This is a genomic window from Pseudomonas sp. P5_A2_2 (genome assembly GCF_054177685.1).
This window is the reverse complement of the sequence record NZ_JBGCUL010000008.1, coordinates 1-56,533: the sequence shown is the minus strand read 5'-3', so window position 1 is coordinate 56,533 and position 56,533 is coordinate 1. Positions and strand designations below refer to the sequence as shown.

Annotated in this window: 48 protein-coding genes and 1 pseudogene; 18 read left to right on the top strand and 31 right to left on the bottom strand. The window is 61.1% G+C overall.

Annotation, left to right across the window (positions count from 1 at the left end):
- Window positions 1–197: 197 nt before the first annotated feature.
- Both ACXRVY_RS02565 and ACXRVY_RS02560 read left to right on the top strand, forming a co-directional pair.
- Window positions 198–620, top strand: coding sequence for a phasin family protein (locus ACXRVY_RS02565; RefSeq protein WP_223457784.1), 423 nt, complete (start codon window positions 198–200; stop codon window positions 618–620).
- Between the two features lie 10 nt (window positions 621–630).
- Window positions 631–1,467, top strand: a complete 837-nt coding sequence (locus ACXRVY_RS02560) for a phasin family protein (RefSeq protein ID WP_223457783.1) — start codon at window positions 631–633, stop codon at window positions 1,465–1,467.
- A 192-nt stretch (window positions 1,468–1,659) separates the two neighbouring features.
- On the opposite strand, the gene ACXRVY_RS02555 is transcribed toward ACXRVY_RS02560, so the two are convergent.
- The 10 genes from ACXRVY_RS02555 to ACXRVY_RS02510 all read right to left on the bottom strand — a co-directional run bounded on the left by ACXRVY_RS02555 (window position 1,660) and on the right by ACXRVY_RS02510 (window position 14,559).
- Window positions 1,660–2,280 carry a TetR/AcrR family transcriptional regulator gene (locus ACXRVY_RS02555; RefSeq protein WP_223457781.1) on the bottom strand — a complete coding sequence of 207 codons (621 nt, stop codon included), beginning with the start codon at window positions 2,278–2,280 and terminating at the stop codon, window positions 1,660–1,662.
- Between the two features lie 59 nt (window positions 2,281–2,339).
- Entirely contained in the window at window positions 2,340–4,022 is a 1,683-nt protein-coding gene (gene phaC / locus ACXRVY_RS02550) for a class II poly(R)-hydroxyalkanoic acid synthase (RefSeq protein ID WP_223457779.1), read from the bottom strand.
- A 115-nt stretch (window positions 4,023–4,137) separates the two neighbouring features.
- Window positions 4,138–4,992, bottom strand: a complete 855-nt coding sequence (phaZ, locus tag ACXRVY_RS02545; protein ID WP_008047834.1) for a poly(3-hydroxyalkanoate) depolymerase — start codon at window positions 4,990–4,992, stop codon at window positions 4,138–4,140.
- 156 nt (window positions 4,993–5,148) lie between these two features.
- Window positions 5,149–6,828, bottom strand: coding sequence for a class II poly(R)-hydroxyalkanoic acid synthase (phaC, locus tag ACXRVY_RS02540; RefSeq protein ID WP_223457778.1), 1,680 nt, complete (start codon window positions 6,826–6,828; stop codon window positions 5,149–5,151).
- Between the two features lie 259 nt (window positions 6,829–7,087).
- Window positions 7,088–7,465: a gamma-butyrobetaine hydroxylase family protein gene (locus ACXRVY_RS02535; RefSeq protein WP_096513806.1), complete on the bottom strand. Its 378-nt coding sequence runs from the start codon at window positions 7,463–7,465 to the stop codon at window positions 7,088–7,090.
- 119 nt (window positions 7,466–7,584) lie between these two features.
- Window positions 7,585–8,922, bottom strand: a complete 1,338-nt coding sequence (hslU, locus tag ACXRVY_RS02530) for an HslU--HslV peptidase ATPase subunit (protein ID WP_223457777.1) — start codon at window positions 8,920–8,922, stop codon at window positions 7,585–7,587.
- Window positions 8,923–8,977: 55 nt separating this feature from the next.
- The gene (gene hslV / locus ACXRVY_RS02525) at window positions 8,978–9,508 is read right to left on the bottom strand and encodes an ATP-dependent protease subunit HslV (protein WP_046031180.1); all 531 of its coding nucleotides are present in this window, start codon (window positions 9,506–9,508) and stop codon (window positions 8,978–8,980) included.
- Between the two features lie 232 nt (window positions 9,509–9,740).
- The gene (locus tag ACXRVY_RS02520; protein ID WP_007975583.1) at window positions 9,741–10,454 is read right to left on the bottom strand and encodes an SPOR domain-containing protein; all 714 of its coding nucleotides are present in this window, start codon (window positions 10,452–10,454) and stop codon (window positions 9,741–9,743) included.
- Window position 10,455: 1 nt separating this feature from the next.
- Window positions 10,456–12,192: an arginine--tRNA ligase gene (argS, locus tag ACXRVY_RS02515; RefSeq protein WP_223457776.1), complete on the bottom strand. Its 1,737-nt coding sequence runs from the start codon at window positions 12,190–12,192 to the stop codon at window positions 10,456–10,458.
- Window positions 12,193–12,339: 147 nt separating this feature from the next.
- Window positions 12,340–14,559 carry a primosomal protein N' gene (locus ACXRVY_RS02510; protein ID WP_223457775.1) on the bottom strand — a complete coding sequence of 740 codons (2,220 nt, stop codon included), beginning with the start codon at window positions 14,557–14,559 and terminating at the stop codon, window positions 12,340–12,342.
- A 234-nt stretch (window positions 14,560–14,793) separates the two neighbouring features.
- On the opposite strand from ACXRVY_RS02510, the gene rpmE reads away from it, so the two are divergent.
- The 3 genes from rpmE (at window position 14,794) to ACXRVY_RS02495 (ending at window position 17,287) form a co-directional block, all read left to right on the top strand.
- On the top strand, window positions 14,794–15,012 hold the full coding sequence (rpmE, locus tag ACXRVY_RS02505; protein ID WP_007975586.1) for a 50S ribosomal protein L31: 219 nt from the start codon (window positions 14,794–14,796) through the stop codon (window positions 15,010–15,012).
- Between the two features lie 35 nt (window positions 15,013–15,047).
- Entirely contained in the window at window positions 15,048–15,836 is a 789-nt protein-coding gene (locus tag ACXRVY_RS02500) for a thermonuclease family protein (protein ID WP_223457774.1), read from the top strand.
- Window positions 15,837–16,018: 182 nt separating this feature from the next.
- Window positions 16,019–17,287: a malic enzyme-like NAD(P)-binding protein gene (locus tag ACXRVY_RS02495; protein ID WP_056725708.1), complete on the top strand. Its 1,269-nt coding sequence runs from the start codon at window positions 16,019–16,021 to the stop codon at window positions 17,285–17,287.
- A 233-nt stretch (window positions 17,288–17,520) separates the two neighbouring features.
- On the opposite strand, the gene ACXRVY_RS02490 is transcribed toward ACXRVY_RS02495, so the two are convergent.
- Window positions 17,521–19,962 carry a penicillin-binding protein 1A gene (locus ACXRVY_RS02490; RefSeq protein ID WP_411740691.1) on the bottom strand — a complete coding sequence of 814 codons (2,442 nt, stop codon included), beginning with the start codon at window positions 19,960–19,962 and terminating at the stop codon, window positions 17,521–17,523.
- A 219-nt stretch (window positions 19,963–20,181) separates the two neighbouring features.
- Between ACXRVY_RS02490 and ACXRVY_RS02485 the strand changes: the two genes are divergently transcribed.
- The 11 genes from ACXRVY_RS02485 (at window position 20,182) to hemE (ending at window position 35,987) form a co-directional block, all read left to right on the top strand.
- Window positions 20,182–21,246 (top strand): pilus assembly protein PilM, encoded by a 1,065-nt coding sequence (locus tag ACXRVY_RS02485; RefSeq protein WP_223457770.1) that lies wholly within the window; start codon window positions 20,182–20,184, stop codon window positions 21,244–21,246.
- Window positions 21,246–21,812 carry a PilN domain-containing protein gene (locus tag ACXRVY_RS02480; RefSeq protein ID WP_223457768.1) on the top strand — a complete coding sequence of 189 codons (567 nt, stop codon included), beginning with the start codon at window positions 21,246–21,248 and terminating at the stop codon, window positions 21,810–21,812. The genes ACXRVY_RS02485 and ACXRVY_RS02480 overlap by 1 nt, the downstream gene beginning before the upstream one ends.
- Entirely contained in the window at window positions 21,809–22,432 is a 624-nt protein-coding gene (pilO, locus tag ACXRVY_RS02475) for a type 4a pilus biogenesis protein PilO (RefSeq protein WP_223457766.1), read from the top strand. The genes ACXRVY_RS02480 and pilO overlap by 4 nt, the downstream gene beginning before the upstream one ends.
- Entirely contained in the window at window positions 22,429–22,956 is a 528-nt protein-coding gene (locus ACXRVY_RS02470; protein ID WP_223457764.1) for a pilus assembly protein PilP, read from the top strand. The genes pilO and ACXRVY_RS02470 overlap by 4 nt, the downstream gene beginning before the upstream one ends.
- A 13-nt stretch (window positions 22,957–22,969) precedes the next feature.
- Entirely contained in the window at window positions 22,970–25,039 is a 2,070-nt protein-coding gene (gene pilQ / locus ACXRVY_RS02465; RefSeq protein WP_458236994.1) for a type IV pilus secretin PilQ, read from the top strand.
- A 4-nt stretch (window positions 25,040–25,043) separates the two neighbouring features.
- Window positions 25,044–25,562: a shikimate kinase AroK gene (gene aroK / locus ACXRVY_RS02460; protein ID WP_015093141.1), complete on the top strand. Its 519-nt coding sequence runs from the start codon at window positions 25,044–25,046 to the stop codon at window positions 25,560–25,562.
- A gap of 150 nt (window positions 25,563–25,712) precedes the next feature.
- A complete protein-coding gene (gene aroB / locus ACXRVY_RS02455; protein WP_223457759.1) occupies window positions 25,713–26,813 on the top strand; it encodes a 3-dehydroquinate synthase in 1,101 nt (366 codons plus the stop codon).
- A 10-nt stretch (window positions 26,814–26,823) separates the two neighbouring features.
- Window positions 26,824–28,419: an AAA family ATPase gene (locus tag ACXRVY_RS02450; protein ID WP_223457757.1), complete on the top strand. Its 1,596-nt coding sequence runs from the start codon at window positions 26,824–26,826 to the stop codon at window positions 28,417–28,419.
- Between the two features lie 349 nt (window positions 28,420–28,768).
- Window positions 28,769–33,214 (top strand): glutamate synthase large subunit, encoded by a 4,446-nt coding sequence (gene gltB / locus ACXRVY_RS02445; protein ID WP_223457756.1) that lies wholly within the window; start codon window positions 28,769–28,771, stop codon window positions 33,212–33,214.
- A gap of 32 nt (window positions 33,215–33,246) precedes the next feature.
- On the top strand, window positions 33,247–34,665 hold the full coding sequence (locus tag ACXRVY_RS02440) for an FAD-dependent oxidoreductase (protein WP_223457755.1): 1,419 nt from the start codon (window positions 33,247–33,249) through the stop codon (window positions 34,663–34,665).
- Window positions 34,666–34,919: 254 nt separating this feature from the next.
- Window positions 34,920–35,987, top strand: a complete 1,068-nt coding sequence (gene hemE / locus ACXRVY_RS02435) for a uroporphyrinogen decarboxylase (RefSeq protein ID WP_223457753.1) — start codon at window positions 34,920–34,922, stop codon at window positions 35,985–35,987.
- A 153-nt stretch (window positions 35,988–36,140) separates the two neighbouring features.
- Here the strand turns inward: hemE and ACXRVY_RS02430 are convergent, their stop codons facing one another.
- Entirely contained in the window at window positions 36,141–37,460 is a 1,320-nt protein-coding gene (locus ACXRVY_RS02430; protein ID WP_263289574.1) for an MFS transporter, read from the bottom strand.
- A 73-nt stretch (window positions 37,461–37,533) separates the two neighbouring features.
- Between ACXRVY_RS02430 and ACXRVY_RS02425 the strand changes: the two genes are divergently transcribed.
- Together ACXRVY_RS02425 and ACXRVY_RS02420 are read left to right on the top strand one after the other, a co-directional pair.
- Complete coding sequence (locus tag ACXRVY_RS02425) at window positions 37,534–38,436, top strand: LysR family transcriptional regulator (RefSeq protein ID WP_223457749.1); 903 nt, start codon at window positions 37,534–37,536, stop codon at window positions 38,434–38,436.
- Between the two features lie 523 nt (window positions 38,437–38,959).
- On the top strand, window positions 38,960–39,226 hold the full coding sequence (locus ACXRVY_RS02420) for a DUF6124 family protein (RefSeq protein ID WP_223457747.1): 267 nt from the start codon (window positions 38,960–38,962) through the stop codon (window positions 39,224–39,226).
- A gap of 252 nt (window positions 39,227–39,478) precedes the next feature.
- On the opposite strand, the gene ACXRVY_RS02415 is transcribed toward ACXRVY_RS02420, so the two are convergent.
- The 19 genes and pseudogenes from ACXRVY_RS02415 to ACXRVY_RS02325 form a co-directional block, all read right to left on the bottom strand.
- Entirely contained in the window at window positions 39,479–40,705 is a 1,227-nt protein-coding gene (locus ACXRVY_RS02415) for a beta-ketoacyl-ACP synthase (RefSeq protein WP_457265692.1), read from the bottom strand.
- Entirely contained in the window at window positions 40,705–41,433 is a 729-nt protein-coding gene (fabG, locus tag ACXRVY_RS02410; RefSeq protein ID WP_457265691.1) for a 3-oxoacyl-ACP reductase FabG, read from the bottom strand. The genes ACXRVY_RS02415 and fabG overlap by 1 nt, the downstream gene beginning before the upstream one ends.
- Window positions 41,430–41,891: a hotdog family protein gene (locus tag ACXRVY_RS02405; RefSeq protein WP_457265690.1), complete on the bottom strand. Its 462-nt coding sequence runs from the start codon at window positions 41,889–41,891 to the stop codon at window positions 41,430–41,432. Before ACXRVY_RS02405 ends, fabG begins: the two co-directional genes overlap by 4 nt.
- Window positions 41,888–43,084, bottom strand: coding sequence for a beta-ketoacyl-[acyl-carrier-protein] synthase family protein (locus ACXRVY_RS02400; protein ID WP_457265689.1), 1,197 nt, complete (start codon window positions 43,082–43,084; stop codon window positions 41,888–41,890). The genes ACXRVY_RS02405 and ACXRVY_RS02400 overlap by 4 nt, the downstream gene beginning before the upstream one ends.
- Window positions 43,081–43,713 carry a hypothetical protein gene (locus ACXRVY_RS02395; protein ID WP_458236993.1) on the bottom strand — a complete coding sequence of 211 codons (633 nt, stop codon included), beginning with the start codon at window positions 43,711–43,713 and terminating at the stop codon, window positions 43,081–43,083. The genes ACXRVY_RS02400 and ACXRVY_RS02395 overlap by 4 nt, the downstream gene beginning before the upstream one ends.
- Window positions 43,713–44,438 carry a class I SAM-dependent methyltransferase gene (locus ACXRVY_RS02390; RefSeq protein ID WP_457265687.1) on the bottom strand — a complete coding sequence of 242 codons (726 nt, stop codon included), beginning with the start codon at window positions 44,436–44,438 and terminating at the stop codon, window positions 43,713–43,715. The genes ACXRVY_RS02395 and ACXRVY_RS02390 overlap by 1 nt, the downstream gene beginning before the upstream one ends.
- Complete coding sequence (locus ACXRVY_RS02385; protein WP_457265686.1) at window positions 44,435–45,682, bottom strand: NAD(P)/FAD-dependent oxidoreductase; 1,248 nt, start codon at window positions 45,680–45,682, stop codon at window positions 44,435–44,437. The genes ACXRVY_RS02390 and ACXRVY_RS02385 overlap by 4 nt, the downstream gene beginning before the upstream one ends.
- The gene (locus tag ACXRVY_RS02380; RefSeq protein ID WP_223457905.1) at window positions 45,669–46,826 is read right to left on the bottom strand and encodes a sodium:proton antiporter; all 1,158 of its coding nucleotides are present in this window, start codon (window positions 46,824–46,826) and stop codon (window positions 45,669–45,671) included. The genes ACXRVY_RS02385 and ACXRVY_RS02380 overlap by 14 nt, the downstream gene beginning before the upstream one ends.
- On the bottom strand, window positions 46,826–49,165 hold the full coding sequence (locus ACXRVY_RS02375) for an MMPL family transporter (protein WP_223457732.1): 2,340 nt from the start codon (window positions 49,163–49,165) through the stop codon (window positions 46,826–46,828). The genes ACXRVY_RS02380 and ACXRVY_RS02375 overlap by 1 nt, the downstream gene beginning before the upstream one ends.
- Entirely contained in the window at window positions 49,149–49,853 is a 705-nt protein-coding gene (locus ACXRVY_RS02370; protein ID WP_223457729.1) for an outer membrane lipoprotein carrier protein LolA, read from the bottom strand. The genes ACXRVY_RS02375 and ACXRVY_RS02370 overlap by 17 nt, the downstream gene beginning before the upstream one ends.
- A complete protein-coding gene (locus ACXRVY_RS02365; RefSeq protein ID WP_223457727.1) occupies window positions 49,850–50,275 on the bottom strand; it encodes an acyl-CoA thioesterase in 426 nt (141 codons plus the stop codon). Before ACXRVY_RS02365 ends, ACXRVY_RS02370 begins: the two co-directional genes overlap by 4 nt.
- A complete protein-coding gene (locus ACXRVY_RS02360) occupies window positions 50,268–51,812 on the bottom strand; it encodes an HAL/PAL/TAL family ammonia-lyase (protein ID WP_457265685.1) in 1,545 nt (514 codons plus the stop codon). Before ACXRVY_RS02360 ends, ACXRVY_RS02365 begins: the two co-directional genes overlap by 8 nt.
- Window positions 51,793–52,734 carry an LpxL/LpxP family acyltransferase gene (locus ACXRVY_RS02355; RefSeq protein WP_223457723.1) on the bottom strand — a complete coding sequence of 314 codons (942 nt, stop codon included), beginning with the start codon at window positions 52,732–52,734 and terminating at the stop codon, window positions 51,793–51,795. Before ACXRVY_RS02355 ends, ACXRVY_RS02360 begins: the two co-directional genes overlap by 20 nt.
- Window positions 52,731–53,465 (bottom strand): glycosyltransferase family 2 protein, encoded by a 735-nt coding sequence (locus ACXRVY_RS02350; protein WP_223457721.1) that lies wholly within the window; start codon window positions 53,463–53,465, stop codon window positions 52,731–52,733. Before ACXRVY_RS02350 ends, ACXRVY_RS02355 begins: the two co-directional genes overlap by 4 nt.
- 146 nt (window positions 53,466–53,611) lie before the next feature.
- Window positions 53,612–55,291 carry an acyl-CoA synthetase family protein gene (locus ACXRVY_RS02345; protein ID WP_223457719.1) on the bottom strand — a complete coding sequence of 560 codons (1,680 nt, stop codon included), beginning with the start codon at window positions 55,289–55,291 and terminating at the stop codon, window positions 53,612–53,614.
- Window positions 55,288–55,833, bottom strand: a complete 546-nt coding sequence (locus ACXRVY_RS02340; RefSeq protein WP_108216270.1) for a COG4648 family protein — start codon at window positions 55,831–55,833, stop codon at window positions 55,288–55,290. The genes ACXRVY_RS02345 and ACXRVY_RS02340 overlap by 4 nt, the downstream gene beginning before the upstream one ends.
- Window positions 55,830–56,084 carry an acyl carrier protein gene (locus ACXRVY_RS02335; protein ID WP_007992314.1) on the bottom strand — a complete coding sequence of 85 codons (255 nt, stop codon included), beginning with the start codon at window positions 56,082–56,084 and terminating at the stop codon, window positions 55,830–55,832. The genes ACXRVY_RS02340 and ACXRVY_RS02335 overlap by 4 nt, the downstream gene beginning before the upstream one ends.
- A 9-nt stretch (window positions 56,085–56,093) precedes the next feature.
- Entirely contained in the window at window positions 56,094–56,369 is a 276-nt protein-coding gene (locus tag ACXRVY_RS02330) for a phosphopantetheine-binding protein (RefSeq protein WP_223457717.1), read from the bottom strand.
- Window positions 56,347–56,533, bottom strand: a pseudogene (locus ACXRVY_RS02325) (1-acyl-sn-glycerol-3-phosphate acyltransferase); the annotation flags it as partial. The gene ACXRVY_RS02330 and the pseudogene ACXRVY_RS02325, both read right to left, overlap by 23 nt.

Sequence of the window (56,533 nt, the reverse complement as noted above, 5' to 3'; positions counted from 1 at the left end):
GACGGAATGTCAGCCAACATCAATGTTGACTGGTTAGCCGCCATCGCGAGCAGGCTCACTCCTACATTTTTTATGTGGCGTGCCCGACGGTTTATGTCATTTGTTAGGGTGCCGTTTCTAATTTTTCTCCCTACTTTGTGCCAGTGCCCGACACTTATCCGGGCGGTTCCTCAAACCTTCTGCGCGTGAGGTGCACCATGGCCAAAGCCATTTTGAAGAAAAAAACCGACGCATCGACCGGCACGCTGAGCGACGTCAAATCCTATGCCCGCAAGATCTGGCTGGCAGGCCTGGGTGCCTACGCCAAGGTCGGTCAAGAGGGTAGCGAATACTTTCAAGAGCTGATCAAGGCTGGTCAGGTTGTTGAAAAGAAAGGCAAAAAGGTAGTCGCCGAGAAACTGGAAGCGGCCAATGCCGAAATCGATGAAGCCAAGAGTGAAGTCAGCACTTTCAAAGGCCGCGTCGAAGTTCAACTCGACAAGGTCGAGAAGGCGTTCGATACGCGTGTCGCAAGTGCCTTGAATCGTATCGGCATTCCGTCTAAACATGACGTTGAGACACTCTCTGCTAAGCTCGATGAGCTGACGGCATTGCTCGAACGTGTCGCGCGTAAATCTTAAGGAGAACGGGATGGCTGTTAAAAAGAAAACCGAAAAAGAAGGCAGCTCGTGGATCGGGAAGGTTGAAGAATACTCTCGAAAAATCTGGCTGGCTGGTTTAGGCGTGTACTCGAAGATCGACACTGACGGCAGCAAACTCTTCGATACATTGGTTAAGGACGGCGAGAAAGCCGAGAAGCTCACCAAGAGCGCTGTTGGCAAGACAGTCGACGCCGCCAAGGACTCTGCTTCCTCGGCCAAGTCGCGCATCAGCGGCGTGAAAGATCGCGCACTGGGCAAGTGGGATGAGCTGGAAGGCGCTTTCGACAAGCGTCTGAACAGTGCCATTTCTCGTCTGGGCGTACCGAGCCGCAATGAAGTGAAGGCACTGCACAGCAAGGTCGAGACCCTGACCAAGCAGATCGAAAAACTGACCGGTGCCAAGGTTGCGCCTGTTGCGGCGAAAACCGCTGCAGCCAAACCTGCTGCCAAGCCGGCCGCAAAAACCGCAGCCAAGCCACTGGCAAAAGCGGCGGCCAAGCCTGCTGCTAAAACCGCTGCTGCAAAACCTGCAGCGGCGAAGCCAGCAGCCAAGCCAGCCGCTAAACCGGCTGCCAAGCCTGCGGCTAAAACGGCTGCAGCAAAACCAGCTGTTGCCAAGCCAGCGGCCAAACCCGCTGCGGCGAAAAAACCTGCAGTGAAAAAGCCGGCAGCTCCAAAAGCCGCCGCGCCAAAACCAGCAGTGGCAGCTGCCAAACCGGCGACCCCGGCAGCTCCGGTCAGCGCATCGAACTCCGCTGCCGCGCCGACCCCTGCTGTCACCCCGACTGTCGCGCCAACTCCATCGACGCCAACCAGTCAGTCCTGATTCTCAGGGCTCAAGAAAACGCCCGGCCTGTAAAGGTCGGGCGTTTTTGTTTGTGCGCGAATCTCTGAGCGACACAAGCCCACTGTGGGAGCGAGCTTGCTCGCGATGGCGGTGGATCAACCAACATCAATGTTGGATGTGATGGCCTCATCGCGAGCAAGCTCGCTCCCACAGGGTTCGTTGTGGCCAGAGTTATTCGTGGTCTTTCAGATACTCCAGCGCCATCTGTTCGGTCGCAGCCTTCATCGACGGCAGCAAGTGTGGCGCCACCAGCATCATGATCTGGTAAACCACCAGCCGCACCTCGCCTTCGCGATCGAGAATCCGCTGGTAATCCAGTGAGAACAGCAGGGTCAGGGTGATCTGCTCCACCAGTTGCCCCAATGCCTGGGTATCGCTGACCAGCAGCCCTTGCGCCTGTAATCGTGCCAGCAGCGACGCTAGTGTGCGCTTGAGTGCATTGAGCAGATTGCGAATGCCCTTGGCCAGTTTCGGCAGGCGTCCGGCGAGGTTCGACAGATCCTGGAACAGGAACCGGTAGTGGGACAGGCGCTCGACGATCAGGTGCAGGAACAGCCAGTAATCTTCGGGTGCCAGTTCGACATCGGCCGGTGGATCGAGCAAGGGCGCCAGTTCGCCCTGAAAGCGCTCGAACAGCCCGAGAATCAGCGGTTCTTTGCCGTGGAAGTGGTAGTAGAGGTTGCCCGGGCTGATGCCCATTTCATTGGCAACTTCCATGGTGGAGACATTCGGTTCGCCCTTTTGATTGAACAATTGCAGGGCACATTCGAGGATCCGGTCGCGGGTTTTCATCCAGTCTTCTTAATGATCGGGTCTTGCCACGGCCGGCGGAGGCCGCGGCGCGTTGAACGTCAGCGCACGCGCACGTAAGTACCGGGTGCTGCCTCCATCGGTGGGTAGTTCTGGTTGCCGAGCGCCATGTGGGTTTCCTTCTGCGCGCCGGAGCGTTCCTGAATCCAGCCCAGCCATTGGGTCCACCAACTGCCGTCGACACGCTTGGCGTCGTAGTACCAGGCCCGTGGGTCGCTGCTCAGTTTGCCGTTCTCGACGAAGTTGGCTTTCGGATTGCTCGGCGGGTTGAGGATGCTCTGCACATGACCGCTGTTGGACAGCACGAAGCGCCGCTCGCCACCGAGCAACAGCGTCGAGCGATACACCGCATCCCACGGCGTGATGTGATCGTTGATGCCGGCGACGCTGAAGCTGTCGATGGTGACCTTCTGTAAATCGATCGGCGTGCCACACACTTCCAGCCCGCCCGGGTGAGTCAGCGGGTTGTGCTTGAAGAAGTCCAGCAGGTCGCCATGCAGGGCCGCAGGCAGACGTGTGTTGTCGTTGTTCCAGTAGAGGATGTCGAACGCCGGTGGCTCCTTGCCCAACAGGTAGTTGTTGACGAAGTAGCCCCAGATCAAGTCATTGGGGCGCATCCAGGCGAAGACCTTGGCCATGTCGCGGCCGTCCAGCACACCTTTTTGATAGGAGCGGCGCTTGGCTGCCTCCAGAGTCTGTTCGTCGACGAACAGCGAAACGGGGCTGTCCAGTTGGCTGTCGAGCAGGCTCACCAGATAAGTCGCGCTGGACACCCTGCGCAACTGCCGCTTGGCCTGCAAGTGACCCTGCAGCGCGGCAATGGTCAGCCCGCCGGCGCAGGCGCCCATCAGGTTGACCTCGCGTGCGCCGGTGATCGCCCGGCAGACATTCATGGCCTCTTCCACGGCTTCCACGTAAGTCGAGAGCCCCCATTCGCGGTGACGCACATCCGGGTTGCGCCAGCTGATCATGAAGGTTTGCAGGCCGTTTTTGAGGGCGTACTGGACGAAGCTGTTGTGGGGGCTGAGGTCGAAGATGTAGTACTTGTTGATTTGCGGCGGCACCACCAGCAGGGGCTTGGAATACTGCTTTTCGCTCATCGGCTTGTACTGGATCAACTCCAGCAGTTCGTTGCGAAACACCACGGCACCAGTGGTGGTGGCGACCGTCTTGCCGATCTCGAACGCTTGCTTGGTGACTTGTCGGGGCAGGCCATCGTTATGCAGCAGGTCGTCCACCAAATGGCTGATGCCACGCACCAGACTGTTACCGCCTGAATTGAAAAGTTCCTTGACCGCCAGTGGATTGAGCAGGGTGTTGGAGGGCGATACGGCGTCGTTGAGCAAGGCGAAAGCGAAGTGGGCGCGGGCGCGGTCGTCCGGGCTCATGTTGCTCTCGTCGATCCAGCTTTTGACCTGCTTCTGCCAACTCAAATAGGCCTGCAGGCTACGGCGATAAAATGGGTTGAGGCTCCACGCCGGGTCGGCGAAGCGAGCGTCTTGCGGGTTGGTCGGGTGCAGGGTTTCACCCAGCAGCACACGGCCAAGCTGACCGCCAAGTTTGAGGGCATGTCGGGCACTGTGTACCGGATTGCGCAAGCCATGGGCGGCCACGCTGCGCAGGGTCGACAACAGATCCCGGCCGCGCAGGCCGGTAATCGCACTCTGTGCATTGATGAACGCGGCGGGATTCGGTAAGGAATCCCTCGCTGGTTTCTCGCGCATGAGTCAACACTCCTTCGTCTTCAGGCTAAAAACAAATACATCGAACCAGAACACCATAGACGCTGTAACGGGTTGTTGCGCGGCGCGGCGTCCTGCCGACCGTTGATGCAGCGGTTTAGCCGCCCAATGGCGCCGGACGCGGATGCATCACCGCGCGCTGGCGCTCCTCTTCCAGGAATTTCATGATGATCGGGGCCACCGCTTCGGCCCGGGTAATCAGGAACAAATGCCCGTCATCGATGATGTGCAACTGGGCGTTGGGAATCCGCCAGGCCAGCAAGCGCATGTTGACTAGCGGGATCAGTGGGTCATCGTCGCCGGCCAGTACCAGGGTCGGCTGGCGGATCTTGTGCAGCCAGTGAATGCTGGTCCAGCCGAGGCCGGCGAACAGCTGCCAGTAGTAACCGAGCTTGCCCGCTGAACGAACCTTGGCTGCATGGCTGGCGGCCAGCGTCGGGTCGCGACGGAACGCACCACCGTAGATCATCGGTGCAATGCGGATCACGTGGGATGGCTGGATGTAACGTCGCGGGCTGGCCATCATCCACAGCACTTTCGGTTTGCCCGGCACCATCACCGCACCCGCCGCCGTTGCGGCCAGCACGAGTTTCTTGCAGCGCTCCGGATAGTCGTAGGCGAACTGTTGGGCCAGGGCGCCACCCCAGGACACGCCGATGACGTTGACCTGCCCGTAGTCGAGATAGTCGAGCATCCGCGCCGTGAGTTTCGCCAGGCTCGGAAAACGGTACGGCCGGTTCGGTGTCGACGAACCACCGACACCGGGTACGTCGAAGGCGATGACTTCCAGGTCCGGATCCAGAGCCGCGATGAACGGGAACACCAGCTCCAGGTTGGCGCCAATGCCGTTGAAAATCAGCAGGGGCGTCAAGTGAGGCTTGCCGGGGCGTACCGCCGTGCGGAGCGTCTGGCCATCCAGATCGACGGTACGGAATATGAAGGGTTGCGGCATGCTTCAGGCCCTGTGGGTCGCTTTCTCAAATTCATCCCCGCCCCCTGTGGGAGCGAGCTTGCTCGCGATAGCGGAGTGTCAGTCAGCGCAAATGCCAAACCTGCCACCGTCATCGCGAGCAAGCTCGCTCCCACAGGGGTGGGGCGGGTGTGTCAGTTACCGCTCATGCACATAGGTGCCTGGCGCCGCTTCACCCGCTGGATAGGCCTTGTTGCCCAATTTCAGCGGAGCTTTTTTCAGGTTGCCCGAACGCTGTGCCTGCCATGCCTGCCAGTGCAGCCACCAGGAGTCGGCATGTTTGGTCGACTCTTCCTGCCAGTCATCGGCATTGGCGGGCATTTCGGTGCTGGTCATGTAACGCGATTTCGGATTGCCCGGCGGGTTCAGAATGCTCTGGATGTGCCCGCTGCTGGACAGCACGAATTCAACGTTGCCGCCGAACAGTTGCGCCGATTTGTAGCAGGAACGCCACGGGGTGATGTGGTCGTTCGTGCCAGCCAGCGAGAAGATGTCGGCGGTGACTTTTTTCAGGTCGATCGGCGTGCCGCACACTTCCAGTGCATCGGCACGGGTCAACGGATTACTTTTGAACATCTCGATCAGGTCGCCGTGGAACGCGGCGGGCAATCGGGTGGTGTCGTTGTTCCAGAACAGAATGTCGAACACCGGCGGTTCATTGCCCAACAGGTAGTTGTTGACCCAGTAGTTCCAGATCAGGTCGTTGGGGCGCATCCAGGCGAAGACTTTCGCCATGTCGCGGCCTTCGAGGACGCCGGCCTGGTAGGAGTGACGCTTGGCGGCTTCGAGGGTTTGCTCGTCGACGAACAGGGCCACGTCGCTGTCCAGAGTGGTGTCGAGCACACTGACCAGCAGGGTGAGGGCGTTGACCTTGTTCTCGCCGATTGCCGCGTAGTGGCCCAGCAGCGCGGTGCAGGTGATGCCACCGGAGCAGGCACCGAGCATGTTCACGTCTTTGCTGCCGGTGATCGAGGTGACCACATCAACCGCTTCCTTGAGCGCTTCGATGTAGGTCGACAGGCCCCACTCGCGCTGCTCCTTGGTCGGGTTGCGCCAGCTGACGATGAAGGTCTGCACGTTGTTGCGCAGGCAGAACCGCGCCAGGCTTTTTTCCGGACTCAGGTCGAAAACGTAGAACTTGTTGATTTGCGGCGGCACCACCAGCAGTGGGCGCTCATGCACCTGCTCTGTGATCGGCTTGTACTGGATCAGCTCCAGCACGTCGTTGCGAAAGACCACCGCGCCCTCGGTCACGCCAAGGGTCTTGCCGACCTCGAAGGCGCCCATGTTGACCTGGCTCGGCATGCCGCCGTTGTGCACCAGGTCCTTGGCCAGGTGTGAGAGACCATCGAGGAGGCTCTTACCGCCGGTTTCGAAGAAGCGCTTGACCGCCGCGGGGTTGGCCGCCGTGTTGGTCGGCGCGAAAGCTTCGGTCATGAGGTTGATCACGAAGTGCCCGCGACTGACATCCTTGGCTGGCAGGTTACTGTCGTCGATCCAGGCGTGGAGTTCCTTGCGCCACGCCAGGTAGGTTTGCAGATAACGTTTGTAGAGCGGGTTCTGGCTCCAGGCCGGATCCGCGAAGCGACGGTCATCGCTGGTCGGTTGCAGCTCGGATTTGCCGAACAGTACGTTCTTGAGTTCGAGGCCGAAATGCGCAACATGCTTCGCGCTGTGCACGGGTTGCCTGATGGCCTGCCTGAGTACCATGCGAGCAGATGCCAGTAGATCCTTTCCACGCAGCCCAACGACAGGATTCAGACCCAGGGTGTTTTCCGAGGCCTGATACTTCAAGTCATCGTTATTCTGTTTACTCATCTACGACGCTCCATTGTCCTGAGACGAGTACCGGGTCCTGCTGTGTAGTCACACAGCCAATGCCAGGTACTACTGCTCGGGGTGACCGTTAATACTGCATCGCTGCTTTTTTAATGCAGAGAGCACTGCAGGGAACTTGCCAGTTCCATTGGTTACCCGAGTTTAATTTTTTTCGCAAGCAGGCCATTCCGCGGCCCTGAAGCGGAGCATTCAAACAGATGAAATTAGAAAATGCCCTCTAATGAGCGAGAGGCTCGGATTAGAGCATCAGCTTGACGATGGATTCGTTCGGGTCGCGGGTTTTTCCGGCGGCTTTGAGCTCGGCCAGATAATCTTCCCAGAGTGCGTCATAACGTCGCCCCAGCTCGTACAGATATTCCCAGGTGAACAGACCACTGTCGTGACCGTCATCGAAGGTCAGTTTCAGTGCGTACTGACCGGCCGGTTCTACCTTGGTCAGGCCGACGTTGATCTTGCCGAATTGCAGGATGGGTTTGCCGTGGCCCTGGACCTCGGCGGAAGGAGAGTGCACGCGCAGGAACTCCGCGGGCAGGGTGTATTCCTCGCCGGACGCGTATTTGAGCGTCAGGGTTTTCGAGGCTTTGTGCAGCTTGATGTCGGTGGGGAGTTGGGTCATGAGCGCCGTTCCGTTGTGGATGGAACCCTGTAGGAGCGAGCCTGCTCGCGATGGTGTGTCAGTCGACATCAATGCAACTGACCGACCATCGCGAGCAGGCTCGCTCCTACAAGTATGGCTTACAGGATATAACGGGACAGGTCTTCGTTCTGCGCCAATTCGCCCAGGTGGCTGTTGACGTAGTCGGCGTCGATCTGGATCACCTTGTCGTCATGGACGCTGGCCAGGTCGCCGGCGCTGAACGACACCTCTTCGAGCAGGCGCTCGAGCAGGGTGTGCAGGCGACGGGCACCGATGTTTTCGGTTTTCTCGTTGACCTGCCAGGCGATCTCCGCGATGCGCTTGATGCCGCTCGGCAGGAACTCGATGCCCAGGCCTTCGGTTTTCAGCAGCGCGCAGTATTGCTCGGTGAGCGAGGCGTGCGGTTCGCTGAGGATGCGTTCGAAGTCTTCCGGGGTCAGGGCCTTGAGTTCGACACGAATCGGCAGGCGGCCTTGCAGCTCGGGCACCAGGTCGCTTGGCTTGCTCAGGTGGAACGCACCGGAAGCAATGAACAGGATGTGGTCGGTCTTGACCATGCCCAGCTTGGTGTTGACGGTGCAGCCTTCGATCAGTGGCAGCAGGTCACGCTGCACGCCTTCGCGGGACACATCGACGCCACCGGAATTGCCACGCTTGGCGACCTTGTCGATTTCGTCGATGAACACGATGCCGTGCTGCTCGACCGCTTCCAGGGCCTTGGCCTTCAACTCTTCATCGTTGACCAGGCGGCTGGCTTCTTCGTCGCGCACCAGCTTGAGCGCTTCTTTGACCTTGAGCTTGCGGGCTTTCTTCTTGGCCTTGCCCATGTTGGCAAACAGGCTCTGCAACTGGTTGGTCATTTCTTCCATGCCCGGTGGCGCGGAGATGTCGACGCCGGCCATTTCGGCGACTTCGATTTCGATCTCCTTGTCGTCCAGCTGACCTTCGCGCAGGCGCTTGCGGAACAACTGACGGGTGTTGGAGTCGGCAGTCGGGGCGTCGTCACTACTGAAGCCCATGCGTGCTGGTGGCAGCAGTGCGTCGAGGATACGCTCTTCTGCGGCGTCTTCGGCGCGGTGGCGAACCTTGACGATTTCCTGTTCGCGCAGCAGCTTGATCGCGGCGTCGGCCAGGTCACGAATGATCGATTCGACGTCACGGCCGACATAGCCGACTTCGGTGAATTTTGTCGCTTCGACCTTGATGAACGGCGCATTGGCCAGTTTTGCCAGGCGACGGGCGATCTCGGTTTTGCCGACACCGGTCGGGCCGATCATCAGGATGTTCTTTGGCGTTACTTCAACACGCAGCTCTTCAGGCAGCTGCATGCGGCGCCAGCGGTTGCGCAGGGCAATGGCGACGGCGCGCTTGGCATCGTCCTGGCCGATGATGTGGCGGTTGAGTTCGTGGACGATTTCACGGGGAGTCATGGACATAGTATTTAGCGGACCTCAAGCAAGAATGAGCCGTGGCGCGATGGCCAACACGGGCTTACTCGGCGCAGTCCTGCTCCTCAATGGTCTGAGTGTGATTGGTGAATACGCAGATGTCGGCGGCGATGCCGAGAGCGGTTTCGACGATTTCCCGGGCCGACAGATCGGTTTTCTTCAGCAGCGCGCTGGCAGCAGCCTGGGCGTAACCACCGCCGGAACCCATGGCGATCAGGCCTTCTTCGGGTTCAACCACATCGCCGTTACCGGTGATGATCAGGGAGGCGTCTTTGTTGGCGACCGCGAGCATGGCTTCAAGGCGGCTCAGGGAGCGGTCGGTGCGCCATTCTTTGGCGAGTTCGACGGCGGCGCGCACCAGGTGGCCCTGATGTTTCTCAAGCTGGCCTTCGAAGCGTTCGAAGAGGGTAAAGGCGTCAGCGGTGGCACCGGCAAAACCGGCGATGACCTGGCCGTGGTACAGGCGGCGAACTTTTTTCGCGTTGCCTTTCATCACGGTATTACCAAGGGAAACCTGGCCGTCGCCGCCCATGACGACTTTGCCGTGGCGGCGAACTGAAACGATGGTGGTCAAGGGAAGAGTCTCCACGCAGCGGGGCGAAAATGCCTTATGCCCATTCATATGGGGGTGCTGGAGAGGATTTCAACTGCGGGGCGAGGCGAGGGACGAATGGTGTGAATCGAGTTCTGGATATAGTGCCCTTTCAGGCGCATTCGCTGGCAAGCCAGCTCCTACAGGGTTTGTCGAATATTCTGTAGGAGCTGGCTTTCCAGCGAAGAACGATGACGCGGTGGTCCTGACGGGATCAGCGGCTCTGGCGTTGTTGTAACAGCAAGTTGCTAAAGCCTGCGCCGGCCAGTTGTTTCTGCGCCGTGGTCAGTTGTTCGCGGTTACTGAACGGACCGACCAGCACCCGATACCAGGTTTCATCCTTCACCGTGCCCGATTCAACCGCCACGGCCTGACCCAGCAGGATGATCTGCGCCCGAACCTTGTCCGCATCAGTCTCTTTGCGGAACGAACCGGCCTGCAGGAAAAACTTCGTCACAGGCGCAGCCTTGACCGGAGGCGCTGGTGGCGGCGTGATTCCGGCCAGGGCTGCCTGGGCGCGAGCCGTGTCGATCTTCGCCGCTTCGGCCGGGGTGACCGGCGTGGTCGGGATGGCTGGCACTTGCGGCGTCGGCAGGGTTTTTTCCGGCACGGCATCCGGCGGCACGATGACTTCCGATTCCGGCAGCAAGGTGTAGAAGTCGTACTTTGGCTTCACCGGTTGCGTCGGGCTCGGCGGGGTCTTGTTGGCCTCGGCGATCTTGCTGGCTTTCTGCTGTTGCTGTTGTTCGACCTTTTCACGCTTGACCGTGTCGCTGCCCTTGCCCGGCTCCAGCTTCATCAGAAATACGATGAAGGCGCCGACCGTCAGGCCGATGGCCATCCACAACCAACCCGGGATCGGTTGCTTTGCAGGAGCTTGGTAACGGCTGGCGCCACGTTTGGGTGCAGGTTTTTTCTTGGCAGCCAACTTACATACGCTCCAGAGTTTCCAGGCCCAAGAGTTCCAGGCCTTGCTTGAGAGTGCGTCCGGTCAGCGCGGCGAGGCGCAGGCGGCTCTGCATTTGTGCCGGGGTATCGGCGGCGAGGATCGGGCAGTTCTCGTAGAAGCTGGAGAACAGGCCGGCGACGTCGTACAGGTAAGTGCAAAGGATGTGCGGGGTGCCTTTTTCGGACACGTTGTTCAGGATTTCACCGAACTGCGCAAGTTTCGCCGCCAGTTCGTGTTCGTGCGCCGCTTCCAGAACGATCTGGCCGTCGACTTCGCTGAAGTCCTTGCCGAGCTTGCGGAACACGCCGGCCACGCGGGTGTAGGCGTACAGCAGGTACGGCGCGGTGTTGCCTTCGAAATTGAGCATCAGGTCGAAGTTGAAGCTGTAGTCACTGGTGCGGTGCTTGGACAGGTCGGCGTATTTCACTGCGCCGATGCCCACCACTTTGGCGATGTTGCGCAGCTCGGCTTCGGCAAGTGTAGGGTTCTTGTCCTTGACCAGGGTGTAGGCGCGTTCCTGGGCTTCGGTCAGCAGGTCGATCAGCTTCACGGTGCCGCCATCACGGGTCTTGAACGGACGGCCGTCAGCGCCGTTCATGGTGCCGAAGCCCATGTGCTCCATTTCCATCGGATGGGTCACGAAACCGGCCTTGCGTGCCACGGCGAACACTTGCTGGAAGTGCAGGGCCTGGCGCTGGTCGACGAAGTACAGTGCGCGATCGGCCTTGAGCTTGCCGCTGCGGTAGCGCACGGCCGCCAGGTCGGTGGTGGCGTAGAGGTAACCGCCGTCGGCCTTGACGATGATCACCGGCAGCGGGTCGCCGTCGGCGTTCTTGAACTCGTCGAGGAACACGCACTGGGCGCCGTTGCTCTCGACCAGCATGCCTGCGGCCTTCAAGTCGTTGACCACGTTGATCAGGTCGTCGTTGTAGGCACTTTCGCCCATCACGTCGGCCATGGTCAGTTTGACGTTGAGCAGTTCGTAGATCTTCTGGCAGTGGGACAGCGAGATGTCCTTGAACCTGGTCCACAGTGCCAGGCAATCGGCGTCGCCAGCCTGCAACTTGACCACCAGGCCACGGGCGCGGTCGGCGAACTCTGCGGATTCGTCGAAGCGTTGCTTGGCGGCGCGGTAGAAGTTCTCCAGGTCCGACAGCTCGTCGCTGGTGATCGGGTTTTCCTGCAGGTAAGCCATCAGCATGCCGAACTGGGTGCCCCAGTCGCCGACGTGGTTCTGACGGATCACGGTGTCGCCGAGGAATTCCAGCACGCGGGCCACACCGTCGCCGATGATGGTCGAGCGCAGGTGGCCGACGTGCATCTCTTTGGCCAGGTTCGGTGCCGACAGGTCAACCACGGTGCGCTGCACCGGGCCGGCCTTGCGCACGCCGATGTGGGCGTCGGCCAGGGCGGCGTCCAGGCGGGTCGCCAGGGCGTCGGTGTTCTGGAAGAAGTTCAGGAAGCCCGGGCCGGCGATTTCGGTCTTGGCGACGTTTTCGTCAGCCGGCAGCGCAGCGATGATTTTTTCCGCCAGATCGCGGGGCTTCATGCCGGCCGGCTTGGCCAGCATCATGGCGATGTTGCTGGCGAAGTCGCCGTTCTTCTTGTCGCGGGAGTTTTCCACCTGGATCGCCGGCGACAGGCCTTCAGGCAACACACCTTCGTTGACGAGTTGGGTGATGGCTTGTTGGATCAGCTGGCGAATGGTGTCTTTCATGGTCTTCTCTTTCGACCGCAGGCGCGGCGGCGCATCATGCGCTGGTGGAAAAACTGGGCATTATCCGTTGCGAAGACGGGCTTGCCAACCTTAGCAGGCAGGATGTGGATGTGTGGTGACAATTCGTCCGCCATCGCGATTTATCAATCAATACAAATCGACGGGATCAACATCAAGCGACCAACGCACCGCTCGCCCGCTCGGCATCTGCTCCAGCACCAACAACCAACTGGCCAGCAACCGATGCAGCGGTGCCCGCGCCGTCGCCTGCAACAACAACTGCGCGCGATAACGCCCGGCCCGTCGCTCCATTGGCGCCGGCACCGGTCCCAGCAATTCAATGCCGGTCAGATTCTGTTCGGCCAGCAAACGTTCGGCCTCGCTGCACGCCTCATCCAGGAAACCTTCGGCCTGACCCGGTTTGTGCGCCTCGGCCCGCAGTAGCGCCAGGTGCGCAAACGGCGGCAGTCCGGCCGCACGACGTTCGCTCAAGGCCTGTTCGGCAAAGGCGAAATAGCCTTGCTCGGTCAATTGCACCAACAGCGGATGGTCAGCCAGGTGCGTCTGGATAATCACCTTGCCCGGCTCTTCGGCGCGGCCTGCGCGGCCGGCGACCTGGACGATCAGTTGAGCCATGCGCTCGCTGGCGCGGAAGTCGCCGGAGAACAGGCCACCGTCGGCGTCGAGGATCGACACCAGCGTCACCCGTGGAAAGTGGTGGCCTTTGGCAAGCATTTGCGTGCCGATCAGGATGCACGGCTGGCCTTTTTGAATGGTCGCGAACAACTGGTTCATCGCGTCCTTGCGCGACGTGCTGTCGCGGTCGACTCGCAGCACCGGATAGTCCGGGAACAGAATCGCCAGGCGCTCCTCGGCCCGTTCGGTGCCGGCGCCGACGGGGCGCAGATCGACCTTGTTGCACTTCGGGCACTGGCGCGGCGCGCGTTCGACGTAGCCGCAATGGTGGCAGCGCAATTCACCGTGACGCTGGTGCACGGTCATTCGCGCATCGCAACGCTGGCACTCGGACATCCAGCCACAGTCATGGCACAGCAGGGTCGGGGCGAAGCCGCGGCGGTTGAGGAACACCAGGACTTGTTGTCCGGCGGCCAGGGTCTGTCCAATGGCCTGTTGCATCGGTCCGGAAATGCCGCTGTCCAGCGGACGGCTTTTGACGTCCAGGCGCAGGAAACGCGGCTGTTTGGCGCCTCCGGCGCGCTCGTTCAAGCGCAGCAGCCCGTAGCGGCCGGTATAGGCGTTGTGCAGGCTTTCCAGCGAAGGGGTGGCGGAGCCGAGGACGATCGGGATGTTTTCCTGTCGCGCCCGCACCAGCGCCAGATCGCGGGCGTGATAGCGCAAACCTTCCTGCTGTTTATAGGAGCCGTCGTGTTCTTCGTCGATGATGATCAGGCCGGGGTTCTTCATCGGCGTGAACAGGGCCGAGCGGGTGCCGATGATGATGTCGGCCTCACCGTCCCGGGCGGCCAGCCAGGCCTCGAGGCGTTCGCGGTCATTGACCGCCGAATGGATCAGCGCGATACGGGCATTGAAACGCTGTTCGAAGCGCGCCAGGGTCTGCGGGCCCAGGTTGATTTCCGGGATCAGCACCAGTGCTTGCTTGCCGGCCTCGAGGGTTTCGCGGATCAACTGTAAATAGACTTCGGTCTTGCCGCTGCCGGTGACGCCAGCCAGCAGGAATGCGTGATAGCTGTCGAAGCCGGCGCGAATCGCCTCATAGGCGGCGCGTTGCTCCGGGTTCAGCGGCAGTTCCGGTTGCGCCAGCCAGTGTTCGTGGCGTACGCCCGGGGCGTGGCGGCGGATCTCGACCTGCACCAACTCTTTGGCCAGCAGCAAATCCAGGCTGTCCTTGCTCAGCATCAGTTTACTCAGCAGCTGATGGGCGACGCCGTGGGGATGCTGGGCCAGCGTGGCCAGGGCTTCGCGCTGGCGCGGGGCGCGGGCGATGCGCGGATCATCGAGGCTGGCCCCCGGCGCGGCGGACCAGAAGCGCTCCTGGCGCGCTTCGGCCAGCTCACCCTGGCGCAGCAGCACCGGCAGCGCCCAGCTCAAGGTGTCGCCAAGGCTGTGCTGGTAATACTGGGACGTCCACAGGCACAGCTTGAACAGCGCCGGCGGCAGGGGGGGCGTAGCGTCGAGCAGGGCCAGGGCCGGCTTGAGTTTCTCGGCCGGCACTTCGCTGGTATTGGTGACTTCCACCAGAATCCCGATCATCTCGCGCCGGCCGAACGGTACCCGCAGGCGCATGCCGGGGTGCAGTTGCGCGCGCAGGACGCCGGCCGGAGCGCGGTAGTCGAACAGGCGGCGCAGCGGCGAAGGCAGGGCGAGGCGCAGAATGGCGTTGGGCACGCGGGGGATCTCGATCGACAAACAATAGGGGGCGTGACAAATAACCTGTAGGAGTGAGCCCGCCGAGCGGGCTCACTCCTACAAGGGATCGCGTATTGGGCCGGGAGCCTAGCAGACGACTGGTTTCAGGGACAGCTTGCGTGATCAGGATTGTCTGGTAGAATCCGCGGCCTAATTACGTGCGGTATTCAACAATAGTGTTGGGTGGCGGCACGCTAGCCTGAGGAAGACACCATGAAAGCTGATATCCATCCAGAATACCCGGCAGTTGCTGTTACCTGCAGCTGCGGCAACAAGTTCGAAACCCGTTCGACCTTCGGCAAAGCCCTGGCGATCGACGTTTGCAACGAATGCCACCCGTTCTACACCGGTAAGCAGAAGACTCTGGACACCGGTGGTCGCGTACAGAAGTTCGCCGACCGTTTCGGTGCTTTCGGCGCGAAAAAGGCCTAAGGCCGATCAACTTGGGAAGCCGCTACGGTTTTTCCATGCTGATGAAGAAGGCGTCCCTGGCGGGCGCCTTTTTTATGTCCGCGATTTGGCTGTCTGGCGCCCAGGCCTTTTGCCCGACGCCAAGCGGCCTGACGCCCGTCGCGGTGCAGCGGGTAGTGGACGGCGACACTCTGCGCCTGAGCGATGGCCGCAGCGTGCGCATGATCGGCTTGAACACGCCGGAGCTGGGCAAGAAGGGCCGTTCCGATGAACCGTTCGCCGTGGCCGCGCGCAAACGCCTCGAAGCCCTGGTGGCGGCGAGTGACGCGCGGGTCGGGTTGGTGCCTGGCAAAGAAAGCAAGGACCATTACGGCCGCACCCTGGCCCATGTCTACGGTGCCAATGGAGCCAACCTCGAAGCGCAGATGCTCGCCGAAGGCCTGGGTTTTCTGGTGGCCGTGGCACCGAATGTCGATCTGGTCGCCTGTCAGCAGGCGGCCGAGCGCAGTGCGCGTCAGTCCGGGCTCGGGTTGTGGCGCCAGTCACCTATACTGAAAGCGGAGCAAATCAGCGCCTCCGGTTTTGCCGTGCTCAGCGGTCGTGTGAGCAAAGTGCAGCGCAATCGCGGCGGGGTTTGGATCGAGTTGCAGGATTCGGTTGTATTACGCGTTGCACCCAATCTGCTGACGCGTTTCGATGTGAACTCGCTGGAAAGCCTCAAGGGCAAGCAGGTCGAGGCGCGCGGCTGGGTGCTGGATCGCTCGCGCAAAGGCGATCTCAAGGTTGGCCAGGCGCGCTGGATGTTGCCCTTGACCGATCCGGCGATGCTGCAAGTGGCGCAGTGATAAAAAATTGTAGACATTTTTTCTTCTGATTGTGAACAGTATAGCCCTTGTGTGCCGTGGCTCTTGGCCCAAAGTCGTAGGGCCGGGCGCTTGACAGGGGTGACCAGTCAGTCTTGTGGGGACTTTGCGAGGCGCGTATCCTCGCTGACCAGTCTGTCCAACAGTAAAAGCGGAATGCCAAAATGTCTGATCTGAAAACTGCCGCTCTCGAATATCATGCCAATCCTCGTCCAGGGAAGCTGAGTGTCGAGCTCACCAAGGCCACTGCTACCGCTCGCGACCTGTCGCTGGCCTACAGCCCGGGCGTAGCCGAACCAGTACGCGAGATCGCCCGCGATCCTGAACTGGCCTACAAGTACACCGGCAAAGGCAACCTGGTTGCAGTCATTTCCGATGGCACCGCGATTCTCGGCCTGGGTAACCTCGGCCCATTGGCTTCCAAGCCAGTGATGGAAGGTAAAGGCGTACTGTTCAAGCGCTTCGCCGGCATTGACGTTTTCGACATCGAAGTCGACTCCGAAAGCCCGCAAGCCTTCATCGACACCGTCAAGCGTATCTCCATCACCTTCGGTGGCATCAACCTGGAAGACATCAAGGCACCAGAGTGCTTTGAAATCGAACGCGCTCTGATCGAGCAGTGCGATATTCCGGTATTCCACGATGACCAGCACGGCACCGCTATCGTGACCGCCGCCGGCATGATCAACGCCCTGGAAATCGCTGGCAAAACCCTGCCGGAAGCCAAGATCGTCTGCCTGGGTGCCGGCGCCGCGGCCATCTCCTGCATGAAGTTGCTGGTGAGCATGGGCGCCAACATCGAAAACATCTACATGGTCGACCGTACTGGCGTGATCCACTCCGGCCGTGACGACCTGAACCAGTACAAGGCGGTGTTCGCTCACGCGACCGACAAGCGCACCCTGGCTGACGCCCTGCAAGGCGCTGACGTGTTCGTTGGCCTGTCCGGCCCGAACCTGCTGAGCGCTGAAGGCCTGCTGTCGATGGCGCCGAACCCTATCGTGTTCGCGTGCTCCAACCCTGATCCGGAAATCTCTCCGGAACTGGCGCACGCCACCCGTAACGACGTGATCATGGCCACCGGTCGTTCCGACTACCCGAACCAGGTCAACAACGTACTGGGCTTCCCGTTCATCTTCCGTGGTGCCCTGGACGTTCGCGCCAAGCGCATCAACGAAGAAATGAAAGTGGCTGCAGCCAACGCCCTGCGCGAACTGGCCAAGCTGCCGGTGCCTCAGGAAGTGTGCGACGCCTACGGCGGCATCAAGCTGGAATTCGGTCGTGAGTACATCATTCCGAAGCCAATGGATGCCCGCCTGATCACTCTGATCTCCGATGCTGTGGCTAAAGCCGCCATCGAGACCGGTGTGGCGACCCTGCCGTATCCGAAGAACTACCCGCTCAAAAGCGTGGATGATGTGTTCAACGGCTAAGCCGTTGTAGCGCTTCAACGAAAAGCCCCGGCTTGTGAGAGTCGGGGCTTTTTTGTGCCTGACAGTTTTTGGCTGGCTTTCAGGTTGCTATCGCGAGCAGGCTCGCTCCTACCTTGGAATGCGTAGCCCCTGTAGGAGCGAGCCTGCTCGCGATGGCGGTATTACAAGAAACCCGGATATCAAAAAGCCCCGGCTTCCAAAGAAGAGCGGGGCTTTTGCCTTGCGTCATCCAATCAGAACAAATCGATCGGCGCCGCTTCATCCGCTGGCAGCGGGCTGCCTGGCACTGAGCCGTTGCCCAGTTCGTTGACCGACGGCGGCGTATCTTCGGCCTTGAACAGCTCGAAGTAGGCCCCTGGCGTGCCCGGAGTGGCTGCGCGGCCACTGATCGGATCGACTCGCAGGCTGAGGATGCCTTCCGGCTCCGGCTGCGTATGCGGCGGTTTGCCTTTGAGTGCGGGGCCCATGTAGTTCATCCAGATCGGCAGCGCGACGGTGCCGCCGAATTCCTTGCGGCCCAGGCTTTCCGGTTGATCGAAACCGGTCCACACGGTCGTCACGTAATCGGCGTTGTAACCGGAGAACCAGGCGTCCTTGGATTCGTTGGTCGTACCGGTCTTGCCGGCAATGTCGGGGCGGCCCAGGGCCAGTGCGCGGCGACCGGTGCCGAGCTTGATCACGTCCTCAAGCATGCTGTTGAGGATGTACGTGGTGCGTCCGTCAATGATGCGTTCAGCCACGGCGGGTACTTGTGGCGTCGACGTAGTGCCTGGGGCTTCGCCCACCGTTGCGTTGACTGTGAAGGCTTGAGGGGCGGTTGGCACGGCAATGCCATCGCTGGCCGCACCGCCCTGAGGCACGCTTGGCGGGTTGGCGACGAACAGCGTGTCGCCGTTGCGGCTTTCGATCTTGTCGATGATGTACGGGGTGATCTTGTAGCCGCCGTTGGCAAAGGTGCTCCAGCCTGTGGCGATCTCCATTGGCGTCAGGGTCGCGGTGCCCAGCGCCAGGGACAGGTTGGGTGGCAGGTCCTGTTTGTTGAAGCCGAAGCGAGTGATGTAATCGATGGTCTTGCCTACGCCCATCGCTTGCAGCAAGCGGATCGACACCAGGTTGCGCGACTTGTACAGCGCTTCACGCAGGCGAATCGGGCCGAGAAAGGTGTTGGTGTCGTTCTTCGGGCGCCAGACCTTGTCCAGATACTCGTCGACGAACACGATCGGTGCGTCGTTCACCAGGCTGGAGGCGGTGTAGCCGCTATCCAGTGCGGCGGCGTAGACGAACGGTTTGAAGCTCGAACCCGGCTGGCGCTTGGCTTGCAATGCGCGATTGTAGTTGCTCTGTTCGAAGGCGAAACCGCCGACCAGCGAACGAATGGCGCCGTTCTGCGGGTCCAGGGACACCAGCGCGCCCTGGGCCTGCGGGATCTGGCTGAATTTCAGCGAAGTGTCCGGCTGACGCTGCACGCGAATCAGATCGCCGACCTGGGCCACGTCCGATGGTTGTTTCGGGCTGGCGCCCATGCTGTTGGTGTTCAGGAACGGCCGGGCCCATTTCATGGTGTCCCAGCTCACGTGTTCCTGGCCGGTGCGGGTCAGCACTTGCAGGCCGTTCTTGTCGACCTGGGTCACGATGGCCGGTTCCAGGCCGCTGATGGTGCGTTGTTTGGTCAGCTCGGTGGCCCAGGCTTCGCGAGTCTTGCCTGGCAGCCGCGACTCGGGTCCGCGATAGCCGTGGCGCTGATCGTAAGTCATCAGGCCTTCGTGGACCGCGGTGTTGGCCAGTTCCTGGAGGTCGCTCGGCACCGTGGTGGTGACGCGAAAGCCCTCGGTATACGCATCGCTGCCATAACGTCCGACCATTTCGGCACGGGCCATTTCGGCGATGTACGGGGCATTCACTTCCGGAGTCGGCACGTGGTAGCTGGCGTTCAACGGCTCGTTGACCGCAGCGGTGTAGTCGGCCTCGCTGATTTTCCCGAGCTTGTACATGCGCCCCAGGATCCAGTCGCGACGCTCCTTGCTGCGCGCCGGGTTGGCCAGCGGGTTGAAGCGCGACGGTGCCTTGGGCAGGCCGGCAATCATCGCCATCTGCGCCAGGCTGACATCACGGATCGATTTGCCGTAATAAACCTGCGCCGCCGCCTCGATGCCGTACGCACGGTTACCCAGATAGATTTTGTTGACGTACAGCTCGAGGATCTCGTCCTTGGTCAGCTGCCGTTCGATCTGCAGGGCCAGCAGGATCTCGGTGGTCTTGCGCGAAAAGCTGCGTTCGCTGCTCAGGAAGAAGTTTTTCGCCACCTGCATGGTGATCGTGCTGCCGCCGGACTGGATGTGTCCGCTTTTGACCAACTGGGATGCCGCACGCATCAGGCTGCTCGGATCGACACCGTAGTGGTTGGCGAAATTGTCGTCTTCAGCACTTAGTAACGCATTGATGAAATTGGGCGGAATGTCGGCGAAACGGATCGGTGTACGGCGCATTTCGCCGAATTCTGCGATCAACTTGTTATCGCTGCTGTAGACCCGCAAAGGGATCTGCAACTGGATGCTTCTCAGTGCCTCCACGGACGGCAGCCCGGGACTAAGGTAGAGGTACGCCCCGCTCAGACCCAGAAGGAGTCCGCAGAAAACCGCGACGATGGACCAACCGAAAAACTTCAGCAGACGAATCAAGGCTTTTGGATATCCAGGGCAAAAAATGAATTGGGCAACAGGGTTCAGGCTAAATGAGAACGACCCGCGCATTAAGCAAATGCGGAAAAAAAGCGCTGGGCATTATAAGCATTTTTCTGCTCGGGAGCGTGGTTGGCGCTGCTCTCAAGACGGGTGGATTGAACGCAATTGACAATGCAGAGTCCGTAACTCACGGAAAGTCATAGGGAATTGGTTGTGCCAGGACTCTTCAACAAAAAATCCAATACGCTGCTGGGAATCGACATCAGCTCCACCTCGGTGAAACTTCTTGAGTTGAGCCGTCAGGGTGAGCGCTACCGTGTCGAGGCCTATGCGGTCGAGCCGTTGCCGGTCGGGGCGGTGATCGAAAAAAATATCGCCGAGCTCGAAGGCGTGGGGTCGGCCCTCGCCCGCGCGCTGGCCAAGGCCAGAACCGGCCTCAAGAACGTGGCCGTGGCCGTGGCAGGCTCGGCGGTGATCACCAAGACCATCGAGATGGAGGCCGGTCTTTCCGAGGACGAGATGGAAAGCCAGCTGAAAATCGAGGCTGACCAGTACATCCCTTATCCCTTGGACGAAGTCGCGATCGACTTTGAAGTCCAGGGCACCTCCGGGCGCAATCCCGAGCGCGTCAACGTGCTGCTCGCTGCTTGCCGCAAGGAAAACGTCGAGGTCCGCGAGGCAGTCCTGGCCTTGGCGGGGCTTACCGCCCGCGTGGTCGATGTCGAGGCCTACGCGCTGGAGCGCTCATTCGCGTTGCTGGCCAGTCGGCTTGCGGTTTCCGGGGAGCGTTTGACGGTCGCAGTGGTGGATATCGGTGCCACCATGACCACTCTGAGCGTGCTGCACGGCGGGCGGATTATCTACACCCGCGAACAATTGTTCGGTGGTCGGCAATTGACCGAGCAAATCCAGCGTCGCTATGGCCTGACGCTGGAGCAGGCGGGGCTGGCGCAAAAGAAGGGCGGCCTGCCGGATGACTATGCCAGTGAGGTCTTGCAGCCATTTCGAGAGGCGCTGGTGCAGCAGGTGTCGCGCTCGTTGCAGTTCTTCTTCGCCTCAGGCCGGTACAGCACCGTCGACCATGTCCTGTTGGTCGGCGGTACCGCGTCGATCCCGGGACTGGACCGTTTGATCGAGCAGCAATTGGGCACGCCGACCCAGGTTGCGAATCCTTTTTTCGAAATGACTCTGGGCAGCAAGGTCAATGGTGCTGCTCTGGCGAGTGATGCCCCGGCGTTGATGATCGCCTGTGGCCTGGCCCTCAGGAGCTTCGATTGATGGCACGGATCAACCTTTTACCCTGGCGCGAGGAGCGGCGTGAAGCCCGCCGCAAGCGCTTCCTGCTGATCCTGGTGGCCGTGATGGTGGGCACGATGGGCGCGGTGCTGGTCGCGAACCAGGCCATCAGCGGTGCCATCGACCGGCAAGTCGCCCGTAACGACTACATCGGCAAGCAAGTCGCTGTGGTCGATGAGCGAATCAAACAGATCGATGATCTCAAAGCGCGCCGTCAGCAACTGGTCGAGCGCATGCGCATCATCCAGGACCTGCAAGGCAATCGCCAAATCAGCGGGCGAATATTTGACCAGTTGGCGCGAGCACTGCCCGACGGCGTGTATTTCACCGAAGTGAAAATGACCGCAAAGACCTTGTCCATCACCGGCGCTGCGCAATCCAACAACCGTGTTTCAGACTTGATGCGCAACCTCGAGGCATCAGACTGGTTCGATGCGCCGAGCCTGACTGAGGTCAAGGCCACAGCTGCCGGTCAGGTGGAGCCGGCCAACGTCTTCCAGTTGACCGTGCGCCAGACTCGACCCGCAGCACCGGAGGGGGGCAAATGAGTCCATCCGAATGGTTCGAAGGGCTGCGCAAGATCGACATCAATGAACTGGATACCAGCAACATGGGTTCCTGGCCGCCGCCGATCAAGTTTCTGGTGGCCGGGTTGCTCATGCTTCTGGTGCTGGCCCTGGGCTACAACTTTTCCACTCGCGACCTTGAGAGCCAACTCGATCTCAAACGCGAGGAAGAGTCGACTCTCAAGGAGCAGTTCGCCGGCAAAGCCCGCATGGCGGCGAATCTGGATCTCTACACCCGGCAGTTGAAGGAAATGGAGAACGCCTTCGGCGAGCTGTTGCGGCAACTGCCCGGCGACACCGAGGTGCCCGGTTTGCTGGAAGACATCACTCGTACCGGTCTGGGTAGTGGTCTGGAGTTCGAAGAGATCAAGCTGCTGCCGGAGGTCGCCCAGCCGTTTTACATCGAACTGCCGATCCAGATCACGGTCACCGGGGATTACCACGATCTGGCCACCTTCGTCAGTGGTGTGGCCGGGTTGCCGCGAATCGTCACCTTGCACGATTTCGACCTTGCCCCCGTCAGCCCCCAGGGGGGGCCGAAGCTGCGCTTGAGCATCCTCGCCAAGACCTACCGCTACAACGACAAGGGACAGCATCAATGAGACCGGCGCAGTGTTTTTCGGTAATGGTGGTGCTGTCTGCTCTGTCCGGTTGTGGCGCAGGCGATGACTACGACGATCTGGACGCGTACATGGACGAAATGCGCCTGCGTGGGCCGGGCAGGATTGAACCAACGCCGGTATTCCGGTCTTACCCGACATTCACTTACAACGCGGCGAATCTGCGCAGCCCTTTTTCACCGCAGGTCAGCAGCGATCTGGCGGCTCAGCGGCGGGGTTCACGTAACGTCAAGCCCGACCCTGGTCGGGTCAAGCAATACCTTGAAGGTTTCAACATCGAGCAGTTTGAAATGGTCGGCACCCTTTCCAATGCAACGGGCTCTTATGCCTTGCTGCGAGGGGCGGGCGGGGTCCATCGGTTGAAAGTCGGCGATTACCTGGGGCGAAACGACGGACGGATCGTTGCGATCAGTGGCTCGCAAGTCGATGTGGTTGAAATTGTCCCTGATGGTCAAGGCGCGTGGCTGGAGCGTCCCCGGACCATTCCTTTGAAAGAGCACTCATAGTGGAACTCCAATAATGAACAGGATTCTCTCCACCGTCGGCCTTTCGCTATGGATAGCGTTGTTGTCGCCGATGGTACAAGCGGCCAATCTCAAGGCGCTGGATGTCGCTGCGCTGCCGGGAGACCGTGTCGAGTTGAAGTTGTCGTTCGATGCGCCACCCCCGGTGCCCCACGGCTATACGACGGAGTCGCCGGCCCGGATTGCCCTGGATTTGCCGGGTGTCGCCAGTCAGCTGGCCAGCAAGACTCGCGATCTCGGCAGTGGAAATGCCCGTAGTGCAACGGTGGTGGAAGCCCGGGACCGTACGCGGTTGATCATCAACCTGACCCAGTTGGCCCCGTACGACTCGCGAATTGAAGGCAACAATTTGCTGGTAGTTGTCGGGCAGGGTGTCAAACCGTCGACATCCAGGCCGGCGGCCACGGCAATGCCGGTTCCGGCACGCGCCGCTACGCCGGCAGGCAAGGCCATTCGGGGTGTGGATTTTCAGCGCGGCACGCAGGGCGAGGGCAATGTGGTGATCGACTTGTCGGATCCATCGATGGCGCCCGATATACAAGAGCGCGAGGGCAAGATCATCGTTGGCTTTGCCAAAACCCGATTGCCCGAGCCGTTGCGCGTGCGTCTGGATGTGAAGGATTTCGCCACGCCAGTGCAGTTCGTCAATGCCAGCGCGAGCGGCGATCGAGCGACCATCAGCATTGAGCCTGGTGGCAGGTTCGATTATTCGACCTATCAGACCGACAGCAAGCTCACGGTCAGCGTTCGCCCGGCGACGGCCGACGACCTGCAAAAGCGCAATGCCGGGCAACACGCCTACAGCGGAGAGAAACTTTCGCTGAATTTCCAGGACATTGATGTGCGCTCGGTACTGCAACTGATCGCCGACTTCACCAACCTCAATCTGGTGGCCAGCGACACGGTACAAGGGGGGATTACCCTGCGCTTGCAGAGCGTGCCGTGGGATCAGGCGCTGGATCTGGTGCTGAAAACCAAGGGGCTGGACAAGCGCAAGGTCGGCAATGTCCTGCTTGTTGCGCCGGCCGATGAAATTGCTGCCCGTGAGCGCCAGGAGCTGGAATCACAGAAGCAGATCGCCGATCTGGCGCCATTGCGTCGGGAGCTGTTGCAGGTCAACTACGCCAAGGCGGCGGACATCGCCAAGCTCTTCCAGTCGGTGACCAGTGCCGAAGCGAAACCCGACGAACGGGGGTCGATCACCGTCGATGAGCGCACCAACAACATCATTGCCTACCAGACCCAGGACCGGCTTGACGAGCTGCGCAGGATTGTCACGCAGCTGGATATCCCGGTGCGTCAGGTGATGATCGAGGCGCGGATCGTCGAAGCCAACGTCGACTATGACAAAAGCCTTGGGGTGCGCTGGGGTGGTTCGATACAGAACAAGGGCAACTGGAACACCTCCGGCGTCAGCAATGGACTCAATGGGTCATCGACCATCGGTACACCCGGCAGTACCAGCACCAACTCACCGTTCGTCGACATGGGCGTAGCCAACAACACCTCGGGAATCGGCATCGCGTTCATCACCGATAACGTCTTGCTGGACCTGGAGCTGACGGCGATGGAAAAAACCGGTRACGGGGAAATCGTCTCACAGCCCAAGGTGGTCACGTCCGACAAGGAAACCGCCAAAATCCTCAAAGGCACTGAGATTCCCTATCAGGAAGCCAGTTCCAGTGGCGCGACTTCGGTGTCGTTCAAGGAGGCTTCGCTGTCGCTGGAGGTGACGCCGCAGATCACGCCCGACAACCGGATCATCATGGAGGTCAAGGTGACCAAGGACGAACCGGACTTCCTGAACAAGGTCCAGGATGTGCCGCCGATCAAGAAAAACGAGGTCAACGCCAAGGTCCTGGTCAACGATGGCGAGACCATCGTCATTGGCGGTGTTTTCTCAAATACTCAGAGCAAGGTCGTAGATAAGGTGCCATTTATTGGCGATGTGCCGTATCTTGGCCGCCTTTTCCGGCGTGATGTGGTTTCGGAGAAAAAATCCGAGCTGTTGGTATTCCTCACTCCGCGTATCATGAATAACCAGGCGATTGCTGTGAGTCATTGATTCTGTGCGAAATTTGATTCTTGTTGGACCGATGGGTGCTGGAAAAAGCACCATCGGCCGGTTGCTGGCCAAAGAGCTGCGCCTGCCATTCAAAGATTCCGATAAGGAAATTGAATTGCGCACGGGCGCCAATATCCCTTGGATCTTCGATAAAGAAGGCGAACCGGGCTTTCGTGATCGCGAGCAGGCAATGATTGCCGAGCTGTGCGATTACGACGGTGTGGTGCTGGCGACAGGCGGGGGCGCGGTCATGCGCGAAGCCAATCGCCGGGCACTGCATGCCGGTGGGCGAGTGGTTTATCTGCATGCGTCGGTCGAGCAGCAGGTCGGTCGCACGGCCCGCGACCGCAATCGGCCACTGTTGCGTACTGCCGATCCGGCCAAGACCCTTCGGGATCTGTTGGCGATCCGCGATCCGCTTTATCGGGAAATTGCCGACCTGGTGGTCGAAACCGATGAGCGACCGCCACGAATGGTCGTACTCGACATTCTAGAGCGCTTGCAGCAGCTGCCACCCCGTTAAAGCGCCGCGCGAAATGCGCTATCCTCGACGTCGCGCCATGACCGCTCAAGGTTGTGGCGGATGGCTACCGAACGGCGTCACACCAGCAGAGGCCGTGGATATTCGTAAACTCAGGGCAGGATGCCTGATTCATCTTCACTGTGGGGACACATGCAGACACTCAAGGTCGATCTAGGCGAGCGCAGCTACCCGATTCATATTGGCGAAGGTTTGTTGGATCAGCCCGAGCTGCTGGCCCCGCATATTCGCGGACGGCAAGTAGCGATCATCACCAACGAGACTGTTGCGCCGCTCTATCTCGAGCGTCTGACCCGCAGCCTGGCGCAGTTCTCGGTGATTTCCGTGGTGCTGCCCGACGGCGAAGCCTTCAAGACCTGGGAAACCCTGCAACTTATTTTCGACGGCCTGCTGACTGCCCGGCATGACCGCCGCACCACAGTGATCGCCCTCGGTGGCGGTGTGATCGGTGACATGGCCGGCTTTGCCGCCGCCTGCTACCAGCGCGGCGTCGATTTCATTCAGGTTCCGACCACGCTGCTGTCTCAGGTCGACTCTTCGGTGGGCGGCAAGACCGGGATCAACCATCCGCTGGGCAAGAATATGGTCGGCGCCTTCTACCAGCCCAACGTGGTGCTGATCGATACTGCCAGCCTCAATACCCTGCCGGCGCGCGAGCTGTCCGCCGGATTGGCCGAAGTCATCAAGTACGGGCTGATCTGTGATGAGCCTTTCCTGACCTGGCTTGAAGACAACGTCGACCGCCTGCGCAATCTGGATCAACAAGCCCTGACTTATGCCATCGAGCGCTCCTGCGCGGCCAAGGCGGCGGTGGTCGGCGCCGATGAGAAAGAGACCGGTGTTCGTGCCACCTTGAACCTGGGCCACACTTTTGGCCACGCGATCGAAACCCACATGGGCTATGGTGTGTGGCTACATGGTGAAGCTGTGGCTGCTGGCACCGTAATGGCGCTGGAAATGTCCAGGCGACTGGGCTGGATCAGCGAGCAGGAGCGTGATCGCGGCATTCGTCTGTTCCAGCGTGCGGGTCTGCCGGTCATTCCGCCAGAAGAGATGACAGAAGCCGATTTTCTCGAACACATGTCCATTGATAAAAAAGTGATCGACGGTCGTTTGCGCCTGGTGCTGCTGCGCCGCATGGGTGAAGCGGTGGTGACCGACGATTATCCGAAAGAGGTTCTACAGGCCACGCTGGGGGCAGACTACCGCGCCCTGGCCCAGCTTAAAGGTTAATAAGAACACGATGACTAGTTTGCATGCCGACGAGGCTTTCCTCGGCCATTACCAGTTGAGTCATGACCCTTTTGCTCCTCGGGTGCCTGGCTTCAAATTTTTCCCGGCCCAGCGCAAGCCCGTGCTGGGACAACTGCATCACCTGGCGCGTTACAGCCAGTTGCTGCTGGTGGTCACCGGTCCCGAGGGCAGTGGCAAGACCCTGTTGCGTCAGGCCCTGGTTGCCAGCACCAACAAGCAATCGGTACAAAGTCTGGTGGTGTCCGCCCGCGGCGCCGGCGATGCGGCCGGGGTGTTGCGTCAGGTGGCCCARGCGCTGAACGTTGCCCAGGCTGATGCCGACGCTATTCTGGCCCAGGTGGTGCAGCTTGCACTGACCGGGCAGGAAGTCTATCTGCTGGTCGATGACGCCGAACAACTCGACGAGTCCGCCCTTGAGGCGCTGATGACCCTGGCTGCCGGCGCGCCTGAAGGCCGCCCGCATGTGTTCCTGTTCGGTGAAACTTCGCTGATTGCTCAGCTTGAGGCTTTGCATCTCGAGGAAGAGCGTTTCCATGTCATCGAGTTGCAACCCTACACCGAGGAAGAAACCCGCGAATATCTGGAGCAGCGGCTTGAAGGCGCTGGTCGCGGTATCGAACTTTTCACCGCAGATCAGATCTCTGATATTCACGAAAGCTCCGAAGGTTGGCCTGGCAGCATCAATCAGGTCGCCCGCGATGCAATGATCGAAGCCATGATCGCCAGCCGCTCAGCGGTCAAGCGTCCAAAAATGGGGTTCAATATGCCGAAGAAACACGTATTGGCGATTTCCGCCGTGGTCGTGGTCGCGGTAGCTGCCGCCTGGCTGATGCCGGGTCGCAACAAGGCACCGACCACGGGTGCACCGGCCAACGAACAGGCGCAACTGCCGCTTGGCCAGGGTCAGCCAACAGCGAATGGCGGTGCTCCGGCCGTCGAATTCGCCGGTAATACGCAGCCGATGCCGTTGCCGTTGGTCGGTAACTCGCAACCGGTCATGCGCGGTCCGCTGGCTGAAGCCGCGGGTGGCATTACCGAGGGCGACGACGGCGTGCCGGTTGAAGGTTCCAGCGCCACACCGCCGACCGTCACCACAACCGCACCGCCTGTGGGTGTTCCTGCCGGTCCTGCGCCGACGCCAGCGGCCAAGCCGACCCCTGCGCCGACTCAGGTCGCCACCGCCAAGCCAGCGCCTGCTCCAGTGGCCAAACCTGCTCCAGCCCCAGCCAAGCCAGCCGTTGCTGCTGCGGCCAAGCCTGCCGAGAAACCGGCTCCGACTCCGGCGGCCAAGGCTGCTGGCGGCACCTGGTACGCAGGGCAAGCACCGGGCAACTACGTGGTGCAAATCCTTGGCACCAGCTCTGAAGCGAGCGCGCAAAGCTTCGTCAAGGAGCAGGGCGGCGAGTACCGTTACTTCAAGAAAGTCCTCAACGGCAAGCCGCTTTACGTGATCACCTACGGCAACTTCGCCAATCGTGATGCAGCTGTTTCCGCCATCAAGGCCTTGCCAGCGAAGGTTCAGGCTGGTAAACCTTGGCCTCGCACTGTCGCCAGCGTCCAACAGGAACTGGCAACAACTCGCTGAAGATTCGGCGGCCTTACCCAGGCCGCCTCTCCAAGCACCTCAAAATTTCTACAAGCGCGCGCCGCCTTCCGGGCTGCGTGCCTTGTGGTGTCTGCGTCACAGTAGTCTTTGAGTCGTTGCGGTCAAAATTAAAAAAAGTTTTGACTAGCACAGCAGATCGCTTTAAACCTTTCACAAATGCGACATAGATTTGCGGCATTTCGTCGTCAAATTTGTGAGGCTAAGTGTCGGTGTGTACAATGACCTCCCTTTTGTCCCCGCAAAGCTGGCGTACGTTCGGCGTGGATGGCAAGTGGTTGAATTGAAAAGAAATTTGCTTCGCGAGAAGCAGCCTGGTGAGAAAGTGTCTATGAAAGCAGGTCTGTACCAACCAGATGAATTCAAGGATAACTGCGGTTTCGGCCTGATAGCCCATATGCAGGGCGAGCCCAGTCATACCCTTTTGCAAACGGCCATCGAGGCCCTGACCTGCATGACCCACCGCGGTGGGATTAATGCCGACGGCAAGACCGGTGACGGTTGCGGTCTGCTGATTCAAAAGCCGGACGTGTTCCTGCGAGCCATCGCCCAGGAAACCTTCGGCGTCGAAATGCCCAAGCAATACGCTGTGGGCATGGTTTTCTTCAACCAGGACCCGGTCAAAGCCGAAGCCGCTCGCGAGAACATGAACCGCGAGATCCTTGCCGCCGGCCTGCAACTCGTCGGCTGGCGCAAAGTGCCGATCGACACCAGTGTCCTCGGCCGCCTGGCCCTTGAGCGCCTGCCGCAGATCGAGCAAGTGTTCATCGGCGGTGAAGGCCTGAGCGATCAGGACATGGCCGTCAAACTGTTCACCTCCCGTCGTCGCTCGTCTGTGGCCAACGCCGCTGACACCGACCACTACGTCTGCAGCTTTTCGCACAAGACCATCATTTACAAAGGCCTGATGATGCCGGCGGACTTGACCGCCTTCTATCCGGACCTGAGCGATGAGCGCCTGCAAACCTCGATTTGCGTGTTCCACCAGCGCTTCTCCACCAACACCCTGCCGAAATGGCCGCTGGCCCAACCGTTCCGCTTCCTGGCGCACAACGGCGAGATCAACACCATCACCGGCAACCGCAACTGGGCCGTGGCCCGTCGCACCAAGTTCACCAACGATCTGATGGACCTGGAAGAACTCGGCCCGCTGGTCAACCGCGTGGGTTCCGACTCTTCGAGCATGGACAACATGCTGGAGCTGATGGTCACCGGTGGCATCGACCTGTTCCGTGGCGTGCGGATGATCATTCCGCCGGCGTGGCAGAACGTCGAGACCATGGACCCGGATCTGCGTGCGTTCTACGAATACAACTCGATGCACATGGAACCGTGGGACGGCCCGGCCGGCGTGGTAATGACCGACGGTCGTTACGCGGTGTGCCTGCTCGACCGTAACGGTCTGCGTCCGGCGCGTTGGGTCACCACCAAGAACGGCTTCATCACTCTGGCCTCGGAAATCGGTGTCTGGAACTACCAGCCTGAAGACGTGATCGCCAAGGGCCGTGTGGGACCTGGCCAGATCTTTGCCGTGGACACCGAAACCGGTCAGATCCTCGACACCGACGCCATCGACAACCGCCTCAAGTCCCGTCATCCGTACAAGCAATGGCTGCGCAAGAATGCCCTGCGCATCCAGGCGACCATGGAAGACAATGACCACGGTTCAGCGTTCTACGACGTCGATCAGCTCAAGCAATACATGAAGATGTACCAGATCACGTTCGAAGAGCGCGACCAGGTGCTGCGTCCGCTCGGCGAACAGGGCTACGAAGCCGTGGGCTCGATGGGCGACGATACGCCGATGGCCGTGCTGTCCCAGCGCGTGCGCACGCCGTACGACTATTTCCGCCAGCAGTTCGCGCAGGTCACCAACCCGCCGATCGACCCGCTGCGTGAAGCCATCGTCATGTCGCTGGAAATCTGCCTCGGTGCCGAGCGCAACATTTTCCAGGAGTCGCCGGAACACGCTTCGCGCGTGATTCTCAGCTCGCCGGTCATTTCCCCGGCCAAGTGGCGCTCGCTGATGAACCTCGATCGTCCGGGCTTCGAGCGCGCGATCATCGATCTCAACTACGACGAAAGCGTCGGTCTCGAAGCGGCAATCCGCAATGTTGCCGATCAGGCTGAAGAAGCCGTGCGCTCCGGTCGCACTCAGGTCGTACTGAGTGACCGTCACATCGCTCCAGGCAAATTGCCGATCCACGCATCCCTGGCGACCGGCGCGGTGCACCACCGCCTGACCGAAAAAGGCCTGCGCTGCGACTCCAACATCCTGGTGGAAACCGCGACCGCTCGCGATCCGCATCACTTCGCCGTGTTGATCGGTTTCGGCGCCTCCGCCGTTTATCCGTTCCTGGCTTACGAAGTGCTGGGCGACCTGATCCGTACCGGTGAAGTGCTGGGCGACCTCTACGAGGTGTTCAAGAACTACCGTAAAGGCATCACCAAGGGGCTGCTCAAGATCCTGTCGAAGATGGGCATCTCGACCATCACTTCGTACCGCGGTGCGCAGTTGTTCGAGGCCATCGGCCTGTCCGAGGAAGTCTGCAGCCTGAGCTTCCGAGGCGTACCGAGTCGCATCAAGGGTGCGCGTTTCGTCGACATCGAAGCTGAGCAGAAGGCCCTGGCCACAGAAGCCTGGAGCCCGCGCAAGCCAATCCAGCAGGGTGGTTTGCTGAAGTTCGTCCACGGTGGCGAATATCACGCGTACAACCCGGACGTGGTCAACACCCTGCAGGCCGCCGTGCAGCAGGGTGACTACAGCAAGTTCAAGGAATACACGTCGCTGGTGGACAACCGCCCGGTGTCGATGATCCGCGACCTGCTGAAAGTCAAAACCCTCGACACGCCGTTGGATATGAGCGAAATCGAACCGCTGGAATCGGTGCTCAAGCGCTTCGACTCCGCCGGTATCTCCCTGGGCGCCCTGTCGCCGGAAGCTCACGAAGCCCTGGCCGAAGCCATGAACCGCCTCGGTGCGCGTTCCAACTCCGGCGAAGGCGGCGAAGACCCGGCGCGCTACGGCACTATCAAGAGCTCGAAAATCAAGCAGGTCGCCACCGGCCGTTTCGGTGTGACCCCGGAGTACCTGGTCAACGCTGAAGTGCTGCAGATCAAGGTCGCCCAGGGCGCCAAGCCTGGCGAAGGTGGTCAACTGCCAGGCGGCAAGGTCAACGGTCTGATCGCCAAGCTGCGTTATGCAGTGCCGGGCGTGACCCTGATTTCGCCGCCGCCGCACCACGACATCTATTCGATCGAAGACTTGTCGCAGCTGATTTTCGACCTGAAACAGGTCAACCCGCAGGCGCTGGTCTCGGTGAAGCTGGTAGCAGAAGCGGGCGTCGGCACCATCGCTGCCGGTGTGGCCAAGGCCTATGCGGACTTGATCACCATCTCCGGCTACGACGGCGGCACCGGTGCATCGCCGCTGACCTCGATCAAATACGCGGGCGCTCCGTGGGAACTCGGCCTGGCCGAAACCCACCAGACCCTGCGCGGCAACGACCTGCGCGGCAAAGTCCGGGTGCAGACCGACGGCGGCCTGAAAACCGGCCTTGACGTGATCAAGGCGGCAATCCTCGGCGCTGAAAGCTTCGGCTTCGGCACCGCGCCAATGATCGCTCTGGGCTGCAAATACCTGCGCATCTGCCACCTGAACAACTGCGCCACCGGCGTTGCGACCCAGAACGAGAAGCTGCGCAAGGATCACTACATCGGTACCGTCGACATGGTGGTGAATTTCTTCACCTACGTCGCCACCGAGACCCGTGAGTGGCTGGCCAAGCTGGGCGTGCGCTCCCTCGAAGAGCTGATCGGCCGTACCGATCTGCTGGAAGTCCTCGAAGGACAGACCGCCAAGCAACATCACCTGGACCTGACTCCGTTGCTGGGCAGCGACCACGTGCCGGCGGACAAACCGCAGTTCTGCGGTGTGGAACGCAACCCGCCGTTCGACAAGGGCCTGCTGGCCGAGAAAATGGTCACCATGGCCACCTCGGCGATCAATGACCTGAGCGGTGCCGAGTTCGACCTGGAAATCTGCAACTGCGACCGTTCCATCGGTGCGCGCATCTCTGGCGAAATCGCGCGCAAGCACGGCAACCAGGGCATGGCCAACGCGCCGATCACGTTCCGCTTCAAAGGCACGGCCGGGCAAAGTTTCGGCGTGTGGAACGCTGGCGGCCTGAACATGTACCTGGAAGGCGACGCCAACGACTACGTCGGCAAGGGCATGACCGGCGGCAAGCTGGTGATCGTTCCGCCCAAGGGCAGCGTCTACCGCACCCAGGACAGTGCCATTATCGGCAACACCTGCCTGTACGGTGCTACTGGCGGCAAGCTGTTCGCTGCCGGCACCGCGGGCGAGCGTTTTGCCGTGCGTAACTCTGGTGCCCACACTGTGGTGGAAGGCACTGGCGATCACTGCTGCGAGTACATGACTGGTGGTTTCGTCTGCGTATTGGGCAAGACCGGTTACAACTTCGGCTCTGGCATGACCGGCGGTTTCGCCTACGTGCTCGACCAGGACAACAGCTTCGTTGACCGGGTCAACCACGAACTGGTGGAAATCCAGCGGATCAGCGGCGAGGCGATGGAAGCCTACCGCAGCCACCTGCAAAACGTGCTGAACGAGTACGTCGAGGAAACAGATAGCGAGTGGGGTCGTGAACTCGCCGAAAACCTCGATGACTACTTGCGCCGTTTCTGGCTGGTCAAGCCCAAGGCTGCCAACCTGAAATCGTTGCTTTCCAGCACCCGTGCCAATCCGCAGTGATATGCGCCTGAAGAGTTTGATGAGGTTTTAAAATGGCTGAACGTCTGAATAATGACTTCCAGTTCATCGAGGTCGGGCGCAAGGATCCGAAGAAGAAACTGTTGCGTCAACGCAAGAAAGAGTTCGTGGAAATCTACGAACCCTTCAAACCCCAGCAGTCGGCCGACCAGGCCCACCGCTGCCTGGGTTGCGGTAACCCGTATTGCGAGTGGAAGTGCCCGGTGCACAACTTCATTCCCAACTGGCTGAAGCTGGTGGCCGAGGGCAACATCCTCCAGGCCGCCGAGCTGTCGCACCAGACCAACACCCTGCCGGAAGTCTGCGGCCGGGTGTGCCCGCAGGATCGTCTGTGCGAGGGTGCCTGCACCCTCAACGACGGTTTCGGCGCGGTGACCATCGGTTCGGTGGAGAAGTACATCACCGACACCGCGTTCGCCATGGGCTGGCGCCCGGACATGTCCAAGGTCAAGCCGACCGGCAAGCGTGTCGCGATCATCGGTGCCGGGCCTGCAGGCCTGGGCTGTGCCGACGTGCTGGTGCGCGGCGGCGTGACCCCGGTGGTGTTCGACAAGAACCCGGAAATCGGCGGTCTGCTGACCTTCGGCATCCCCGAGTTCAAGCTGGAAAAGACCGTGCTGAGCAATCGTCGCGAAGTCTTCACCGACATGGGTATCGAGTTCCGCCTCAACACCGAGGTAGGCACGGACGTGACCATGGAGCAACTGCTCGAAGAATACGATGCGGTCTTCATGGGCATGGGCACCTACACCTACATGAAGGGCGGCTTTGCCGGGGAAGACCTGCCGGGCGTGCATGACGCACTGGACTTCCTGATCGCCAACGTCAACCGCAACCTGGGCTTTGAAAAGTCGCCGGAAGACTTCGTCGACATGAAAGGCAAGAAGGTTGTGGTGCTGGGCGGTGGCGATACGGCGATGGACTGCAACCGTACGTCGATCCGCCAGGGCGCCAAGGCAGTGACCTGTGCCTATCGTCGTGACGAAGCGAACATGCCGGGCTCGCGCAAAGAGGTGAAGAACGCCAAGGAAGAAGGCGTGAAATTCCTCTACAACCGCCAGCCGATCGCCATCGTTGGTGAAGACAAGGTCGAAGGTGTGAAGGTGGTCGAGACCCGTCTCGGCGAACCGGACGCCCGTGGCCGTCGCAGCCCCGAGCCAATCCCGGGCTCCGAAGAGATCATCCCGGCCGACGCCGTGGTCATCGCCTTCGGTTTCCGCCCGAGCCCGGCGCCGTGGTTCGAACAGTTCGAGATCCAGACCGACAGCCAGGGCCGCGTGGTGGCGCCGGAACAAGGTCAGTACAAGCACCAGACCAGCAACCCGAAAATCTTCGCCGGTGGCGACATGGTGCGCGGTTCCGACCTGGTGGTAACGGCGATCTTCGAAGGCCGCAATGCGGCGGAAGGGATCCTGGATTATCTGGGCGTGTAACCCCCGATCCAGAGCCAAATGCAATACCCCCTGTGGGAGCGAGCTTGCTCGCGATAGCGGTGGACCAGTCGACAGAAATGTTGAATGTGACGCCGCCATCGCGAGCAAGCTCGCTCCCACAGTTGTTTCGCGGTGTTGCTAAACTCTGTATTTCATTGCGACAAATTGACCCGAAAGACAAAAGCCTCCGCTCTTGCCGTGCCTTTTGCGCCCGGCTCTGAGAAAATGCCCTCACTTTTTTTCCGGATGCCGACATGACTGCCCTGAAGAACGACCGTTTCCTGCGCGCCCTGCTCAAGCAACCCGTAGACGTCACCCCCGTGTGGATGATGCGTCAGGCCGGTCGCTACCTGCCTGAATACCGCGCCAGCCGCGCCAAGGCCGGCGATTTCATGAGCCTGTGCATGAACCCGGCGTTCGCTTGCGAAGTCACGATGCAGCCGCTCGACCGTTATCCACAGCTGGATGCGGCGATCCTCTTTTCCGACATCCTGACCATCCCCGATGCCATGGGCCAGGGCCTGTACTTCGAAACCGGTGAAGGTCCGCGCTTCAGGAAAGTCGTCAGCACCCTGGCCGACATCGAATCCCTGCCGATTCCTGACCCACAGAAAGACCTGGGCTATGTGATGGACGCGGTCAGCACCATCCGCCGCGAACTGAATGGCCGCGTACCGTTGATCGGTTTCTCCGGTAGCCCATGGACCCTGGCGACCTACATGGTCGAAGGCGGCTCGTCGAAAGACTTCCGCAAGACCAAGGCCATGCTCTACGACAACCCGCAAGCCATGCACCTGCTGCTGGATAAACTCGCGCAGTCGGTCACCGGCTACCTCAACGGCCAGATCATGGCCGGTGCACAAGCGGTGCAGATCTTCGACACATGGGGCGGCAACCTGTCCGCTGCGGCGTATCAGGAATTCTCCCTGGCCTACATGCGCAAAATCGTCAGCGGCCTGATCCGCGAGCACGAAGGTCGCAAGGTGCCGGTGATCCTGTTCACCAAGAATGGCGGCCTGTGGCTGGAGAGCATTGCCGAGGCTGGCGCCGATGCGTTGGGTCTGGATTGGACCTGCGACATAGGCAACGCCCGTGCCCGTGTTGGCGACAAGGTCGCGCTGCAAGGCAACATGGATCCGACCGTGCTCTACGCCAAGCCGGAAGCGATTCGCGCTGAAGTCGGGCGCATTCTGGCCAGCTACGGCAAGGGCAGCGGCCACGTGTTCAACCTCGGTCATGGCATTACGCCTGAAGTCGATCCGGAACATGCTGGTGCATTCCTGCGTGCCGTGCATGAATTGTCGGCGCAATATCACGAGTGATCGCTGCCCGATAAAAAACGCCCAGTACAAAATGTGGGAGCGAGCCTGCTCGCGATAGTGGTGGATCAGTCAGCAAAATGTATTGGCTGACACTCCGCAATCGCGAGCAGGCTCGCTCCCACAGTGGTTTGTGGCTGGCAGAAAAAGGCTATCTCAGGTCTTTGCATCACTCAACAACGGCAACTTCGCCAGCTTCAACGCGACCAGCAGCGCAATCACCAGCAGCGTGCCAATGAACAACCCGATCCCGTTCCAGCCGCCCAGGTGCCAGAACACGCCGCCTGCCGTTCCGGCGATGCTCCCACCGGCGTAATAGCTGAACAGGTACAGCGACGATGCCTGCCCCTTGGCCGTGGTGGCGCGGCGGCCGATCCAGCTGCTGGCCACCGAGTGGGCGCCAAAGAAGCCGAAGGTAAAGATCAGCATGCCAATGATCACCAGCGGCAGCGGCGTGAACATCGTCAAGGCGAGACCACCGATCATCAGCGCGATGGTACTCCAGAGCATTTTGCGGCGACCGAGTTTGTCGGCCAGCGAGCCGATTTTCGCTGAGCTGTAGATGCCCGACAGGTACACCACCGACAGCAAGCCGACAAAGGCCTGTTCCATGTGGTACGGCGCGGCCAGCAGGCGATAGCCGATGTAGTTGAACAGCGTGACGAACGCGCCCATCAACACAAAGGCTTCAAGAAACAGCAGGGGCAGGCCGGCGTCGCGAAAGTGCATGGTGAAACCGTCGAGCAGGCTGCGCGGGTGAAGCGAGCGGGCGCGGAAGTTGCGCGATTCCGGGAGGATTTTCCAGAACACCGCCGCGGCGATCAGCGCCAGGCCACCGATCACCAGCATCGCCGTGTGCCAGCTGACGAAGTCGATCAAAACCCCGGTGATCAAGCGTCCGCTCATCCCGCCAATCGCGTTGCCACCGATGTACAAGCCCATGGCGAGGCCGATGTGCTGTGGGTGGATCTCTTCGCTCAGGTAAGTCATCGCAACCGCGGCCAGACCGCTCAACGACAATCCAATCAACGCCCGCATCAGCAGCACACCGTGCCAGCTCGGCATCATTGCACTGGCCATGGTGCACAGCGCAGCGGCGAACAGTGCGGCCACCATCACTGGTTTACGCCCGATACGGTCGGAAATCGGGCCAGTGATCAGCAGGCCGATGGCAAGCATACCGGTGGCGATAGACAGGATCAGGCTGCTCTGCGCCGCGTTGATGGAATACTCGTGGGACAGCAGCGGCATCATCGGCTGCACGCAGTAGAGCAGGGCGAAGGTCGCGAAGCCGCCGCAGAACAACGCCAGCACCGTGCGCATGAACGCCGGCGTGCCTTTTTCGATGTAGATCTCCGCCCGCTCAGCGGCGATAGCGTCCGCTGCTGCGGGAGGAACTTCATGGGCGAGTGGGGCGACAGCAGTTTTCACGTTGGACCTCGGAGGGCGCAGCCGGTCAGGCAATGAAAAAATCATATAGCTGGCTAATGATTCAATCCAATATATTGTTCGACCTGTTTGATAGCTTTTACGACCTAATGGGGTTTTCATGGAATTGCGTCACCTGCGCTACTTCATCGCCGTCGCCGAAGAACTGCACTTCGGCCGCGCCGCACAGGTACTGGGCATCTCCCAGCCACCGCTGAGCCAGCAAATTCAGGCGCTGGAACAGGAAGTCGGCGCACGGCTGTTCGAACGTACCAATCGTCGGGTCGAGCTGAGCGAGGCCGGTCGGCTGTTTCTGCAAGAGGCACGGCTGGTGCTGGCGCAGGTCGACAAAGCGGCGGATGTCGCGCGACGGGCGCAACTGGGCGAGTTGGGTGAGCTGAAAATCGGCTTCACCTCGTCGGCCCCGTTCAACTCGACCATTCCCCAGGCGATTTTCTCTTTCCGCCAGCGCTTCCCGGCGGTGCACCTGAACCTGCGGGAAATGAGCAGCACCCAGGTGGCCGATGCGCTGGTGGACGAGTCGATCGAAGTCGGCATCATGCGCCCACTCGGGTTGCCGGACTGCCTCAGCGTGGTCGAGCTGATGCGCGAGCCGCTGGTCGCGGTGCTTAGCTCCAAGCACCCGTTGGTCGAGGGCAGCGAGGAAGGCTTGTTCCTGTCAGCCCTGGCGCTTGAGCCCTTTGTGTTTTTTCCGCGCAGCTACGGTAGTGGCCTGTATGCGCAGCTGCTCAGCCTGGCCCGGGACTCCGGCTTCAGCCCGCACTTTGCCCAGGAGGCCGGAGAGGCGATGACCATCATCGGGCTTGTGGCCGCAGGTCTTGGTGTATCGGTGCTGCCGGCGTCTTATCAGCGGATGCGCATCGACGGTGTGGTCTACCGCTCGCTGCTCGATCCGGCGGCGGTGTCGGCGGTGTGGCTGGTGCAGCGAAAGGATCAGAAGTCGGCGATGGCGAGGGCGTTTGTCGAACTGCTGACGAGGAAGGTTGAGCCGTTGCAGGCGTGACTGCTGCGCAGTCAATCGCGAGCAAGCTCGCTCCCACAGTGGGTGGGTGGTGTGGCGAGCATTGTGTTCACAGCGCTGGACCCTGTGGGAGCGAGCTTGCTCGCGATGGCGTCCGAGAGAACACCAAAAAGACCAGCTGTCTGGGGCGAGAATGTACCAACCCTGCCGGAAGCTTCACCACCCGCCGTAGGACATTTCCGAAATCCTTCGCAAAGGCTACAGCGCCTTGCGACGTTGCCTGCAACTACTCCAGAATCCGCCGGCTTGTGCGCTGTGAGGGCCATCGCTAACTTGATTCGTGTCACTGATGGTCAGTGATCGGGTTTAGCAGCCCGTAGTTACATGTAGCGTATTAGCGCTCCTGAAAGGCAGGTATCTCCATACCTGCTCTTGACGGCCGCTGTGCGCAGGGCGCCTTCGGGTGCGCCGGTTCATGTAACCCGGTCTGCTAACCTGCGTACAGCTGCCACCCTTTTGATTCGTAGCGACTCGGTGTCGGCTCCTCTTTTCTGGGCACTGAATCATGACCAATAAAGCAAAAAACCGGTCGGACACCGATCCGGATACCTCACGCCAACCCAGCAAAATCTTTCTCGTCGCTCCTGAAGTCGACAACCACACTCTGCTGGAGTACGCATGTGTGTCACTGGCATCTGCGAATGCCATGGCGAGCGACTTTGCGAGGAGTCTGAACGGAGCGCAAAGCAACACCCTGCTGGGCATTCAGCAGTCGATCATGCTGGGGGAAATGGCGGTGAACCGGGTGTTGGATAACCTGGAGTCGCGCTAGTAAATCACTGGTAACTGATCGTTCCCGAAAGGGGCTTGTGAGACTTTGAGGATCCTGGGCAACCAGCCATCGCAGAGCCAGACAGGTCGATGCAGAGTCGACCTGTTTGAGAAAAACCTATTGTGGCGAGGGAGCTTGCTCCCGCTGGACTGCGCAGCTGTCGCCTTTTGGGGCCGCTAGGCGACCCAGCGGGAGCAAGCTCCCTCGCCACAGGTTATTCATTGCTTACCGGTAATTCTTCAAATTGCCTTGTTACGGCCAGCGCTTGAAAATCAGCGAAGTATTCACCCCGCCAAACGCAAAGTTATTGTTCATCACATACTGGTTGCTCATCTGCCGAAACTCGCCGCGCAGGTAGTCTAGCTTGCCGCAATGGGGGTCGACTTCGTCGAGGTTGAAGGTGTGCACGTAGAGGTCACGGTTCATCATTTCGATGCTGAACCAGGACTCCAGCGCACCGCAGGCGCCGAGGGTGTGGCCGAGGAAGCTTTTCTGCGAGCTGATCGGCATGTGTTCGCCGAACAGGCTGCTGGTGGCCAGGGTTTCGGCGATGTCGCCCTGCTCGGTGGCGGTGCCGTGGCCATTGACGTAGCCGATGTCCGAGGGTTTCAGCCCGGCGTCCTCCAGGGCCAGTTCCATGGCCCGGCGCATGGTGACTTGCTCGGGACGGGTGGTGTGCTGGCCGTCGGCGTTGCTGCCGAAACCGACGATCTCGGCATGGATGTGGGCGCCGCGGGCCAGGGCGTGTTCCAGTTCCTCAAGCACCAGCATGCCGCCGCCTTCGCCGATCACCAGGCCGTCGCGTGCGGAGTCGTAAGGGCGCGGGCTGCGTTGTGGGGTGTCGTTTTTCAGGCTGGTGGCGTAGAGCGCGTCGAAGACCATGGCTTCGGTCGGGCACAGTTCTTCGGCACCACCGGCGAGCATCAGTGGCAGGCGCCCGAACTTGATCGCCTCGTAGGCATAGCCGATGCCCTGGCTGCCGCTGGTGCAGGCGCTGGACGTCGGGATCAGGCGACCGGTGAGGCCGAAGAAGATGCTGATATTGGCTGCCGTGGTGTGCGGCATCATGCGGACGTAGGAGTTGGCGTTCAGCCCCTCGGCCACCGAGTTGAGCAGCATGTTGCCGAACGCCTTGATCTCGTCGGTGCTGCCGGTGGAGGAACCGCAGGCAACGCCCATGCGCCCGTCCTTGATCGATTCGTCGCCCAACAGGCCGGCGTCGGCCAGTGCCAGTTCCGACGCGCCGACGGCCAGCCGTGATACCCGGCCCATGCTGCGCAGTTGCTTGCGGGTCCAGTGGCTCGGCACCTTGAAGTCATCGATGGGGCCAGCCAGGCGCGTGTTGAGCTCGGTAAAACGATCCCACTCGTCCATCCGGCGAATGCCGCTGCGGTTGGCCGCGAAGTTGCCGGCGATGGTCTTCCAGTCGCTGCCCAGTGAGGTGATGCCGGCCATGCCGGTGACGACGACGCGCTTCATCAGCACAGGCCTCCATTGACGGCCAGAACCTGCCGGGTGATGTACGAGGCTTCCGCCGACATCAGGAAATTCACCGCGCCGGCCACCTCTTCAGGAGTGCCCATGCGTTGTGCCGGGATCATTTTCATCAGTTCTTCCACCGGCACGTTTTCGTCGAGCATGGCTGTGTCGATCAGACCGGGTGCGACACAGTTGACGGTGATTTTGCGCTTGCCCAGTTCAATCGCCAATGCCTTGGCCGCGCCGATCAACCCGGCCTTGGAGGCGCTGTAGTTGACCTGGCCACGGTTGCCGATCAGCCCCGACACCGAGGTGATGCAGACAATCCGTCCGGCGGCGCGACGCCGAATCATCGGCATCATCACCGGGTGCAGCACGTTGTAGAAACCGTCGAGGTTGGTGCGCATCACCACATCCCAGTCTTCCTCGCTCAGGGCCGGAAAGGCACCGTCGCGGGTCAGGCCGGCATTGAGTACCACGCCGTAATAGGCGCCGTGGGTTTCCACGTCGGCTTCGAGAATTTCCTTGCAGCGGGCGCGGTCGGACACGTCGAACTGCAGGATGCGCGCACGACGTCCCAAGGCCTCGACTTCACCCTTGACGGCTTCGGCGTCGGCCAGGCCGCTGCGGCAATGCAACACGATGTCGCGCCCGGCCTGGGCCAGGCGCAAGGCGATGGCGCGGCCGATGCCACGGCTGGAACCGGTGACCAGTACGGATTCAGTCATGACTGGACTCCTTCGGGTTCATGGAGATATTGAGCGGCCTGGGGTGGGCGGTACACGTTCAGACGGGCGGTGACGTGAATGCCGGGAGCGTTGATGTGGCACTCGAACACGCCCATGCCGTTATCGTCTTCCAGGGAGCGAATCCCGTGGATGGTCAACTCGGTACCGGCCGGAAAACTTTCAACGTTGCATTCGAATTTGCGGCTGCCGAGCAGGAAGCCCAATTCCACCGCATCACCACGCTGACGCGCATGGCAACCGGCGAAGGCGGCCACGCTCTGGGCCATAAGTTCGATGCCGACCCAGGCCGGCAGGCTGCCGTCGGGGAGGTTGAACAGGCCATCGGGCTTGACGGTCAGGCGGGTGTGAATCTGCTCTTCATCGAACGCCAGGATCCGGTCGATAAGGATCATATCGCCAGCGTGGGGCAGCAGTTCGGCGAGCGGCCAGTCAATCATGGGGCGTCTCCGATAATCAGGCTGACGTTGTTGCCACCGAAGGCAAAGGAGTTGCTCATCAGGTAGCGGGGTGCAATGGACGTCAGGCGAGTGGCCGGGGTCACCCATTGCAGCGGTGGCAGTTCGGGGTCGGGCTGCCCGTCCCAGACGTGCGGCGGCAGGGCGTGCGTGCGATTGTCCGGGCTCAGGCTCAACCAGCAGAACGCTGCCTCCAGCGCCCCGGCTGCACCGAGGGTGTGGCCGGTCATGGGTTTGCTCGACGAACAGGGCACGCCGGCCGGGAACAGCGTCGCCACGGCCTGGCTTTCCATGGCGTCGTTGTGCTGGGTGGCGGTGCCGTGCAGGTTCAGATAAGCGATCTGCTCCGGTTGCAGGTTGGCGCGGCCCAAGGCTTTGCGCATGGCTTGCAGGGCGCCACGCCCGCTCGGTTCCGGAGCGGATATGTGATGCGCATCGGAACTGGCGCCGCTGCCGAGCAAGGCAATCGCTTGGCTGTCGCCTGCACGCTTGGTCATCAGGAACAGCACCGCCGCTTCGCCAATGTTGATGCCATTGCGGTTCACCGAAAACGGATTGCAGCGTTGTTCCGAGACCGCTTCCAGCGCCGAGAAACCGTTGAGGGTCAGCTTGCACAAGGTATCGACACCGCCACACAGCACCGCGTCGCAAATGCCCAGATCCAACAGGCGCTGGGCGCTCATCAAGGCTCGGGCGCTGGAAGTGCAGGCTGTGGAAATGACATAGGCCGGCCCGCTCAATTGCAGCCATTCGGCGAGGAAGTTCGCCGGTGCTCCGAGTTCCTGTTGCTGATAGTCGTAGTCGGAAGGGAACTGCTTTTCTCGCAGGTAATGCGCCAGGCCCTGGCTGGCTTCGTCGATGCCCGAGGTGCTGGTGCCCAGCACGACACCGATGCGGTCGCGGCCGTAGGTCTGGATCGCGCTGTCGATGTCCGGACGGATTTGCAGCGTGGCTTCCAGCAACAACTGATTGTTGCGACTGTGATGGTGCGACATGTCGGCTGGAATGGTTGCCAGTTTGCCTTGGACCGCACCGACCGGCAGCGTGCGTTGCGGCACCCACCCGGCTTGTTCGCGCATGCCGCCGCAGTCGCCGGCAAACAGGTTGCGGGCAACTTCCTGCTTCTCGCGGCCCAACGCGCAGACCAATCCGAGGGCATTGAGGTATGCCGTCATGGCGTTTCACCGCTCAGGGKCGTGACTTGATAGGTCGGACCGTTCGCAAGCTGCAATTCAAAGTTCTGCGGTTGTGCGTAGCGGATGTCCCAGCGCTCGGGCAGGGACCGTTGTTTGCCGTGCTGCCAGGCACCGGGATAGTTGGCCGCCAGTTCATCTTGCGGCGTCAGTGCAAACAGCAGCGCTGCGAAGAGCTCCCGGGCTTGCGGATTGGGCGGCAGGAAACCATCGGACTCCCAGGTTTTGTCGATCAATTTCTGGCGGGCCTGGGGAATGCCCAACAGGTCCATCATCGACCAGCGGATGCCAGGCTCTTCACGCTGGATCACCAGTATCCAGTCCTGGCGTTCGTCGGCCTGCCAGCGCTGGATGTGCAGTTGCAGCGGCAACGGCAGATCCGGATTGTRCTCGGGCAATGGCGCCCGGCTGGTGCAGGCGCTCAGCAGCAGGGTTGCGGCGATTAACAGAAATCGCATAGCACCGATAACCCCTGTAGGAGCGAGCCTGCTCGCGATGGCGGCGATACATTCAGCATAAGTGTTGACTGATCCACCGCTATCGCGAGCAAGTCGAATCGTCGCACCGTCGCTCCCACAGGTTTGGTATTTCAAGCGGTTGGTAATCAACATCACACAGTTCCTTCAAAAGGTTTGTGCGCCACCACATTGACCAGGGTTTCTTCCCGTTGGCCAAAGGGTTTTGGCTTGCACACACCCAATAGTTCGAGCAGGCCGAAATCCTTGGCGCGACTCCACCACAGGTACGGATAAGACACGTTTTTCTCGGTAAATTCGAAACCCTGCTGGCGAATCATTTGCAGATACTGCGCGGCGCTTTTCTGCACGTGCATGGGGTGGCGGAACAACCAGCGGATCACCCAGGTATCAATGTAAGCCTCGGTGGATTCGGCGAACAGCAGATAACCGCCGGGTTTGAGTACACGGTAAAACTCGGCCAGTGCCTGTTCCTGCTCCACCAGATGATGGAAGGTCTGGTGGCAGAACAGCAGGTCGATACTGGCGTCCGGCAGGTTCAGGCTGGCGCAGTCGCCGCCGATCAACTCCACTTCCATGCCCTGGCGGGCCGCTTCTGCGCGGCTCTGTTCCAGGCTGTGGGGATCAGCATCGACGCCCATCAGACGACCGGGCGCAAAGGCCTGGCGCAGCAGCGGGAACGACTTGCCCTGGCCGCAACCGGCATCCAGCAGCACCGGGCTGACAGGCAGCGCTTCGCTGAACAGGTTACGCAAATCGTCGATCGCCAACCGCAGCACATAGTGTTGCCAGATCTGGCTACGCAGGAACCACAAACCGAAACGGGTTTCTTCGACGTATTTGTCGCTCAAGTAGTTCATGACGCAGCCTTCGCACAGAATTCCGAAATCACCTTCAAACGGCGCCTGGCTTCGCTGACGAACGGATTGCGTTGATCCCAGGCGTATCCGGCAAGAATGGAGCTGATCATCCCGCGGATTTCCGGCGAACTACTCTCATGGAAAATCACATCCTGGAAGGTCCCGGCATACCAGCCTTCGACGTAGCAACGGAATGTGTCGACGCCGCGCTTGAGCGGCTCGGCGAACTCGGTTTGCCAGTCGACGGCTTCGCCTTGCAGCTGACGGTGCAAGACCCCGGCGGCCATGCTCGCCGAACGCATGGCGATGGTCACGCCGGAGGAAAACACCGGGTCGAGGAATTCCGCGGCATTGCCCAGCAGCGCGAAGCCCGGGCCGTGCAAGGTTTTGACATTGGCCGAGTAACCGCCAATGGTTCGCGCCTCGGTGTCCCACTGCGCATTTTGCAACACGCTGGCCAGGCTTGGCGTCTCGGCGATAAAGCCGCGCAGGCACTCGTCCAGATTGTCGCTGCGGCCGGCGAAACGTTCCTCGGCGGCGACCACGCCGACCGAGCAGCGCCCGTTGCTGAACGGGATGGTCCAGAACCACACGTCGCGCTGGGTCGGATGAGTGGTGACCAGGATCTTGCTGCGGTCGAAGGCCGGGAGGTCGATACGGTCTTCGACGTGCGTGAACACGGCCTGACGCACCGGGAAGTTCGACGGCGCCTCGAGGTCGAGCAAGCGCGGCAGTACGCGGCCGTAACCACTGGCATCGAGCAGGAAATCGGCTTCGACGCGGTACTCGCTACCGTCTTCGCGGCGCACGCCGAGCTGCGGTTTTCCAGGGGCAATGTCGACGCTGACGATGGTTTCGCCATAGCGGATCTCCACGCCTTGCAGCGCGGCCTGATCGGCCAGCAGCTTATCGAAATCGGCGCGCTGGACCTGAAACGTCGTCGATTTGCCGTGGCTGAACGTATCGCCGAAATCGAACGCGCTGTAACGCTCGCCCCAGGCAAAGGCGGCACCGGTTTTCAGCTGGAAGCCGGCCGCGTTGACGGCGTCGAGCATGCCCGCTTCCTCGACGAAGTCCAGGCAATGGGCCAACAGGCTTTCACCGATGGAAAACCGTGGGAAATGCTGACGCTCGATCATCAGCACATCGTGTCCCTTGCGCTTGAGCAACGCGGCGGCGATGGCACCGGAAGGGCCGGCGCCGATCACCACGACCTGGCGACATTCCATTTCAACGATTGGCATGGGGGCTCCTTGCCGGGACAGCGGTTTTCAGGGGGATTCGGTGCATGCCGGCCAAGGCTGGCAGCAGTGTGGCGATCAGGCCCATCAGCATCAGGGCAAAGTACAGCGGTGGGCTGATGAGTTGCTGTTGCAGCAGCAGGTTGAGAAAAACGATTTCGCTCAAGCCACGAATGTTCAGCAGCACACTTTCGCGCCAGCGGCTGGCGCCCTGGAACGAGGCCCCGGCCCAGCCGAGGCCGAGCCAGTTACCCAGCAGTTTGCTTAGCATCGGCAACAGCAGCAGGGCCGCCAATTGCATCCAGCCGAGGCTGTCGATCGCGTTGTGCACGTTGATCTGCACAATGCCGAACGTGAGGATCAGCGGGATGGCGATGTACGTCTGCAGGCGGCTCATCCACAAGGCCGGCAACGGCAGCACCAGCGGTGCTTTCAACGCGGCCATGATCAACACATAGCCGATGCCGAAAATCAGCGCATTGAGCTTGTAGTGCTCGGCGACGACCAGCAGGGCGAAAAAGCACAGGCTGTAAAGCCATGTCTGGCGCAAACCGAGCAGCCGCAGTAGCACCGGCAGGCAGGCGCCGGCCAGGGGCAGCAACAGGCTGCTCAGGTGCAGGCTGCCTTGGGCGATGCCGAACAGCGTCCAGCAGGCGAGATCGATGAGGATCGCGGTTTGCACCAGTCGCCGGGTGGCGGCGGGCGGGTAATCGATGTGCCGCAGGTACAGGTACAACACCGGAATCGCGGTGATGGCGAACAACAGGCCGACGGCCAGCGAGCTGATCCACGGTTGCGCCGGCAACAACCAGACCGCCGTGGCCAGGCCGCAGGCAAACGGAAGGCAAAAGCTGGGCAGGGCGATTTTCAGGCTTTGGCGATCCAGTTGCAGGTCGATCACATCGCTGAGGATGTAGCCCAGCAACAGGGCAAAGCTCAGGCTGTAGAGGCTCTTCAGCCAGCCCGGCGACACCAGCAGCGCACCGCTCAATTGCCATTGGGGCTCGATCCAGAAATACATCAACAGCGGCAGGCCGAGGGTCGCCAGCAACAACTGGCTGACGATGGGAATCAGGCCGAAATGCCGGCCGACACGGGTCGCCACCGCGAATAATGCCAGCGCCATTGCCCAGAACAGCACGACCATCACGCTGCCCGTTCCACGGCCGCAGCCCCATGTACCTGTCGACCGGCCCAAGGCGCGAGCAGGAAGCTGAAGATCAGGCCCAGGCTTACCGACAATCCGAAATTGCTCACCGCCGGAGTGCTCGACACCGCCAGCAGGCCGAATGACAACCATGTGGTCAATGCCGCCAGCAGGGTGCCCAGCAAGCTCACGGCCGCACCGCCGACCTGTTCGCGCATCAGGATTGCGTAATCGACGCTGATCGCCGTCACCAGCAGCAGGCCGAACAGACTGAACAGGGTCAACGGCTGCCCCAGCCAGCCGAGGCTGGCCAGGCTGCACAACGCCGCCAGCAGGGGTAGGGACACGATACGCAACGCACCGCCGAGGCCGAATGGCAGGATCAGCACCAGCACGATCAGCACGCAGGAGGCGAGTTTCAGTTCTGCGGCACTGATTTGGGTGGCCGCGAAGACGTGGTTCAATTCATCCAGTCGATCTACCAGTGTCACGCCGGGTAAATCCTCACCCTGGAGCCGCAGCAGGGCCGGGTTGTTGATGCCTTGCAGGCTGACCATCGCTGCCACGCCGTCATCGGTCGGCCCCAGCCACAGGGGCCGGTAGGGTTCTGCCAACGGGCCGCTGAGCGCTGCGTCGATGTCCACGGTCGGCAGTGCCTGTAGCTTCGTCAGCTCGGCTTGCAGCGCTTCGGCCGGTATGCCGATGTCGAGCAACGGTTGCCAGAACGACGGCAGTTTGCTCAATGCTGCGCGCACCTGTTGCTGTTCGTTCGGCGGGCTGACCAGTTGATTGAGCGACAGATAACCCTGGAGCTTTTCCAGGCCAATCAATTGATCCAGTCGCTCTCTCAGGGCTGTCTGGCGTTCGAGCAACTGCTGCTGATTGGCGGCACGTATCAGGAAGAACTGGCTGGTGGGTTGATAGCCGGTAATCCGGGCAATGGTCCGGGCTTCGTCGGTCAATTGTTGCGGCGCGCTGATCCACTGGCGGATGTCGTTTTTGCTGCCCAGTTGCAACAGGCCGGCCACGCAAAAGGCGATCAGCAACGCCAGCAAGACAGGTGTTTTCAGCTGTTTGAGCAGGGCTTCACGACAGCCCAGCAAAATCTCGCAAACGCGCAATGGCCATTGCGCCGGGCGCAGGTCTACGCCCTTGAGCAATGCCGGCAGCAGGCACACGGCGGACAAGTAAGCGCCGAGCAAACCGGCGGCAGAGAATGCGGCAATCTGGGTCAGCGCCGGGAAGGGGGTCCAGGCCAGGGCCAGATAACCGATGCCGCTGGTGATCAGGCTCAGGGTCAATCCGGGCAAGGTCATGCGCAGGGCAGGCCAGCTGTGCCAGGGTTTCAGGCTCCAGCTCTTGGACAGGTAGTGCAACGGGTAATCGACCGCGACACCGATCAGGCTCGAGCCCAGCACCAGCGTCATCACGTGCATATGGCCGAACAACGCCACACAGGCCACCGCACCGAAGAGCATCCCGACCAACACCGGCACGAACGCCAGCAAGACGCGCCAGCGCCGGAAAGCCAACAGCAGCAGCAACAAAATCCCCACGGTGGCACCGCCGCCGACCCAGGTCATCTCCCGGGCAGCCTGCTGTTGCCCGCTGGCTGCGTACAACAGGCCGCTGGCGGCGAGCAGTTGCACGTCGTGCCGGGCGGCTTCTTCGCGGCTGTGCTTGAGCAGGTCGGCCACTTGCAGCGGCAGGTTCATGTCGAAGGCGTTGCCGGTGGTGCGTGCGCGCAGCAGGACCCAGCTCTTGCCGTCGGCATCGGCGACCAGGGCGCCGCTGCCGATGTCCAGTTGCACCGAACCACGTTGCGGTTGGCTGTTCTGGATGCGCCCGGTCAGGCCCAGCCAGTCATCCTGGCTCGGCACCAGGCTGTAACCGTTGAACGGGTCGAACAACGCCTGCACCCGTTGCTGGATAAAGGTGTCGGGGTGCTCGATAAGCAGTTGTCGGTCTGCCGCCTGGAGCATCGCCAGGCGACCTTGCAGCAACTGCGTGCGCAGCGCTGGCAAGTCGGCTTGCAGGGTCCACTGGACCTTTTCGAACAGTCCGCTGGCCTGCCATTGCTCGCCGAGGGTCTGCGCCATGGCGACGGCCTGCTGGCGATCGGTGTGGCCGACCAGCACCAGCATTTCGCGGTTCAGCGGTTCCTGCATGCGTTGTTCGGCGCGCAGTTCCAGGGCATCGGGCGCCGTGCCGGGCACCAGTTCCATCAGGTTGGCTGACAGTGGCGCGGCGTCACGCCATTGCCAACCGGCGAGCGCAAGTACTGCCAGCAGCAGGATCAGAAACAGCCGTGGCAACCAGCGTTCACTCGGCAAAGTCATGCTGCTCCGCGTCGCTCAATGGTTGGGTGCTGGTGCTGTCCTGCATGCGCAATAATGTACTGTCGCCCTGGGTTTCGAGCAGTTCGATGCTGTGCACCAGCTCTGCGCCGGCAATGTTGATCTGGTTGAACACCTGCTTGAGCAGCATCGAGCGCGGCAGCAGCGTGAGCTTCCAGTTCTGCGCGTCGCCGCTCAGGGACAACTCGAAATCCCGTTGCAGGCCACTGCTGTCACCTTGCAGCACGGCCAGGAACAAACGGTTCTGCTCGGCACCGGCGCTTTTGCCCGGCAGCATTTGCCAGACAATGCCGTCACGCCGGGCAATGCCTTTGGCGGTGATGCGATAGTCCTGTTGCAGTGGTGTTTTGAGCAGCCACAACAAGCCGTGGTTTTTTGCCAGCACGAACGTGCCCTTGCTGGTCAGCGGCTGGGGCAGGGCGCGCAGGTGTTTTTCCTGGGTGAAACTGCCGTGGATGACATCAGGTTTGGCCAGTTGATCGCTGAGTTGTTGCAGGTCGAAGGCGTTGGCCAGCCCTGGAATGCCTAGTAACACGCAGAACACTGTAGGAGCGAGCCTGCTCGCGAAAAACCTGAGGGCGCCGCGGACTGTCAGGTGCCCAGTGTCATCGTTAACGACCATCGCGAGCAGGCTCGCTCCTACAGGGGAGCGGGAGGGGCAGAAAATCATCGCAGAGCTCTCTCTACGGCGTCGGTGAGCACTTTCGGCGAGGCCAACTGCATCTCGCGGCTGACGAGGTCGACGGCGACCTGTACCGACATGGCCCGGGTCAAACGTTCACCGGTTTGCAGATCGCTGATCAGGTAATTGATCTTCAAGCGGTTCTCCCACTCCACCAGGTTGGCGCGCACGTTGAGTTTCTGGCCGAACACCGCGCCGCGCACGTAGCGCAATTGCAGGTCGATCACCGGCCACGCGTAGCCGGATTCGTTCATCGCCGTGTAGTTGTGGCCGATCCTGTCCAGCAGCGCACAGCGGGCGACTTCCAGGTATTTGACGTAATGGCCGTGCCAGACCACGTGCATGCTGTCGACGTCAAAGAACGGTACGACGATTTCCGTGTCGGTGTGCAGGAATCCCTTGCTACGCATGCAGCCTCCAGTGTTGTTCGGCGATGCGTTGCAGGCACAGGCGTAATTCGCCTTCCAGCGCGCGGTCTTCGATGACCGGCGGGAAGTCCTTGGCCAAGGCTTCATGCATGACGGCCAAAGCGGGTGGCAGGGGTCGTGCATCTTTGGCCTGGCCACGCAGCCAGACACCCTGATTGGCCGCCAGCAGCGTGGCGGCGGCCACCTGTTCGGTGAGCTCCAGAACGCGGATGGCATCGCGGGCGGCGATGGTGCCCATGCTGACCTTGTCCTGGTTGTGGCATTCGGTGGAGCGCGAGAAGACGCTGGCCGGCATGGTGTTCTTCAGCGCTTCGGCGGTCCAGGCACTGGTGCCGATCTGCACCGCCTTGAAGCCGTGGTTGAGCATGGCGCGGTCGGCCGTGGCTCCGGACAGGTTGCTCGGCAAGCCATGGTTGTAGCGCTCATCCACCAGCAGCGCGAGTTGCCGGTCCAGCAGGTCGGCGACGTTGGCCACGAGGTTCTTCAGGCTGTCCATGGCGAACGCGATGTGCCCGCCGTAGAAGTGCCCGCCGTGTAGCACGCGCTCGGCCTCGGCGTCGATGATCGGGTTGTCGTTGGCGCTATTGAGCTCGATCTCGATGAACGAGCGCAGCCAGTTCAGGCTGTCGGCCAGCACGCCCAGCACATGGGGCGCGCAGCGCAGGGAATAGCGGTCTTGCAGGCGATGCAGTGGCGCGGTCGGCGCGTCGATGGCCAGATCCTGGCGCAACCACGCAGCGACCTGCATCTGCCCCGGATGCGGCTTGGCGGCGAACAGGCGCTCGTCGAAGTGCTCCGGGTTGCCTTGCAGGGCGACCACGTTCAGCGCGGTGATGCGCGTGGCCAGTTGCAGCAGGTAATCGGCGCGGGCGTAGGCCAGGCAGGCCAGACCGGTCATCACAGCGGTGCCGTTCATCAGCGCCAGGGCTTCTTTTGGACGCAACACCAGAGGCTGCCAGCCGAGTTCGCGGTGCACATCGGCGGCCTGCCGGCGCTCGCCTCGGAACATCACCTTGCGTTCGCCGGACAGCGTGGCGGCAACGTACGACAGCGGCGTCAGGTCACCGCTGGCGCCCACCGAGCCTTCTTCCGGAATCAGCGGCAGGATGTCGTGTTCAAGGAACGCCTGCAGGCGCTCCAGCAGCTCCACGCGCACCCCGGACACACCGTGGCACAACGACTGTAAGCGCGCCGCCAGTACCGCGCGGGTGGCCTGGGCGTCGAGCAGTTTGCCCAGGCCACAGCCGTGGAAGGTGTACAGATGACGGGGCAGCGCCTCGACGTGATGCAGTGGCACCGCGACCACGCAAGAGTCGCCATAACCGGTGGTCACGCCGTAGATCACGCCTTCCTTGTCCAGCAGCGAGTCCAGAAAACGCGCGCCCTTGGCGATGCGCTCGCGGTAGGCGGGATCGCTTTGCAACTGCGTCGGCACCTTGCGGTTGGCCAGGGCCAGCACGTCTTCAATGCGCAAAGGGCGTTCGCCGAAGGTTACCGGCTCAAGCGTTGGCGTCGTCATCGGTCTTCCAGAAAGGGTAAAAGTTGAACCATTGTTGGGGCGCTTCGAGGCAATAGTGACCCAAGCGTTCGGCGTAGCGGGAGGCCCACTGATGAATGACCTGCTCGCGGTCGCTGCGCTTCCAGGTGATTGCCTCAGCGAACGGCTCAATGGTCAGTCGATAATCGCCGTCGGGCTTTTTCAGGCACAGCAGCAGGTTGACCGGGCATTTCAACAGGCCGGCCAGCAGCCACGGGCCCTGGGGGAACCTGGCCGGATGACCGAGGAAGTCCACGGTCGCGCAGCGTCCGCCATGCAGCGGCACGCGGTCGCCAGCAATTGCCAGCCACTCGCCGCGTTCCAGGCGCTCGCTCAGTTGCAGCATGATCCCGGGGTCCAGTTCGCTGACCTGAATCAGGCGCAAATTGGTCGCCCCGGCCTCACCCAGCAAACGGTTGAACTGTTCAGCGTGCTTGGTGTGGACCAGCACGTTCATCGTGACCTTCTCGCCGATTTCCGCCAGTGCGCGGCAGACTTCCAGATTGCCCAGGTGCGCGCCCACCAGCATCTGCCCGCGGGCACCACGCAACTGGTCACGCAGCAGCGCCGGGTCGATGATTTCGATTTGTTCGATGCTCAACTTGCCGTTCCATACGTCGAGTTTGTCGAGCATGGAATCAGCGAAGGCCATGAACTGGCCGAATACGCGCCAATGGCTCGGACGCAATTCGCTGCGACCGCTCCAGTCAGTCAGGCGTTGCTGGTATTGCCAGGCACTGTGTCGGGCGCTGCGACCGAACAGGAAAAAGTACAGGACGATGCCGTACAACACTGGGCTCAGTACTCGACGGCCCAGCACTTTGGCGCCGAACGCGGTGAGTTTCATCAGCCAGAAACTGCCCCGTTCTTCGCGGTCGGCCCAGTGTTGCTTGTCTGCGCTCATGCCCGCCACCGTCGCCAGAGGATCACTGGCGCCCGCAGCAACATGCCGAAGAACAGCCGCGTGTGCATGCTGGAAATCAGCACGTTGTCGTGGAACATCCGAAAATGCGAAACGCCGTCCAGCGGGTAGTGGACTTTGGTTTGCAGCCATTGCATCGGCTGATTGCGCCAGGCCAGGCGCACCAGGATGTCCGAGTCGAAGTCCATGCGCTTGCCGATTTTCGCTGACTCGATCAACGCCAGGACTGGCGGTAACGGGTAAACCCGGAATCCGCACATGGAGTCGCGAATCTGCAACGACAAGGTGTTGATCCAGACCATGACGTGGGTCAGGTAGCGTGCATACAAACGGCCTTTCGGCACGCTGGCGTCATATAGCGGATAACCGCAAATCACCGCTTGTGGGTGACGGCGTGATTGTTCGATGAAGCGTTTGATGTCCTGCAAATCGTGCTGGCCATCGGCATCCACCTGCAAGGCATGGCTGAAACCCAGACGCGAAGCTTCGCGCAAGCCGGTCATGACCGCACCACCCTTTCCCTGGTTTTCGGCGAGGCGAATCAGGTAAACCATTTCACGCTGGGCCAGGCGATCCAGCACCCGGGCGCAGCGCGGGCTGCTGGCATCGTCCACCAGAATGCACGGCAGATGGCTGGCGATCAGGGCGTCGACCACTGTGGTGATCGCGTCTTCGTGGTTGTACACCGGGACGATGGCGCAGGGGCTATGCATGTTGGTGTGCACCTGAAAGACCGAGGTGTCTGCATCGCGAGCAAGCTCGCTCCCACAAGGGGGCTGTGTCGTTCACAAATCCAGTGTGGGAGCGGCGGTGCGACGATTCGACCTGCTCGCGATTGAGTGCGCAGCACTCACCCAGCTTATGCATTTGCAGCCTCCAGCAAGATCCGCCCGCTGGAGCAAGTGGCGGTTTCGTTGCGATAGGCGAAATACAGTTTGCCGCGCACCGGGTCAAAGCGCAGGTGCAGCTGGATTTCATCGCCCGGGCGCACCAGTTGCTGGAACTTCAAGACTTCCATGCCGGCGAATTTTTTCGGCAGGTTCATCAGTTGCTGGCCCAGACTCAGCGCCCAGTCCACCTGCACCACGCCAGGCAACACCGGCGCCGTGGGGAAATGACCGCTGAAATAGGCCAGGTCCGGTGGCACGGCCAGTTGCAGGCTCCACTCGCCATTGGTTTCGACTTGCTCCAAGACCTCCGGGGCTTTGGAGCGCGGCGCCAGCAGCAGGGCATCGACGTCGGCCTGGGGCAGTTTGCCTTGAGTGTTCAGCGGCAGTTGTCGTAGCAGGCGCCAGCGTCTTGGCAGGGCCAGGGCTTCGCAGTGTTGGCTCAGGTGTTGGCGCAATTGCTCGGTAAGACTGCGTCGGCCCTGATTGCGCAGCACATGCAAGCCGGCCTCGTTCAGCACCAGCAATGCCCCCAGGGAGGCGCGGTTTTCCTGAACGACGCCGAGCCGCGCTTCGACAACCCATTCATGGGCTGTCAGCGCCTGTTCCAGCATCGGTAGCGAGATGCGTTTTTCTTCCAGTTTGACGATCCGGTCCAGTCGCCCGAGCAATTCGAAGCGACCATCGGCGGTGATGCGCGCTGAGTCGGCAGTTTGTTCAACATGGCCGTCAGGCAAGTAGGGCGAAGCGATCAACAGCGCGCCATCACTGTCTTGAGTCAGCGTGACATCGGCAAAGGGCCGCCAGAGTTCATCGCCCTGACGCCAGGCGATGCCGCCGGTTTCCGAACTGCCGAAAATTTCCGCTGGCCATTGCCCCAGACGCTCATGCAGGCGCTGTGCGGCCTCGACCGGCAATGCACCGCCGGAGGAAAAAACCCGGCGTACGGAGCTCAACGCAGGCCAGTCGAGGTTGTCGCCCATGCGTTTGAGCAGCGCCGGGCTGGCCACCCAGGCGAAGGCCGGGCATTCGCGGCTGGCGCGTTGCAGGTCTTCCGGAAAGGCCAACTGTCGACGCACGAACGGGCGTCCGGCGCATAGCGGCCACAGCACCCGAAACAGCAGACCGTAGATGTGCTGGGTGGCGACGCTGCCGATGATGCACGCCGGGCCCAGATCAGCGCCCCACAGCTGTTCCAGGGCTTCGACTTCATTGGCCAGTTGGCGCAGGTTTTTTTCGATGCGCTTGGGCTCGCCACTGGAGCCCGACGTGCACAGGCTGAGTTGACAGTGATCCGGATCCAGCACAGCGGTACTGAGCGGAGGCTGTTGGAAATTGCCAAGGTGTTCATCGTCGGGCTGATCGGTCAGCCAGAGATCAACTTCACCTGACCAGCGTTGGCGAGTCTGCGGTTGCAGGTCAGACGGCAGCAGCACACTGACCCCGGCACGCCAGGCGCCGAACAGGGCAATCGCCAGATCGGCGGCATCCTCAAGGTGCACGGCCATCTGCCGTACATTCCGGGCTTGCAGGCCGGCAGCCAGGCGCAGCGCCTGTTCGCACAGTTGGGCGTGATCCAGTGCCGGAGCGGTCGTTACGGCGCGCACCGGCTGAGCCTTGAGCAGCATGTGCTCAAGTTTTATCCAATTCATGGGCGGCCTCGTACCCTTTGTCGTATGAGCCATTCAATGGCAAACATCAGGCCTATCAATCCGTAGGAAATCAGGCCGGTGTACAGCGTCCACCAGCTCAGCGGCGCCCAGAGGGTCAGGGCGGCGGCGCACACACCGTTGCAAAGAAAAAAAACGCTCCAGGCGATGGTCACCTGACGGGTATAGCGAATGCCCTCGGCCGGCAATTGCGGCTCGCGTACCCGGGCCAGGCGTTCAACGATCGGCGGGCCGAATGTCAGGCTCGATCCGAACAGCACCAGCATGAAGCTGCTGATCAACACCGGATACCAGCGCAACAGCGCCGGGCTGTCGAACAGTGCCAGCAACAGACAGAACACAATGGCCACCGTGGCCATCCACAGGCTGCCAGGCCGTCGTGTGCCGGTCAGCGCCCGGGCCAGCCACAGTCCGCCCAGCAGCAGCCCGAACTGCCACGGGGCGAAATGCTCCATGCCGAAATACACCGCAAAGGGATACAAAAGACCCGCCAGCAGCAGGCCGAGGCCAATCAGTCGATTCATGCGGCCGGTTGAACCAGACGGTAGACCGCCTCGACCACGTCACTGACGGTTCGCACCGATTTGAATTCTTCGGCGGCGATTTTCTTGCCGGTCTGGCGTTTGATGTGATCAATCAGGTCGACCGCGTCGATGCTGTCGATTTCCAGGTCCTGATACAGGTTGGATTCCAGGCTCACACGCTCGGGGTCCAGTTCGAAGAGCTCGACCAGGGCATCGCGCAGGGTGTTGAAAATGTCGTCACGAGTTTGCATGGTCCGGTCTCAAGCTGCCTGTTTTGCGGTGACGAACGCCGCAAGGCTCGCCACGTTACTGAAGTGATTACGTGTGTCCTTGGCATCGGCGTCGATTTTGATGCCGTACTTTTTCTGGATGGCCAGGCCCAGTTCCAGGGCGTCCACCGAGTCCAGGCCCAGGCCTTCGCCGAACAGCGTCTGCTCGTTGCCGATGTCTTCGGCGCTGATGTCTTCGAGGCCGAGGGCTTCGATGATCAGTTCTTTGATTTCCAGCACCAGGCTATGGGTGTACAGATCGCTCATCTTCGGCGAGCTCCTTGATGAAGTAAGAATGCAAATAATCGTTGAGCTTGCGCGAGGCTTGCGGAGCCGGCCCCAGCGTGGCGAAGGTCTGTGGGTCTATATCGGCCCCAACCCGAAAACTGAAGTGCACGCGCCGCTTGGGGATGCGATACCAGGGCTCGGCC

Excerpts from the sequence above, each read along its gene's own strand:
- ACXRVY_RS02565 (WP_223457784.1), top strand. The coding sequence starts at position 198 with ATGGCCAAAGCCATTTTGAAGAAAAAAACCGACGCATCGACCGGCACG.
- ACXRVY_RS02560 (WP_223457783.1), top strand. The coding sequence starts at position 631 with ATGGCTGTTAAAAAGAAAACCGAAAAAGAAGGCAGCTCGTGGATCGGG.
- ACXRVY_RS02555 (WP_223457781.1), bottom strand. The coding sequence starts at position 2,280 with ATGAAAACCCGCGACCGGATCCTCGAATGTGCCCTGCAATTGTTCAAT.
- phaC (WP_223457779.1), bottom strand. The coding sequence starts at position 4,022 with ATGCGCGAGAAACCAGCGAGGGATTCCTTACCGAATCCCGCCGCGTTC.
- phaZ (WP_008047834.1), bottom strand. The coding sequence starts at position 4,992 with ATGCCGCAACCCTTCATATTCCGTACCGTCGATCTGGATGGCCAGACG.
- phaC (WP_223457778.1), bottom strand. The coding sequence starts at position 6,828 with ATGAGTAAACAGAATAACGATGACTTGAAGTATCAGGCCTCGGAAAAC.
- ACXRVY_RS02535 (WP_096513806.1), bottom strand. The coding sequence starts at position 7,465 with ATGACCCAACTCCCCACCGACATCAAGCTGCACAAAGCCTCGAAAACC.
- hslU (WP_223457777.1), bottom strand. The coding sequence starts at position 8,922 with ATGTCCATGACTCCCCGTGAAATCGTCCACGAACTCAACCGCCACATC.
- argS (WP_223457776.1), bottom strand. The coding sequence starts at position 12,192 with ATGAAAGACACCATTCGCCAGCTGATCCAACAAGCCATCACCCAACTC.
- rpmE (WP_007975586.1), top strand. The coding sequence starts at position 14,794 with ATGAAAGCTGATATCCATCCAGAATACCCGGCAGTTGCTGTTACCTGC.
- ACXRVY_RS02500 (WP_223457774.1), top strand. The coding sequence starts at position 15,048 with ATGCTGATGAAGAAGGCGTCCCTGGCGGGCGCCTTTTTTATGTCCGCG.
- ACXRVY_RS02495 (WP_056725708.1), top strand. The coding sequence starts at position 16,019 with ATGTCTGATCTGAAAACTGCCGCTCTCGAATATCATGCCAATCCTCGT.
- ACXRVY_RS02480 (WP_223457768.1), top strand. The coding sequence starts at position 21,246 with ATGGCACGGATCAACCTTTTACCCTGGCGCGAGGAGCGGCGTGAAGCC.
- pilO (WP_223457766.1), top strand. The coding sequence starts at position 21,809 with ATGAGTCCATCCGAATGGTTCGAAGGGCTGCGCAAGATCGACATCAAT.
- ACXRVY_RS02470 (WP_223457764.1), top strand. The coding sequence starts at position 22,429 with ATGAGACCGGCGCAGTGTTTTTCGGTAATGGTGGTGCTGTCTGCTCTG.
- aroB (WP_223457759.1), top strand. The coding sequence starts at position 25,713 with ATGCAGACACTCAAGGTCGATCTAGGCGAGCGCAGCTACCCGATTCAT.
- gltB (WP_223457756.1), top strand. The coding sequence starts at position 28,769 with ATGAAAGCAGGTCTGTACCAACCAGATGAATTCAAGGATAACTGCGGT.
- ACXRVY_RS02440 (WP_223457755.1), top strand. The coding sequence starts at position 33,247 with ATGGCTGAACGTCTGAATAATGACTTCCAGTTCATCGAGGTCGGGCGC.
- hemE (WP_223457753.1), top strand. The coding sequence starts at position 34,920 with ATGACTGCCCTGAAGAACGACCGTTTCCTGCGCGCCCTGCTCAAGCAA.
- ACXRVY_RS02430 (WP_263289574.1), bottom strand. The coding sequence starts at position 37,460 with ATGATTTTTTCATTGCCTGACCGGCTGCGCCCTCCGAGGTCCAACGTG.
- ACXRVY_RS02425 (WP_223457749.1), top strand. The coding sequence starts at position 37,534 with ATGGAATTGCGTCACCTGCGCTACTTCATCGCCGTCGCCGAAGAACTG.
- ACXRVY_RS02420 (WP_223457747.1), top strand. The coding sequence starts at position 38,960 with ATGACCAATAAAGCAAAAAACCGGTCGGACACCGATCCGGATACCTCA.
- ACXRVY_RS02415 (WP_457265692.1), bottom strand. The coding sequence starts at position 40,705 with ATGAAGCGCGTCGTCGTCACCGGCATGGCCGGCATCACCTCACTGGGC.
- fabG (WP_457265691.1), bottom strand. The coding sequence starts at position 41,433 with ATGACTGAATCCGTACTGGTCACCGGTTCCAGCCGTGGCATCGGCCGC.
- ACXRVY_RS02405 (WP_457265690.1), bottom strand. The coding sequence starts at position 41,891 with ATGATTGACTGGCCGCTCGCCGAACTGCTGCCCCACGCTGGCGATATG.
- ACXRVY_RS02400 (WP_457265689.1), bottom strand. The coding sequence starts at position 43,084 with ATGACGGCATACCTCAATGCCCTCGGATTGGTCTGCGCGTTGGGCCGC.
- ACXRVY_RS02390 (WP_457265687.1), bottom strand. The coding sequence starts at position 44,438 with ATGAACTACTTGAGCGACAAATACGTCGAAGAAACCCGTTTCGGTTTG.
- ACXRVY_RS02385 (WP_457265686.1), bottom strand. The coding sequence starts at position 45,682 with ATGCCAATCGTTGAAATGGAATGTCGCCAGGTCGTGGTGATCGGCGCC.
- ACXRVY_RS02380 (WP_223457905.1), bottom strand. The coding sequence starts at position 46,826 with ATGGTCGTGCTGTTCTGGGCAATGGCGCTGGCATTATTCGCGGTGGCG.
- ACXRVY_RS02375 (WP_223457732.1), bottom strand. The coding sequence starts at position 49,165 with ATGACTTTGCCGAGTGAACGCTGGTTGCCACGGCTGTTTCTGATCCTG.
- ACXRVY_RS02370 (WP_223457729.1), bottom strand. The coding sequence starts at position 49,853 with ATGATTTTCTGCCCCTCCCGCTCCCCTGTAGGAGCGAGCCTGCTCGCG.
- ACXRVY_RS02365 (WP_223457727.1), bottom strand. The coding sequence starts at position 50,275 with ATGCGTAGCAAGGGATTCCTGCACACCGACACGGAAATCGTCGTACCG.
- ACXRVY_RS02360 (WP_457265685.1), bottom strand. The coding sequence starts at position 51,812 with ATGACGACGCCAACGCTTGAGCCGGTAACCTTCGGCGAACGCCCTTTG.
- ACXRVY_RS02355 (WP_223457723.1), bottom strand. The coding sequence starts at position 52,734 with ATGAGCGCAGACAAGCAACACTGGGCCGACCGCGAAGAACGGGGCAGT.
- ACXRVY_RS02350 (WP_223457721.1), bottom strand. The coding sequence starts at position 53,465 with ATGCATAGCCCCTGCGCCATCGTCCCGGTGTACAACCACGAAGACGCG.
- ACXRVY_RS02345 (WP_223457719.1), bottom strand. The coding sequence starts at position 55,291 with ATGAATTGGATAAAACTTGAGCACATGCTGCTCAAGGCTCAGCCGGTG.
- ACXRVY_RS02340 (WP_108216270.1), bottom strand. The coding sequence starts at position 55,833 with ATGAATCGACTGATTGGCCTCGGCCTGCTGCTGGCGGGTCTTTTGTAT.
- ACXRVY_RS02335 (WP_007992314.1), bottom strand. The coding sequence starts at position 56,084 with ATGCAAACTCGTGACGACATTTTCAACACCCTGCGCGATGCCCTGGTC.
- ACXRVY_RS02330 (WP_223457717.1), bottom strand. The coding sequence starts at position 56,369 with ATGAGCGATCTGTACACCCATAGCCTGGTGCTGGAAATCAAAGAACTG.